Annotated in this window: 41 protein-coding genes and 4 pseudogenes (1 of these 45 running past the window's edge); 19 read left to right on the top strand and 26 right to left on the bottom strand. The window is 72.6% G+C overall.

All coding sequences use genetic code 11. The features are described 5' to 3' along the window. A partial coding sequence (locus IH61_RS0112205; protein WP_031068704.1) for a recombinase family protein occupies positions 1-658 on the bottom strand: 658 nt, incomplete at its 3' end. An 18-nt stretch (positions 659-676) separates the two neighbouring features. Here IH61_RS0112205 and IH61_RS0112200 point away from each other — a divergent pair. After that, complete coding sequence (locus IH61_RS0112200) at positions 677-964, top strand: hypothetical protein (protein ID WP_051836884.1); 288 nt, start codon at positions 677-679, stop codon at positions 962-964. A 90-nt stretch (positions 965-1,054) separates the two neighbouring features. On the opposite strand, the gene IH61_RS46925 is transcribed toward IH61_RS0112200, so the two are convergent. After that, entirely contained in the window at positions 1,055-1,552 is a 498-nt protein-coding gene (locus IH61_RS46925; RefSeq protein WP_158844928.1) for a hypothetical protein, read from the bottom strand. A 282-nt stretch (positions 1,553-1,834) separates the two neighbouring features. Here IH61_RS46925 and IH61_RS0112190 point away from each other — a divergent pair, with 282 nt between their 5' ends. Then, entirely contained in the window at positions 1,835-3,022 is a 1,188-nt protein-coding gene (locus IH61_RS0112190) for a S1 family peptidase (RefSeq protein WP_031068700.1), read from the top strand. 58 nt (positions 3,023-3,080) lie between these two features. Here the strand turns inward: IH61_RS0112190 and IH61_RS50250 are convergent, their stop codons facing one another. Further along, entirely contained in the window at positions 3,081-3,287 is a 207-nt protein-coding gene (locus IH61_RS50250) for a hypothetical protein (protein WP_420713900.1), read from the bottom strand. A 22-nt stretch (positions 3,288-3,309) separates the two neighbouring features. After that, positions 3,310-3,765: pseudogene (locus tag IH61_RS50245) on the bottom strand (MarR family transcriptional regulator); the annotation flags it as partial. A 132-nt stretch (positions 3,766-3,897) separates the two neighbouring features. Here IH61_RS50245 and IH61_RS0112175 point away from each other — a divergent pair. After that, positions 3,898-5,610: a SpoIIE family protein phosphatase gene (locus IH61_RS0112175; protein WP_051836883.1), complete on the top strand. Its 1,713-nt coding sequence runs from the start codon at positions 3,898-3,900 to the stop codon at positions 5,608-5,610. 24 nt (positions 5,611-5,634) lie between these two features. Here the strand turns inward: IH61_RS0112175 and IH61_RS0112170 are convergent, their stop codons facing one another. After that, positions 5,635-5,994 (bottom strand): hypothetical protein, encoded by a 360-nt coding sequence (locus IH61_RS0112170; RefSeq protein ID WP_031068692.1) that lies wholly within the window; start codon positions 5,992-5,994, stop codon positions 5,635-5,637. Positions 5,995-6,181: 187 nt separating this feature from the next. Between IH61_RS0112170 and IH61_RS0112165 the strand changes: the two genes are divergently transcribed. Next, on the top strand, positions 6,182-7,810 hold the full coding sequence (locus IH61_RS0112165; RefSeq protein ID WP_234327147.1) for an LCP family protein: 1,629 nt from the start codon (positions 6,182-6,184) through the stop codon (positions 7,808-7,810). A gap of 90 nt (positions 7,811-7,900) precedes the next feature. Here IH61_RS0112165 and IH61_RS0112160 read toward each other — a convergent pair whose 3' ends face one another. The 4 genes from IH61_RS0112160 to IH61_RS0112145 form a co-directional block, all read right to left on the bottom strand. Beyond that, positions 7,901-8,560 (bottom strand): double zinc ribbon domain-containing protein, encoded by a 660-nt coding sequence (locus IH61_RS0112160; protein ID WP_031068689.1) that lies wholly within the window; start codon positions 8,558-8,560, stop codon positions 7,901-7,903. A gap of 199 nt (positions 8,561-8,759) precedes the next feature. Then, entirely contained in the window at positions 8,760-9,017 is a 258-nt protein-coding gene (locus IH61_RS40795; protein WP_037972412.1) for a hypothetical protein, read from the bottom strand. Between the two features lie 93 nt (positions 9,018-9,110). Further along, on the bottom strand, positions 9,111-9,983 hold the full coding sequence (lepB, locus tag IH61_RS0112150) for a signal peptidase I (RefSeq protein WP_078911033.1): 873 nt from the start codon (positions 9,981-9,983) through the stop codon (positions 9,111-9,113). 68 nt (positions 9,984-10,051) lie between these two features. Then, complete coding sequence (locus IH61_RS0112145; RefSeq protein ID WP_031068685.1) at positions 10,052-10,648, bottom strand: helix-turn-helix domain-containing protein; 597 nt, start codon at positions 10,646-10,648, stop codon at positions 10,052-10,054. A gap of 201 nt (positions 10,649-10,849) precedes the next feature. Here IH61_RS0112145 and IH61_RS0112140 point away from each other — a divergent pair, with 201 nt between their 5' ends. From IH61_RS0112140 to IH61_RS0112125, 4 genes and pseudogenes are all read left to right on the top strand, one after another. After that, on the top strand, positions 10,850-12,265 hold the full coding sequence (locus IH61_RS0112140; RefSeq protein ID WP_031068683.1) for an NAD(P)/FAD-dependent oxidoreductase: 1,416 nt from the start codon (positions 10,850-10,852) through the stop codon (positions 12,263-12,265). A gap of 189 nt (positions 12,266-12,454) precedes the next feature. After that, entirely contained in the window at positions 12,455-14,056 is a 1,602-nt protein-coding gene (locus IH61_RS0112135; RefSeq protein ID WP_031068681.1) for an ABC-F family ATP-binding cassette domain-containing protein, read from the top strand. A gap of 157 nt (positions 14,057-14,213) precedes the next feature. Further along, positions 14,214-14,579 (top strand): annotated as a pseudogene (locus IH61_RS40790) (methyltransferase); the annotation flags it as partial. Positions 14,580-14,926: 347 nt separating this feature from the next. Beyond that, a complete protein-coding gene (locus tag IH61_RS0112125) occupies positions 14,927-15,307 on the top strand; it encodes a VOC family protein (protein ID WP_031068676.1) in 381 nt (126 codons plus the stop codon). Positions 15,308-15,842: 535 nt separating this feature from the next. Here IH61_RS0112125 and IH61_RS0112120 read toward each other — a convergent pair. The 7 genes and pseudogenes from IH61_RS0112120 to IH61_RS0112090 form a co-directional block, all read right to left on the bottom strand. Then, on the bottom strand, positions 15,843-17,942 hold the full coding sequence (locus IH61_RS0112120; protein WP_078911031.1) for an alpha-galactosidase: 2,100 nt from the start codon (positions 17,940-17,942) through the stop codon (positions 15,843-15,845). 549 nt (positions 17,943-18,491) lie between these two features. Then, positions 18,492-18,994, bottom strand: a pseudogene (locus tag IH61_RS44405) (galactokinase family protein); the annotation flags it as partial. Continuing rightward, positions 18,991-19,455, bottom strand: a pseudogene (locus tag IH61_RS0112110) (galactose-1-phosphate uridylyltransferase); the annotation flags it as partial. The pseudogenes IH61_RS0112110 and IH61_RS44405, both read right to left, overlap by 4 nt. A gap of 284 nt (positions 19,456-19,739) precedes the next feature. Next, on the bottom strand, positions 19,740-20,780 hold the full coding sequence (locus tag IH61_RS0112105; RefSeq protein ID WP_031068668.1) for an ABC transporter permease: 1,041 nt from the start codon (positions 20,778-20,780) through the stop codon (positions 19,740-19,742). Beyond that, on the bottom strand, positions 20,777-22,372 hold the full coding sequence (locus IH61_RS0112100; protein WP_051836890.1) for a sugar ABC transporter ATP-binding protein: 1,596 nt from the start codon (positions 22,370-22,372) through the stop codon (positions 20,777-20,779). Before IH61_RS0112100 ends, IH61_RS0112105 begins: the two co-directional genes overlap by 4 nt. 47 nt (positions 22,373-22,419) lie before the next feature. Next, complete coding sequence (locus IH61_RS0112095; protein ID WP_031068663.1) at positions 22,420-23,418, bottom strand: substrate-binding domain-containing protein; 999 nt, start codon at positions 23,416-23,418, stop codon at positions 22,420-22,422. A gap of 304 nt (positions 23,419-23,722) precedes the next feature. Next, positions 23,723-24,529, bottom strand: a complete 807-nt coding sequence (locus IH61_RS0112090; RefSeq protein ID WP_031068661.1) for a DeoR/GlpR family DNA-binding transcription regulator — start codon at positions 24,527-24,529, stop codon at positions 23,723-23,725. A gap of 494 nt (positions 24,530-25,023) precedes the next feature. Between IH61_RS0112090 and IH61_RS0112085 the strand changes: the two genes are divergently transcribed. Continuing rightward, positions 25,024-26,055: a substrate-binding domain-containing protein gene (locus IH61_RS0112085; RefSeq protein ID WP_031068660.1), complete on the top strand. Its 1,032-nt coding sequence runs from the start codon at positions 25,024-25,026 to the stop codon at positions 26,053-26,055. 134 nt (positions 26,056-26,189) lie between these two features. Here the strand turns inward: IH61_RS0112085 and IH61_RS0112080 are convergent, their stop codons facing one another. Continuing rightward, positions 26,190-26,927, bottom strand: coding sequence for a rhomboid-like protein (locus tag IH61_RS0112080; protein WP_234327146.1), 738 nt, complete (start codon positions 26,925-26,927; stop codon positions 26,190-26,192). A 171-nt stretch (positions 26,928-27,098) separates the two neighbouring features. Here IH61_RS0112080 and IH61_RS0112075 point away from each other — a divergent pair, with 171 nt between their 5' ends. The 3 genes from IH61_RS0112075 (at position 27,099) to argG (ending at position 30,559) form a co-directional block, all read left to right on the top strand. Next, on the top strand, positions 27,099-27,761 hold the full coding sequence (locus IH61_RS0112075) for a rhomboid-like protein (RefSeq protein WP_234327145.1): 663 nt from the start codon (positions 27,099-27,101) through the stop codon (positions 27,759-27,761). A gap of 215 nt (positions 27,762-27,976) precedes the next feature. Then, complete coding sequence (locus IH61_RS0112070) at positions 27,977-28,837, top strand: SAM-dependent methyltransferase (RefSeq protein WP_078911029.1); 861 nt, start codon at positions 27,977-27,979, stop codon at positions 28,835-28,837. 309 nt (positions 28,838-29,146) lie between these two features. Next, entirely contained in the window at positions 29,147-30,559 is a 1,413-nt protein-coding gene (gene argG, locus IH61_RS0112065; protein ID WP_031068652.1) for an argininosuccinate synthase, read from the top strand. Between the two features lie 304 nt (positions 30,560-30,863). Here the strand turns inward: argG and IH61_RS0112060 are convergent, their stop codons facing one another. Next, positions 30,864-32,057 (bottom strand): trans-sulfuration enzyme family protein, encoded by a 1,194-nt coding sequence (locus IH61_RS0112060; protein ID WP_051836880.1) that lies wholly within the window; start codon positions 32,055-32,057, stop codon positions 30,864-30,866. Between the two features lie 218 nt (positions 32,058-32,275). Here IH61_RS0112060 and IH61_RS0112055 point away from each other — a divergent pair, with 218 nt between their 5' ends. Further along, the gene (locus tag IH61_RS0112055) at positions 32,276-33,019 is read left to right on the top strand and encodes a helix-turn-helix transcriptional regulator (protein ID WP_031068648.1); all 744 of its coding nucleotides are present in this window, start codon (positions 32,276-32,278) and stop codon (positions 33,017-33,019) included. 532 nt (positions 33,020-33,551) lie between these two features. Here the strand turns inward: IH61_RS0112055 and IH61_RS46920 are convergent. From IH61_RS46920 to IH61_RS0112040, 3 genes are all read right to left on the bottom strand, one after another. Further along, on the bottom strand, positions 33,552-34,367 hold the full coding sequence (locus tag IH61_RS46920; protein WP_031068646.1) for a hypothetical protein: 816 nt from the start codon (positions 34,365-34,367) through the stop codon (positions 33,552-33,554). Then, positions 34,364-34,933: an RNA polymerase sigma factor gene (locus tag IH61_RS0112045; protein ID WP_031068644.1), complete on the bottom strand. Its 570-nt coding sequence runs from the start codon at positions 34,931-34,933 to the stop codon at positions 34,364-34,366. Before IH61_RS0112045 ends, IH61_RS46920 begins: the two co-directional genes overlap by 4 nt. Before the next feature lie 277 nt (positions 34,934-35,210). Further along, positions 35,211-35,684: a MarR family winged helix-turn-helix transcriptional regulator gene (locus tag IH61_RS0112040; protein WP_031068643.1), complete on the bottom strand. Its 474-nt coding sequence runs from the start codon at positions 35,682-35,684 to the stop codon at positions 35,211-35,213. A 135-nt stretch (positions 35,685-35,819) separates the two neighbouring features. On the opposite strand from IH61_RS0112040, the gene IH61_RS0112035 reads away from it, so the two are divergent. Next, on the top strand, positions 35,820-36,230 hold the full coding sequence (locus IH61_RS0112035) for an organic hydroperoxide resistance protein (RefSeq protein WP_031068640.1): 411 nt from the start codon (positions 35,820-35,822) through the stop codon (positions 36,228-36,230). 94 nt (positions 36,231-36,324) lie between these two features. Here IH61_RS0112035 and IH61_RS0112030 read toward each other — a convergent pair whose 3' ends face one another. Next, on the bottom strand, positions 36,325-36,726 hold the full coding sequence (locus IH61_RS0112030; RefSeq protein WP_037972432.1) for an SHOCT domain-containing protein: 402 nt from the start codon (positions 36,724-36,726) through the stop codon (positions 36,325-36,327). Positions 36,727-36,875: 149 nt separating this feature from the next. Between IH61_RS0112030 and IH61_RS0112025 the strand changes: the two genes are divergently transcribed. Next, entirely contained in the window at positions 36,876-37,247 is a 372-nt protein-coding gene (locus tag IH61_RS0112025; RefSeq protein ID WP_031068637.1) for a hypothetical protein, read from the top strand. A 51-nt stretch (positions 37,248-37,298) separates the two neighbouring features. On the opposite strand, the gene IH61_RS0112020 is transcribed toward IH61_RS0112025, so the two are convergent. Then, on the bottom strand, positions 37,299-37,949 hold the full coding sequence (locus IH61_RS0112020) for a beta-glucanase (RefSeq protein WP_031068635.1): 651 nt from the start codon (positions 37,947-37,949) through the stop codon (positions 37,299-37,301). 93 nt (positions 37,950-38,042) lie between these two features. Continuing rightward, positions 38,043-38,699 (bottom strand): CBS domain-containing protein, encoded by a 657-nt coding sequence (locus tag IH61_RS0112015; RefSeq protein WP_031068633.1) that lies wholly within the window; start codon positions 38,697-38,699, stop codon positions 38,043-38,045. 268 nt (positions 38,700-38,967) lie between these two features. On the opposite strand from IH61_RS0112015, the gene IH61_RS0112010 reads away from it, so the two are divergent. From IH61_RS0112010 to IH61_RS0112000, 3 genes are all read left to right on the top strand, one after another. Then, the gene (locus IH61_RS0112010) at positions 38,968-40,905 is read left to right on the top strand and encodes a hypothetical protein (protein ID WP_158844924.1); all 1,938 of its coding nucleotides are present in this window, start codon (positions 38,968-38,970) and stop codon (positions 40,903-40,905) included. A gap of 86 nt (positions 40,906-40,991) precedes the next feature. Further along, entirely contained in the window at positions 40,992-41,852 is an 861-nt protein-coding gene (locus IH61_RS0112005; RefSeq protein WP_031068628.1) for a HEAT repeat domain-containing protein, read from the top strand. A 126-nt stretch (positions 41,853-41,978) separates the two neighbouring features. After that, a complete protein-coding gene (locus IH61_RS0112000) occupies positions 41,979-42,248 on the top strand; it encodes a hypothetical protein (protein ID WP_031068626.1) in 270 nt (89 codons plus the stop codon). 27 nt (positions 42,249-42,275) lie between these two features. Here IH61_RS0112000 and IH61_RS0111995 read toward each other — a convergent pair whose 3' ends face one another. Further along, a complete protein-coding gene (locus IH61_RS0111995) occupies positions 42,276-44,156 on the bottom strand; it encodes an amino acid transporter (protein WP_234327150.1) in 1,881 nt (626 codons plus the stop codon). A gap of 436 nt (positions 44,157-44,592) precedes the next feature. Between IH61_RS0111995 and IH61_RS0111990 the strand changes: the two genes are divergently transcribed. Continuing rightward, positions 44,593-46,173, top strand: coding sequence for a N,N-dimethylformamidase beta subunit family domain-containing protein (locus IH61_RS0111990; RefSeq protein WP_051836878.1), 1,581 nt, complete (start codon positions 44,593-44,595; stop codon positions 46,171-46,173). Between the two features lie 7 nt (positions 46,174-46,180). On the opposite strand, the gene IH61_RS0111985 is transcribed toward IH61_RS0111990, so the two are convergent. Beyond that, positions 46,181-46,781, bottom strand: the 3' portion of a protein-coding gene (locus tag IH61_RS0111985; RefSeq protein WP_031068619.1) for a hypothetical protein. It continues 155 nt past the right edge of the window; only the last 601 of its 756 coding nucleotides appear in the window; its start codon lies beyond the right edge, outside the window; its stop codon occupies positions 46,181-46,183.

Below are 46,781 nucleotides of genomic sequence, written 5' to 3'. Positions count from 1 at the left end.
TGCTGACTCGCACGGGGCCCCCGCGTGCGCCCGTCCATCCGTCAGCGGTCAGTCCCAGCGTGATCTTCCGCTGCGATTTCCCCTGCGACGCCTCCTCGTAGATCCGTTCGATCATGGGCCAGCGCTTGCTGCCCTTCAGCTTGCCCTTCTTCGTGACCTTCAGCCCATCAGGCGGCGTGCCGAGCCACTTCCCGGCGTCCCGATCAACCGCCTTGGCGTCCCTGACCTTCTCCGACAGCAGACGGCTGTACTCACGCGCCTGCTCCGCCTCGGCGACAATGCGCATCCGGTCGGCGGGCACCTCGGTATCCAGCCGGTTGAGGTAGAAGCACAGCCTCCTCCCCTGCCTGTCGAGGACCTTCAACACGTCACCCGCGCCCTTGCGGGAGTACCGCGAGGAGTCATAGACCCACAAACAGTCCGACTCACCTTCGAGAAGCGCATGCACCGCCTCGTCGAACTCCGGACGCTCGACCCCAGCCTTGTAGGCAGACAGGTTCTCCCGGAAGACCCGCCGGATCGTATAGCCGTTCCGCTTGCCCAAGGCTCGGCCCTGGCTCTCCTGGGCCTTCAAGAACAGGATGTCGCGGGTCGCGGCTCCCCGGACCACCTGGGACTTCCGAAGCGGAAGATCCAGGTGTTTCACCTTGCCAGCCATTGCCCCACTCCCCGATCAGTGGAGCGCGTCAGCATCCAGAGGTGGACACCTGACTACGCGAACTGGGGCGGCTACTGTGCCACCGTCAGCCAGGCGCTGCGCACGCACTACGGCTTCCCGGCCGAAGCCTGCGCCTTCTTCGACTTCTTCGCCCAACCCGCAACCGAGCTGGAGCAACAGGCTTCCGACGCCCTCGGCCCCGAACCCCTGGACCCGGCCACAGTGGCCACGGCGCGGGAGTACGGGCTGCTGCTCCAGGCGTACGAACACCTGTTCTGGGACACCCTCGAGGCGACCACCCGCTGACTCTCCCGCCTGGGAAACGGAGCCCGACAGGAGGAGGAGTAAGGAGAAGGAGGAGCCCGGCCCGACCCGCCACGGGGTCGGGCCGGACCGTCACGCCTGCCAGTGCGGCTTTCCGCTGACCATCCGGCAGGTGATGACCCGCCCGGCCGCGTCGTGGGTGTTCTTGCCGAGGTCGCCGCTGCGGCAGAACTGCCCTGCCTCGTAGCAGTTTCCGGCGTTGGAGCGGATCTCGCAGGAGCCCCCGGCGGCGGCCGCCGTCTGCGGGGGCTCGGCGGCGGTGGGCGGCTTGGCCGTGGTCACCTTCGGCTGCGGCGCGGGCGGGGCCGGCGCCTTGGTGGCCGGCGGCTGCGCCGCGGACGGCCCGGCGGGCGCCGGCGCGACCGGCGCCGTGGTGGCGGGCCCGGCGGGCGTGACGGGTGCGACCGGCGCGGCGGCCGAAGTCGTGGGCGCCGCCGGGGTGGTGACGGCCGCCGGCGAGGCCGCGGTCGTCGCGCCGCCGCCCGGCGACGGGTCGCAGGCCGCCAGCGCCAGGGCGACGGCGAGCACCGCGCCGAGCCGGCCGAGCCGCCCGGATATCCGTGAAGACATGGAGGAGAACACTCCGTTCCGTGTGGGTGAGGCGTGCGATTCAAGCAGAGCGCGCACACCGGTCGGCCACGAAACCGGCATCCGTTGACGGATCGAGACCTTCCGGACACGGAGGGGATCGCGAGGGCAGGCCGAGGGCAATCCGAGAGCCACGGCGTGGGGCACGGCGAGGGGCGTTCCGAGGGGTATAGCGCCCGAGGGCGGGGCGTTTCGACAAGTTCCGGCCGTCGCGGCGCGGTGGCTACGGTTCCGGCAACCCCCACCCGAGCGAGGAGATCCCCCATGCTCCGCTTCCGTACGCTCACGGTCGCCGCCGCCCTCGCGGGCGTCGTGCTGACCGCCGCTCCGGCCGTCGGCGCCCCGGCCCCCACCGGTGCTGACGAACCGTCCATCGCCGCCGCCCTGTCCGCCCCCGCCGGTCGGACCCCCGCCGCGCCGCCCGCCTTACTGCGGGCGTACGAGCGCGACCTCGGCCTCTCCCCGCAGGCCGCCGACGCGCGCCTCGCCCACGAGGCCCGGGCCACCCAGGTGCGCGACGCCCTCGCCCGTACGCTGCACGGCAGTTGGGCCGGCGCCTGGCTGGAGGGCCAGGACGCGACCCTGGTGGTGGCCACCACCGACGCCTCCGCCGCCCGGGCCGTCACCGCCCACGGCGGCCGGGCGAGCGTCGTCCGCCACACCCTCGCGGTGCTCGACGGTGCCAAGCAGGCGCTCGACCGGGCCTCCGACGCCTCCTCGCCCGAGGCGACGCCGCTCTGGTACGTGGACGTCAAGGCCAACACCGTGGTGGTGCAGTCCGCCGACGAGGCCCGGACGGAAACGTTCCTGCGGCAGTCCGGTGTGGACCGCGCGCTGGTCCGCGTCGAGCGGGCCGCCGCCGCGCCGCGCCCGCTCGCCGACCTGCGCGGCGGCGACGCGTACTACATCGACAACGCCGCCCGCTGCTCCATCGGCTTCCCCGTCACCCAGGGCGGCCAGCCCGGCTTCGTCAGCGCCGGCCACTGCGGCCAGCCCGGCTCCAACGCCACCGACGCCTCCGGCTACTCGATCGGCACGTTCCAGGGCTCGACCTTCCCCGGCAACGACTACTCCTGGGTCGCGGCCGGCTCGGACTGGACGGCCCAGCCGCAGGTCAACGACTACGCGGGCGGCGCCGTCACCGTCGCCGGCTCGGCCGAGCAGTCGATCGGCGGCTCGGTCTGCCGCTCCGGCTCCACCACCGGCTGGCACTGCGGCACCGTCCAGGACCTCGACGCGACCGTCAACTACGCGGAGGGCAGCGTCTACGGCCTCACCCGCACCACGGTCTGCGCCGAACCGGGCGACTCCGGCGGGTCGTTCATCTCCGGCAACCAGGCCCAGGGCGTGACCTCCGGCGGCTCCGGCGACTGCTCCTCGGGCGGCGAGACGTACTTCCAGCCCGTCAACCCGATCCTCGGCGTCTACGGCCTGACCCTCGCCACCGGCTGATTTTCAGTACCGGCTGACCCTCGCCATCGGCTGACGCTCGTGACCGGCTGACGGACAGTCAGCGACGCAACCTTGACGTCCGGCGCTCGAAAGCCTCCGGCCGGGCGGTCTCCACGGCGCTGGAGACCGCCCCGAGGAGCACCGCGTCCTCCCCCAGGAGGCTCGCGGCGAGCGCCGGACGCAGCGGGGTGAGCCGTTGCAGGGCCTGCTCCAGCGGTTCCAGCAGCAGGTCCGCGCTGGCCCCGAGGCCCCCGCCGACCACCACCACGTCCGGGTCGACCGGCGGTCAGACCCGCCTCCTCGATCGCCTCCCGCCCGGCGGCGACCACCGCGTCCGCGACGGCATCGGCCGTACGTCCCCGGTTGGCGACGGAGAGCCGGGCGACCACCGTCCCCGCCAGGTCCGCCACCGCCACCCGCAGCCGGGCCCGGCCGATGTCCACGCCGAGCACGTGCCCGGCGCCCGGTTCCACCTCGTACTGCACGGCGGTGCGGCCCCGCTCGGGCGCCACCAGCCCCGCCTCGCGCACCAGCCCGGCCCGCTCCAGCTCCGCCAGCGCGGCGGAGACCGTCGGCTTCGACAGCCCGGTGTCCCGCGCGAGCTGCGCCCGGGAGGAGCCGCCGCCGGTGCGCAGCAGTTCCAGCAGCAGCCACTCGTTGTTGCTGCGCAGCCGCTGCCGGTTCCACGGCACCACCGGCACCACCGGGGCCCACGTGGCCCCCGCCTGCGGGCGGCGGGTCATCGCTTCCTCCGGGTCATCGCTCTGAAACGCGTACGCAGAGTGCGGACGCGGAGTGTTACAACACTGCCTCCGAGCAGTCAAACTTTGGCCCTCCTATGGGCGCGGCGCGCCCGGGCGCGTGATCATTGACCCATGCAGTTCCGGCACCGAAAACGACGCGGCGCAGCCTCGGGCCCGCGCTCCCTGGCGGAGACGGCCGCAGCCCTCGCCGCCACCCTCGGTTCGACCACGGAGGGTGACCGAAGCGGTGGTCCGGACCTTCGCCTCGACGTTCTCGCCGACGCCCCCGTCGGCCTGGCCCTGCTCGACGAGCGGCTCCGCTGGCAGTACCTCAACCCCGCCTTCACCGCCGCGACCGGGCTGCGCCGCGCCGATCTGCTGGGCCGCCGGGCCGAGGCCACCGCCTTCTCCGGTGCCGTCCCCGTCCTGCGCGGCGTCCTCGCGGACGGCCGGGACCGCGAGGACCGCACCGGCGGCCCCGACGGTGCGGGCCCGCCCGTCCCTCCGGGCCTGCGGCTGCGCTACCGGGCGCTGCGCCGCACCGGGCGCGCCGTCGGGCTGGTCGTCGCCGTCCTGGACGAGGCGGCGCCCATGCACCGGCCCGCCCCGGCCCACGCGCGGCTCGCGCTGCTGGAGGCCGCCGACGAGCGGATCGGCACCACCGCCGACCTGGGCACCACCTGCGCCGAACTCGCCGCCTTCGCGGTGGACGGCCTCGCCGACCTCGCCGTGGTGGACGTCCTGCCGCCCGAGGCCGAGCCGTCCCGCCCGGGCCGGGGCGTCCCCCGGCGCCTGCACCGCGCCGCCGTCGACACCGGCCCCGCACTGCCGGCGGCCACGCCGGGCCTGCCGCAGCCCGGCGAGACGGTCCGCCACCCGGAGGGCTCCGCCGCCGACCGCGTCCTCGCCACCGGCGTCGCCGCATTCACCACCCCCGGCCCGCAGGACACCCTGCCCGCCGAGGCGGCCTCCCTGCTCGTGCTGCCGCTCACCGCCCGGGGCCGCCTCGTGGGCCTCCTCACCCTCGGCCGCACCGCCGCCTCCCCCGCCTACACCCCGGAGGACGCCGACCTGTTCGGCGCCCTCACGGCCCGGGCCGCCACCGGCATCGACCACGCCCGCCACTACGCCCGCTCCCAGGGCATCGCCCTCGAACTCCAGCGGGCGCTGCTGAGCGAGCCCGGCAACCCGCACCAGAACCTCACCCTGGCCTCCCGCTACCTGCCCTCCGGCAGCAGCTCGGTGGTCGGCGGCGACTGGTACGAGACGGTGCGGCTGCCCTTCGGGCGCACCCTGCTGGCCATGGGCGACGTGATGGGGCACGGGGTGGAGGCCGCCGTCGACATGAGCCACTACCGTTCGGCGCTGCGCGACATCGCCGGGATGGACCTGCCGCCGCACCGCATCCTGCGCCAGCTCGACACCGTCATCGCCGCCGACGAGACCGCCCGCCCCGCGACCTGCCTGCTGGCCCTCGCCGACCCCGGCCGGGGCCGCTGGACCCTCTCCAGCGCGGGCCACCTGCCGCCCGCCCTCATCGCACCCGGCCGTCCCACCGAACTGCTGCGCATCCCCACCGGGCCGCCGCTGGGCACGGGCCTGTGCGGCTACGAGCAGTCCACCCACCCGCTGCTGGACGGGCAGACGCTGCTCCTCTACACGGACGGCCTGGTGGAGCGCCGGGGCGAGGACATCGACACCTCGCTGGAGCGGCTCGCCGACCTGCGCCTGCCCGCCACGGGCAGCCTCGACGAGCTCCTCGAGGCCGCCCTGAATGGGCTGGCCGGCGGCGCGGCCGAGGACGACATCGCCCTCCTCGCCGCCCGGCCCACGCCTCGGGGCTGAACCCTTCTCGGCGGGCGACAGCTCTCAACGGCGGCCGAAGATCCGCTTCGCGATGCGGACGATGCCCCAGATCAGCAGGATGACCAGCAGGATCAGGAGGATGACCACGACGAGCAGGAACTTGCCGAGCTTGGCGAAGAAGCCGGACTTCTTCTTCTCCTTGGCCGCGAGGTGCGCGGCGGCGTTTTCGCTCTGACCGACCTTGACCGTCTCGACGGCCCCGGCGGTCCCGACGGCCTGAACGCCATGGGAACCCTGAGCGCCCTGGGCACTCTGCCCGCCGTTCCCGGCAACAGCCCCCGCGACGGCCGCGGGCCGGGAGGCGGCCACCGCCGTCGCGCTCGACGCCACGGCGGTCAGGCCGGTGGCGGCCAGCAGTGCCACCAGGCCGCCGGCTATCGAACGTGTGATCCGATCAAGTGGTTTTCTCATCTGCACCTTGTATGCTCCAGTGAAGTTTTACACCGATGTAAAAGTTTAGCGATGGGCCCGCCGGGCTCGGCTGCGGCCCCCGCCACGCCGGCCCCACCGCTCGGCCGGGGGTTCCGTGGCAACTGTGGAGGATGACGACGTGTCTGGTCGCCGGGGTTCCCCCGCACCCGAGATTCCGCCGACCGATTCCGGCAGCACCCGGGCAGACCGTCGCAAGGCGGACAAGAGCGGCGGCCGTGCCAAGCCCAAGCCCAAGCGCAGCACCAAGCAGAAGGTGATCTGGGTGACCGCCGGCTGCACCGCGCTGCTCGTCCTGGCCGGCGGAGCCGTCTACTACCGCCTGAACAGCAACATCACCACCTTCGACGGGGACGCCCTCAGCAAGGACCGCCCGGATGCCGCAGCCCCGGACGCACAGGGCCGCACCCCGGTGAACGTCCTGCTCATCGGCTCCGACAGTCGCGGCAACGGCAACAGCGACCTCGGCGGCGGCGGGGACGGCGGCGCCCGCTCGGACACGGCGATCCTGCTGCACATCTACGCCGACCACAAGCACGCGGTGGGCATCTCCATCCCCCGCGACTCCCTGGTCACCGTCCCGTCGTGCAAGCTCCCCAACGGCAAGTGGACCAAGGAGCAGCCCAACGCGATGTTCAACAGCGCCTTCTCGGTCGGCGACACCGAGAAGGGCAACCCGGCCTGCACCCAGAACGCCGTGGAGAAGCTGACCAACCTGCGCGTCGACCACACCATCGTCGTGGACTTCAACGGCTTCGCCTCGATGACCAAGGCCGTGGGCGGCGTCGAGGTCTGCCTGCCCTCCGACATCCACGAGGGAGACCTCAACCCGAACCTGGGCAAAAAGGGCAAGCTGCTCTTCAGCAAGGGCAAGCAGAAGGTCGAGGGCCAGGCCGCACTCGACTACGTGCGGGTGCGCCACGGCATAGGCGACGGTTCCGACATCGGCCGCACCAAGCGCCAGCAGGCGTTCATGTCCTCCCTCATCAAGGAGGTCAAGTCCCGCGGCATGGACCCGACCACCCTGCTGCCGCTGGCCGACGCCGCCACCAGCTCGCTGACCGTCGACCCGAGCCTCGGCTCGGCGGCCAAGCTGATGTCCTTCGCCATGTCGATCAAGGACGTCGACCTGCACGACATCAAGTTCCTCACCACGCCGTGGCGCTACGAGGGCCCCCGCGTCGCCCTCGTCCACCCCGACGTCGACCAGCTGTGGGCCGCGCTCAAGGCGGACCGCACCATCGACGGCCAGGACGCCAGCGCGCAGTCCCCCACCGACGGCGGCACGGCCGCGCCCACCGCCCCCGCCGCACCGACCGTGCCGAGCCCTCCCGCTCCCGCGGACCCGAAGGCCGCCGAGGTGAAGGTCACCGTCCTCAACGGCAGCGGCGCGACGGGCCTGGGCGGCAAGGCCGCGGAGACCCTCAAGGGCGCCGGCTACACCGTCGCGAGCGTGGGCAACGCGCCCGGCAAGAGCCGGGCGACCACGGTCGTCGAGTACGGCACCGGTGGGAAGAGCGCCGCCGAGGCGCTGGCCAAGCTGTTCCCCGGCGCCACCGTCCAGCCGGGCGGCACCGCGAAGGGCGTCAGCGTGGTCCTCGGCCACGACTACGCCGCCGCCAACCCGGGCGCCGGCACCAGCGGTTCCACCCCCGGCGCCCCGGCCGCCCCCGCGCCGCTGCCCACCAGCGTCGCGAGCGCGGCCCGCTCGGCGGACGACGACCCCTGCGCCAACATCTCGTACGGCTGACGGCCGCCTCTCCGTGCGGACACGACCGCGGGGCGCCACCCGGGAGTCCGGGGTGGCGCCCCGCAGTTCGTCACGCGATACGCCCCGGCGTCAGCGCCTGGTGCCGCAGGACGGGCAGAACGCCGCGCCCTCCGGGACGTCCTTGTGGCACGAGGTGCACTGGACGGGCTGCGCCAGCCGGAAGCCGCAGCCCGGGCAGAACGGCGTGCCGTGCGTCTCGGTCTGGCACTGCGGACAGACCAGCTGGCGCGGGGCGTTGACGTCGAACTCCGCGCCCGCCGCCTGCCCGGCCTTGAACGCCCGCTCGGAGACCGCGTCGTTGAGCCCGCGCCGCTGGGCCGCCAGCGCCTCGGCGGCGGTGTCCGGGGCGCAGGTGAAGCAGAGGCCCTGGTCGGAGTTGAAGCAGCGCCCGCACACGTAGGTGGTGCAGCGGGCGCAGCGGTTGAAGTGGTCCTGGGCGGTGTCGATCGCGCGCTGGAAGGCGGCGTCGCGCGAGGTGCCCCAGGTCTGGCCGGCGAGGCCGTCCGCCGCGTTGCTGATCGTGTTGGCGTTGCCGCCTATGAGGTTCCAGGCCGCGCTGACGCCCTTGCCCAGCCATCCGGCCACCTGGCCCGTCGTGAACCGTTCGAACGGCGACCGCCAGGTGTCGGAGCAGCGGTAGCAGTAGAACTCGAACTGGAAACCCGCCCCGGTGCCGTACTGTTCGCACAGGTCGCGGTAGTTGTTGCTGAAGTTGATCTCGGAACTCACGTCGTCCCCGGAGTGGAGGGTTGCCTGATCGGCGGTCGCTCCCAGGGACGATAGGGCTCGCCGATCGGTTCCGCCAAGAACCTTCCGCACAGCGGGCGTTCACGAACCACCGCTCCGTCCGCGAGGGGCCCGTTCCAAGCCGCTTCCGTGCCGTTTCCGAACCCCTTCAAAGCCCCTTCAGAGACCGTTCAGAGCCCCTTCAGAGACCCGAGACCGGCAGGACCAGCACCGTCGACGGGTCGAACCGCCGCCAGTGGGCCGGCTGACCGCTGCGGGCGATCCGCAGACGGCACCAGCGCCCGCCCGTGCCGTCGTGCCACCAGCCGCTGATCCGTCCCGGTGCCCAGGAGCCGTCGCCGAGGTCCACCTCGACCGGCTGGTAGACCCACTCGACGCCCGGGCCGTCCGCCCCCGGGCCTGCGCCGCCGCCCGGCGGGCCGCACCAACTCTCCGTCACGGGCCGAACGCTACAGCGGCGTAGAGCTCGGCGGAGGCGGTTCCGCCGATTCCGGATGCGCCGATCGCGGGTGGGTCGATCCCGGGTGCGCGCTCAGCGGCCCCGCGAGGCGCCCTTGCGGGCGCGGCGCCGGCGCCACAGGGCAACCGGCACCACCGCCGCCAGGGCTGCCGCCTCCGGGCCCGCCGGGGCCCCCACCGGGGCGGCCGAGCCGCCGGGCGCGTCCGGAACCCTGTCGAAGGTCGAGGGCACGGGCAGGGTGGACCAGTTCGAGATCGGCCAGGCGACGACGAAGGCCCGTCCGATCACGTCGTCCACCGGCACGAAGCCGTCCCCGGTCTCGTTGTGGTGCGGGCGCGAGTCCCGCGAGTCGTTGCGGTGGTCGCCCATCACCCAGAGCTTGCCCTTGGGGACGGTCACGGTGCCCACCGGGTCGTTGTCGCAGGGCTTGGCGCCCGGGTAGACGTACGGCTCGTCCAGCGCAAGGCCGTTGACCTTCACCGGGCTGCCCGCCTTGCACTCCACGGTGTCCCCGCCGACCGCGATGACCCGCTTGATGAGGTCCTTCTCGTCCCCCGAGGGCATCAGGCCGATGGTGCTCAGCACCTTCTGCACATTCCGGCCGAACGAACTCCCGGAGCCGGCCGGCGAGCCCTCCAGCCAGCCGCCCGGGTCGTGGAAGACCACCACCTCTCCGCGCTCGGGCTCGGCACCGAACCAGGGGGTGAACTTGTCGACCAGCACCCGGTCTCCCTTGGACAGCGTCTGCTGCATGGAGCCGGAGGGGATCGAGAACGCCTGCACGAAGAAGGTCTTGATGCCGAGGGCGAGCAGCACGGCGATCACGACGAGGATCGGCAGCTCCTGCCAGAACGTCAGCTTCCGGCGGGGCCTGCGTTCTTCGGCGGAATCGGTGGCCTTCGTACCGCCGCCCTCGCCCGGTTCCGTGCTCTGCCGCACACTCATTCCCTCGGCCCCTCCCGACGGCCCGACGGGAGGCCCGGAACGGGCAACCCCCTTGTGGGGGAACGAACCTACCGAACAGAGGTTCCCGGCCGGGCGCGGACGTGGATCCGCTCGCCCTGCGGCCCGAACAGGCTGAGGAACTCCACCGGTTGGGGGCCGGCGTTGCCGAAGGCGTGCGGGGTGCGGGTGTCGAACTCGGCGGCCTCCCCGGCCGCGAGCACCAGGTCGTGCGGGCCGAGCACCAGCCGCAGCCTGCCGGAGAGCACGTACAGCCACTCGTAGCCCTCGTGCACCTTGAGCTCCAGGTCGGGCCCGGTGCCCTTGCCCGGCGGGACGATGTGCTTGTACGCGTGCAGGCCCCCGAGGTGGCGGGTGAGCGGCACGATCGTCTGGCCGTTCCTGGTCACCGGGCGCGGGTGGATGCGCGGGTCCCCGGTGGCCGGGGCGCCGACGAGTTCGTCCAGCGGCACCCGGTACTCCCTGGCCAGCGGCAGCAGCAACTCCAGGGTCGGCCTGCGCTGGCCGGACTCCAGGCGGGACAGCGTGCTGAGCGAGATCCCGGTCGCGGCGGACAGTTTGGCGAGCGTGGTGCCGCGCTCGCGGCGCAGCGCCCGCAGGCGCGGGCCCACCGTGGTCAGGACGTTGTCGAACTCTTCGTCGGCCATGCCTGCCATTCGCCGGGACGGCAAGGGCGGTTGTCAATCCGGCACACCGGTGACGCCGGGTGACGGCGGTTGACGCCGCCGGGGCGGGCAGCCGCACCGGGCCGGTCCCGTGAAGGCTGTCCATCCGTCAGATTCCGTGGCGTGGCGGATGGTTGGCCATGTCAACGATGTCGAGGCAACATCCTGGTTAAGCTGCGGAACATGACTCTTTCTGGGAGACGCACCGCTGTCGTGGTCGGCGGCGGGCTGGCCGGCCTGACGGCGGCCTGGGCCCTGCGGGGGTTCGCCGATCGGATCGTCGTGGTGGAGCGGGACCGCTACCCGGAGGGTGTGGAGTACCGCCCCGGGGTTCCGCAGGCACGGCACGCGCACCTGGTGATGGAGGCCGGGCACCGCGCGCTGGAGGAGATGATGCCCGGCATCAGGCGGCAGCTGACCGACGCCGGTGCCCAGTTCGTGTCCGCCACCCGTGACCTGCGGTGGCTCAGCTCGGCCGGGTGGATGGCCGACTACGACCCGGCCTCGGTCTCCTTCCTGTGCTGCACCCGGCCGCTGCTGGACAAGGCGGTGCTGGACCGGGTCCGCGCCGACGGGTCGATCGAGTTCCTCGAGGGCACCGAGGTCGTCGGACTGCTCGGCTCGTCCCGGGCCGTGACGGGCGTGAGGGTCCGGGCGCGCGGCGCCTCCGACGGTGGCGGAGACGGCGACGGCGACGGCGAGATTGGTGGCGAGGTTGGTGGCGGACGGGCCGGCGGCGGTCGCTCCGACGCCGTTCGCTCCGCCGTCGAGGAGATCCCCGCCCAGCTGGTGGTGGACGCGACCGGGCGCCGCGCCACGACGCCCGCGTGGCTGGCCGAACTCGGCTGCCCGCCCGTGCCCGAGGAGCAGGTCGACGCCGGGGTCGCCTACGCCACCCGCCTCTTCCACCGCCCGCCCGGCTTCGACCCCGGCTGGAAGTCGGCCTACATCCAGACCGCCGCACCCCACATCAAGACCCTCGGGGTGCTGATCCCCGTCGAGGGCGACCGCTGGATCGTCGGCCTCGGCGGCATGCGCGGCGCGGAACCGGAACCGGGCGAAGCGGGCTACAACAAGCTCCTGAACGAGCTGCGCCACCCGATCCTGAGCGAGGCCCTGCGCGACGCCGAGCCGGCGACCGAGGTCCGCGGCTTCCGCCCAGGCCCGAGCGTGCGCCGCCACTACGAACGGAGCCCGGTGCAGGGCCTGCTCGTCACCGGCGACGCGGCGAGCTCCTTCAATCCCGTGTACGCCCAGGGCATCACCGTCGCCGCGTTCGCCGCCCGCGCCCTGCGCCGCAGCCTGGTGCGGCGCGGCGACCTCGGACCGGCCACCGTCCGGGACGCCCAGCGCGGGATCATGGAGGCGTCCAAGGCCCCCTGGATGATGTCCAGTTCCGAGGACGTACGCTTCCCCGCCACCACCGGGGGCCCCAGCGGTGCGCTGATCCGGCTCCAGCACCGCGCCCTCGACCGGGTCCTGGCCGCCGCCACCCGCGACCCCGCGGTCACCTCCGCGTTCCACGAGGTGCTCGCCATGACCTCGCCCCCGAGCGCGCTGCTGCGCCCGAACGTCCTCGCCGGCGTCCTGCGCGGCTGAGCGTCCCGGCCCGCCTCCCCGGACCCCTCGGGGAGGCGGGCCGGGCGCCGAGGGCGCCCCGTAAATTCGGATGCGACCGTTCGGAGCGCCCGCTACCGTGACCCGCATGTCTACGCCCCGAATCTCCTAGCCGACGGACCCACTTCCACGCCACCCGTGTGTCCATCCGCTGTTTCGGAGCGTCATCCCATGATCACCACCCGTGGTGTCGACGTGCGCGTCGGCGCCCGCCTCCTGCTGTCCGACGTCACCCTGCACATCGCCCCCGGCGACCGGATCGGCCTGGTCGGCCGCAACGGCGCCGGCAAGACCACCCTGCTCGCCACCCTCGCCGGGCAGCTGCCGCCCGCCGCCGGGGCGGTCACCCGCACCGGCCCGGTCGGCTACCTGCCGCAGGACTCCCGGGCCGCCGACCCGGCCGTCACCGTCACCGACCGCATCCTGTCCGCCCGGGGCCTGGCCGAGGCCGTCCGCGCCCTTCGCGCCGCCGAGGAAGCGATGGCCCGCGCCGACTCGCCCGCGTCGCAGCGCCGGGCGATGGACGCCTACACCCGTGCCGAGGCCCGCTTCCAGTCCCGGGGCGGCTACGCGGCCGAGGCGGAGGCCGCCCGGGTCGCGGCCGGACTCGGTCTGCCCACCCGCGTCATGGACCTGCCGGTCGGCACGCTCTCCGGCGGCCAGCGCCGCCGCGTCGAGCTGGCCCGCATCCTCTTCGCCGAGCACGGCACCCTGCTGCTGGACGAGCCCACCAACCACCTGGACGCCGACTCCGTCGCCTGGCTGCGCGGCTTCCTCACCGCCCACCAGGGCGGCCTCGTCCTGATCAGCCACGACCTCGCACTGCTGGAGCACACCGTCAACCGGGTCTTCCACCTCGACCCGCAGCGCGCCGTGATCGACATCCACAACACCGGCTGGCGGGCCTACCTCGCCCAGCGCGCGGCCGACGAGCGCCGCCGCACCCGGGAGCGGGCCAACGCCGAGCGCAAGGCCGCGTCCCTCCACGCCCAGGCCGACCGCATGCGGGCCAACGTCGCCACCGCGACCACCGCCCGCAGCATGGCCCGGCGGGCGGACCGGATGCTCGCCGCACTCGAACCCGTCCGCCGGGCCGAACGCACCGCCCGCATCCGGCTGCCCGAGCCCGCCCCCTGCGGGCGGATGCCGCTGGGCGCGATCAGCCTGACGAAGTCCTACACCGGCCGACCGGTGCTGACGGGCCTCGACCTGGCCGTGGACCGGGGCAGCCGGCTCGTCGTCCTCGGCCACAACGGCGCCGGCAAGACGACCCTGCTGCGCATCCTCGCCGGCCACGAGACCCCGGACTCCGGCCGCGTCGTCCCCGGCCCGGGCCTGCGCCTGGGCTACTTCGCCCAGGAGCACGACACCCTCACCCCTCACCGCACCGTCCGCGAGAACCTCGCCCAGGCCGCACCCCACCTCGGCGACGGAGAGCTCCGCCACGTCCTCGGCGCGTTCCTGTTCCGCGGCGACGACGCCGACAAGCCCGCCTCGGTGCTCTCCGGCGGCGAGAGGACCAGGCTCGCCCTGGCCGGACTCGTCCACTCCGGCGCCAACGTCCTGCTCCTCGACGAGCCGACCAACAACCTCGACCCGGCCTCCCGCACCGAGGTTCTGGCCGCGGTCGGCTCCTACCCGGGCGCCATCGTGATGGTCACCCACGACCGCGACGCCATCGAGTCCCTCCGCCCCGACCGCGTGCTCCTCCTCCCCGACGGCGACGAGGACCTCTGGCACGACTCCTACCTGGACCTGGTCACCCTCTCCTGAGACCCGCCGAACTCGGCTACGCCCGCGCCTTGTTCGCGAAGATCGCGAGCAAGGCCGGGGTCGCCGGCGCCGATCTCATCGCGCGGATCACCGAGGGGTTGGAAGTGCGAACGAGTTAAAGGGCCTGCCTGAGCCCAACGAGCCGGAGTCTTGGAGCCCGGACCACCGGGTAGCGCTCGTGGTGTGCAATCCGCCCTGGCTGCCGCACCACGCCACCTCCGCCCTCGATCAGGGCGTCTACGATCCGGGCGGCCGGATGCTCCACGGCTTCCTGGACGGCCTCGCCACCCGACTCCTGCCCGGCGGCGAGGGCTGGCTGGTCCTCTCCGACCTCGCCGAACACCTCGGCCTGCGTACCCGCGACGACCTGCTCTCCGCCATCGCCGCCGCCGGCCTGCGCGTCCGGGGTCGGCTCGACACCCGCCCGAGCCATCCGCGGGCGACGCGCCCGGACCCGGCGGACCCCCTGCGCGCGGCGCGCGCCGCCGAGACCACCTCGCTCTGGCGGCTCGCCCCGGGCTGACCGCCGGTCACCGCCTGCGCACGGCCCGAAGCGACCGCTCCCACACGTGGGCATCCGGCCCACGACTCCCTAGCCTGGAGGAAAGAGGAGGCGAATCACCATGCGGGGAGAGCGAGACTTCGAGATGGGCCCGCAAGTCGACGGCCGCCCCGCCTCCAGCCCCTAGAGCCGGCTTGATCACCTGCCGTGCTGGGTTTCGGTCGACCGAGCTACACATTGGAGGGGCGCGCTTGCTGAGAGTCAGACTCGAAGAGACAGCTCGCCGCCTGCCCTCAGATGGTCCGGCAGACGGCTCCCCGGGCAACTCGACCCCGACGTACGTAGCCTGGCAGTAGGAGGCGATTGACATGCTTGGAGACGCACCCCTGGTAGCCATCATCCCAGCTACCGATTTGGCCCGCGCCAAAGCGTTCTACACCGACACCCTCGGCCTGAAGCTCACAGAGGAAAGCACGCACGAAGTCACCTTCCGATGTGGCGGCACCGAATTCGGTATATACGAGACGCCCAGCGGTGGCCAAGCCGCGCACACGCTCGCCAGCTTCAAGGTCACCGACCTCGACGCCGAGATGGCCGCCCTGCGTAGCCGCGGCATTACTTTCGAGGAATACGACTTCCCCGGCCTGAAAACCGTCAACGGTGTTGCCGAGGCCGATGACATGCGCGCCGCCTGGTTCAAGGACAGCGAAGGAAACATCCTCTGCGTGAACGAGCGCGCAGCCAAGTAGGCTCCGGCCATCCGAACGGACCTTCCACTACCTTCGCGCCAAACCGCCGCTGCTCCCCGCTTCGAAGCCAGCAGGCGGACGGCCAGCCATCCTCCGAATCGATCGAGATCGCGTCACCCTCATGATCGGCATCCCTCGCACGGGCCAGATGGCATGCAGGTCGGTTCGAACGTCGATGGCTCTGCGTGACAAGCGACACGGGCAGTCAGCACGGCGCTCCCATCCCCGCTCAACGCTCCTCACCGCATCCCATCGCCAAGGGCTCCACGTGTGCACTGGTTGTGAACGATCTTCCATGAGTCACAGAAGGTGACGAACCCCGATTCTTCCTAGGCGCGCGGGTCCTGCTCGCGGCGCAGGACCGGATGGGCGGTGACCGCCTGCGGACCGGCGGCGTGCCCAGCAGGGCCCTGCTGGGCACGCCGCATCGAGGCCGTTCCCGCCATCCGGCGGAAACGGCCTACGGCTTTGGCGCCCGGCACGGTGTCGCACCGTGCCGGGCGCCGTCAGTGGCCTGGTCCGGCCAGGCTGAGGGTCAGGACAGGACGGTCCAGCTTTGTCCGGCCGCAGCCGAGTTGGCCGGGTTGGTCATCCCCGTCGAGCCGGCGGTCGTGCCGGCGACGTCCAGGGCCAGGCCGTTGCCGACGTTGGTGATGGTCAGCGCACCGGCACTGTTCTGGGTGACCTTCCATTTCTGCCAGGGGTTGTTGGGCGACGGGTTGAGCAGGTAGGCGCTACCGACTCCGCCACCGCCCGCCAGCACGGTGTGCGTCTGGGCGGCGGTGTAGCAGTTGTCGGTGATCGTCACCGTGCCGTCCGTGTTCGGGGTGAACAGCCACTGCTGGGCGGCGCTGCCGCTCTGGTAGGCGTTGATGTCGGAGTTGCCGCCGACGCCGGCGTAGCAGCCCCCCTGGACCTCGAGCGCCTGGCCGCCGGCGCCACCGGCGCTGACCGCGTGGTACTTGCCGTCGCCGACGACGCTTGCCTGGTTGCCGCCGGTTCCGGTGCCGCCGCCCATGCCGATGCTTCCGCCGGTGATGCGGTAGAGCGCGACGCCGTGCGCGGGGATCCAGTTGCCGCCGAGAGTGCCGGTGGTGGTGCCGGTGGCGCCGCTCCAGATCTCGCGGTAACCGTAGCTGGAGCCGGTCAGGCCGAGGTCGGTGAAGCTCGCACTGGGCATGGCCCAGTTGTTCGGGTCCTGGTTGACCAGGGCGACGGCCAGGTCGCCGTTGGCCAGCCGGCGCTTGAGGATCACCGGCGCGGTCGGGGAGGAGGGCGGGCTGCCGACCAGGGTGGCGGGCTTGGCGAGGCTGTCCTGGTCGATGGCGATCATGTCGGGGTTCTTCAGGAGCGCCAGTGCGGAGGAGTTGATGCCGGTGGACCAGGTGTAGCCGTTCGCGGTGTGCTGCGAGTCGGCCGCGGTGCGCAGGTCGGCGCCGGAGACGAGCGGGGCGGCCATCATCGACAGGACGGACAGCTCGGTGCGCGACTCGTCGTCAGTGAACGGCTTGCTGCCCTTGTTGGTGTCGGTGACGCCCCAGATGCCGTTGATGTCCTGCCAGCCGGCGAACATCATGTCCAGGTCGTTCCAGCTGCCGGGGTGGACGTTGCCCGGGTACTTCAGGGCGGTCTGCAGCTGGCCGTTGTAGAGCACCCCGTCCAGCTCGCTGTCCCGGTCGCCGCCGATGCGGCACATGTTGGCGACCTGGCCGCACCAAACACCGGTGGGCGAGTAGCCGGGTGCCTGGTGCGGCTGGGTGCCGGCGGCCACGATCAGCGGGTCGGTGCGGGCCGGGTCGTTGGCGTTCAGCAGGTAGGGGATGCCGGTGTGCGCGGGCTGCGCGGACAGGCTGAGGGTCACCTTCGGCTTGCCCGTGGCGGCGGTCGCCGCGTCGAGGGCTCGCTGGAAGGTCTGCGTCCGGGCGTAGATGGACTGGGTGAGCTCCTTGCCCTCGCCCTGCGGGTAGTAGCTGTAGCCGTCGGGGCCGACGATCGTGGGGCCGTAGGGGCAGTCGTCGTACTTGACGAAGTCGACGCCCCAGGAGACGAAGTCGTTGGCGTCGGTGCTCTCGTGGCCGAGGCTTCCGGGGTGGCCCTGGCAGGTGGTGTAGGTGTCGGTGGCGTAAAGGCCGAACTTCATGTTCTTGCTGTGGGCGTACCAGGCCAGGTACTGGATGCCGTTGACGGTCTGGCCGTTGACGGTCTGCGAGGGGAAGTTGTTCGGGTCGGGCACCAGGTGTCCGCTGGTGCGGTCGTTGCCGGCGCCGTCGGTGCCGGAGACCGGATTGCCGTAGTTGTCGTACAGCTGCATCGCGTTGTCGGCGGTCTTCGCGAAGTCCGTGGTCTGGCCGTCGCGGTGGCGCGTCGACCAGCCGTCGTCGATGGTGACGGTGTTGTAGCCGGCCTGGACCAGGCCGTTGGCGGACATGAAGTCGATGGTCTGCTTGAGCTGGTTCTCGTTGACCTGGGTGCCCAGGCTGTTCCAGGAGTTCCAACCCATGGGCGGGGTAAGGGCGTTGCCGTTGCCGAGGGCCGCGGCCGGAGCAGCGGTGGCGAGGGCGGTGGCGCTGATGCCGGAGGCAGCGAGGGCCATGACGGCCAGCATGCCGGCGACGCGATGTGGCGATTTGCGCATGTGGGGGCTTCCCGAGGGGGTGGGCCGGGCGGGGCCGCCCGAAGGGCGGGCCTGGGCCAGGCGGGTGGGGGTGGGGTGCTCTGAGCTCTGGCCTTGCGATGTGCTGATCGGGACACGTCTGCGCCGGTGGCGCCACGAGGGGGCGTGACGACAGCTCAGACCGTCGTCATCGGCGGGGCGCTGACGTGTCGGAACCAGGCGGCCGCCTGGTGTTCAACGGTGTGACATATGATATTGTGCCACTTCGAAACCTACAAGAGTCAACACAACCACCCGCCTGAAGTTGGGTGCGGATGTTTGTTTTTGAGGGATAAGAACTCGGCGCGAGGAACGCTTGCGTCCGCGACTGCGTCAACGTCAGCGCCGGGGCCGGGTCGCGCGGCCGAGCCAGCAGGCGGTGGCGAGGCAGAGGGCGGAGAGCACGGTCAGGAGCACGGGGCGGCGGTGAGCCCGAGGTGGTCGATGGCCGTGCCGAGAGCGGGAGTGGCCGCGACGCCGCCGGGCGTACGCGTAGGGGGCGAGTGCCGGCACCGGGGCGAGGGCGAGGCAGGCGGTCAGCACGGCGCCCAGGGCGTCGAGCCGGCCCGCCAGCAGCAGCTTCACGGCCAGCCGGACGCGCTCGTTCTCGCTCACCACGTGCCGCACCAGCGCCCGCAGTTCGTCCGGGAGCCGGTCGACGGCGGCGGCGAGGCCGTCCTGCCGGAGGTCCCGGAGAGCGGGGAGTCCGAGCAGGCCGGCGGCCCGTTCGCAGCCTGCCCGCAGGTCGGCGTACGCGCCGTCGCCGAGGTCGTGCTTGACCCGGGTGTCGAAGACCAGCAGCCGCATCCCCCGGGCGGCCGGATCCAGGGGCACCTGATGTCGCCCAGGGTGCTGTACAGCCGGAGCCGGCCGTCCGTGCGGCGGCGGGCGGTCACCCGGGCGGTCTGCGGCAGGGCGATCGGCAGGACGAACCCGTCATTGCAGTCGGTGTGTTCGCCGATCAGGTTGACCCGGCCGGGGGCGGCCCAGACTCCGGTGGGGGTGGCGCTGAAGACGGATTCGAAGTCGGTCACGCGCCGACCTCCCTCAGGTGTCGGGCGGCCGCCTCGGGCGACACGTCGTTGACGAAGGCGTCCATGCCGGACTCCACCCCGGCCAGGTACTTGAGCTTGTCGGCCGTGCGCCGGATGGTGAACAGCTCAAGGTGCAGGGCGAGTTCGTCCCGCCGCCCGACCGGGGCCTGGTGCCAGGCGGAGATGTACGGGGTGCGGCCGCCGCCGAAGAGGCGGTCGAATCGGCGCAGCAACTCCAGGTAAATGGCAGGGAATTCGTCCCTTTGCGCAGCGTCCAGGCCGGTGAGGTCGGGTACCCGGCGGTGCGGGTACAGGTGCACCTCGTAGGGCCAGCGGGCGGCGAAGGGGACGAAGGCCGTCCAGTGCCCGCCGGCGAGGACCACCCGGTCGCCGTGGGCACGTTCGGCGGCGAGGAGGTCCTCGAAGAGGTTGCGGCCGGTGGCGGCGCGGTGTTCGGCGGCCGGTGGCGGGGTCGAGGCGGATCGCGGAGAGGCTGGTGGCGGCCTCCAGCGGCTGCCGGTCGGTGGCGTCGCGGACCACGGACTCGTCGGTGTCGTAGTACGTCAGCTCGCGGCCGTCCGCGAGCTTGGTGGTGGTCTTCTTCACTGTTCTGCCTTCCGGGACCTCCGGCACGTCACAGAGGTCGGCGTTTCCAGGATGGTCGGCGGCATCGGCAGCGCCCATGGCGGAGGCCGCCTCCGGTGAGAGCGGAGGCGGCCTCCAGGGGATTTCGGGAGAGGGCGGGTCAGGCCGGCAGGCCGACGGCCCGCTCGCGGCCGCGCCGCTGCTGGATGACCACGGCGGCGACCAGCAGGAGGCCCTGGGCGACGTTCTGCCAGAAGGTGTTGATGCCCTGGACGGTGAGGCCGTTCTGCAGGGCTCCGAGCAGGGCGACGGCCAGCAGGGTGCCGCCGATCCCGCCCTTGCCGCCCTTGAGGGCGCAGCCGCCGAGGGCGGCGGCGGTGATGGCCTGGAGTTCCAGGCCCTCGCTGCCGGAGGTGGGCTGTCCGGATCCGGTGCGCGCGGTGAGCAGGACCCCGGCCACGGCCGCGACCATGCCGGTGAGCGCGTACACCGAGAGCAGGTACTTGTTGAGGTTGATGCCGGCCAGCCGCGCGGCGGTGTCGTTGCCCCCGAGGGCGTAGATGTTGCGCCCGATGTCGGTGTACGTGAGCAGGACGTGCACGGCGGCGGCGATCAGGATGAGGATCCACACCATCGTCGGCAGGCCGGCGATCTTGCCGCGGCTGAGGAAGACGAACAGCGGGTCGCCGAGCACGTAGCCCTGGGCACGTCCGTCGGAGATCAGCTGGGCGACGCCCTTGTACGCGGCCAGTCCGGCCAGGGTGGCGATGGTCGGGTTGACCCGGCCGTAGATGATCACGGCGCCGTTGAGCAGGCCGACCGCGGCGCCGACCAGCACGGCCGCGCCCATGCCGAGCAGCGCACTGGAGCCGGTGGAGGTGAACACCATCGCGCTCACCACGGAGGCGAGGCCGGCCTGGGAGCCCACCGAGATGTCCAGGCCGCCGCAGATGATCACCACCGTCTGGACCACGGCGAGCAGCCCGGCGATGGTCGCCGCCTCGGCGATCACCTGGATGTTGTTCCAGCTCAGGTAGTTGATGTTGAGCGAGCCGAACAGGGCGAGCACGGCCGCGAGGGCCAGCAGCAGGATGAGGTTCTGGCCACCGACGACGTTCAGCAGCGCCCGCGGACCGGTCGGCCGCGCGGGCCCGGCCGGGGCCTGCGGCCGCTGGTCGGCGGTGGCGGAGGGGGTGGTCATCGGGCAACTCCGGTGGTGGCGTCGGTGTCGGTGGTACGGGGGCCGGTGGCGAGGTCATCCGCCATGGCCAGGGCGAGGACGGCCTCCTCGGATGCCTCGGCACGGCCGAGTTCGCCGGTGACCCGGCCGTTCTGCATGACGAGGATCCGGTCGGCCAGGCCGAGGACCTCGGGCAGCTCGGAGGAGATCACCAGGACGGCGACGCCGTCGCGGGCCAGGTCGGCGATGATCTGGTAGATCTCGGCCTTGGCTCCGATGTCGACGCCGCGGGTCGGTTCGTCCAGGATCAGCAGCTCGGGGCGCCGGGCGAGCCAGCGGGCGAGCACCACCTTCTGCTGGTTGCCGCCGGAGAGCGTGCGGACCTCGGTCTCGATCGAGGGGGCGCGGACCCGCAGCCGGTCCGCGTACTCCTGGGCGAGCTGCTTCTCGGCGGCGCGCTTGACGAAGCGCCGACGGCGCAGCCGGTCGAGGCTGACCAGGGAGGTATTGTCCCGGATGGCGCGATGCAGGAACAGCGCCTGGGCCTTGCGTTCCTCGGGGGCGAGGCCCAGACCGGCCCGGATCGCGTCCTTGGGCGAGCGCAGGCGCACCGCCCGGCCGCCGAGGAGGATCTCGCCGGATCGGATCGGCGCGTCCCCCGCGAGGGCGAGGGCCAGTTCGGACCGGCCGGCACCGATCAGCCCGGCGAGGGCGACCACCTCGCCGGCCCGGACCTGGAGGCTGACGTCGCGCACGTCGTCGGTGGTGAGGCCGCGGACGTCCAGCACCACCCGGTCGGTGGCGACGTCCTGCCGGACGAACAGGCCGGCCAGGTCGCGACCGACCATCAGCCGGACCAGCTCGCGCTCGTCGGTCTCGGCAGCGGGCAGGACGCCGGTGAGGGTGCCGTCGCGCAGGACGGCGATCCGGTCGGCGAGCCGGAAGATCTCCTTCATCCGGTGCGAGACGTAGACGATCGCGATGCCTTGGTCGCGCAGCCGGCCGATCAGGGCGAACAGCGCCTCCACCTCGTGCTCGGAGAGGGAGGAGGTGGGCTCGTCGAAGGCGATCGCCCGGGGTGGCACGGCGCCGGTGAGCGCTCGCATGATTTCGACCAACTGGCGCTGTGCTGCGGTGAGTTCTGATCCGAGCAGGTCAGGGTCGAGGACCTGGTCGAAGCCGAGTGCAGCGAGGTCGGCGGTGATCCTGCGGCGCAGTTCGGCGCGGTCGAGGCGGCGGCCGGCCCGGCGGGGGAGGCTGCCGGCGTAGACGTTCTCGGCGACCGACACGTGCGGGATGATCTCCGGCTCCTGCGGGATGATCCGGATGCCCGCGCGGCGCGCGGCGGTCGGCGAGGAGAGGTCGAGGGGGACGCCGTCGAGCAGGACCCGGCCCTCGGTCGGGCGGTGGTCGCCGCTCAGGATGCGCAGCAGGGTTGACTTCCCGGCGCCGTTCTCGCCCATCAGGGCGGTGACCTGCCCGGGCGGGAAGGCGACGGTGACGCCGTGCAGTGCCCGGACGCTGCCGAAGGTCTTGCCGACGTTCTCGGCGGACAGGCCGAAGGCGGGCTGCGGGGACGGTCCGGCGCCGGGTGGGGACTCGGGTGCGGTCATGTGTGCCTCGCTGGGGGTGCGGATCGGACGGTTCTGGTGCGGCACCGTCAGTTGCACGTCATGCCGGCGCCCTGCCAGGTGGCGGCGTCGACCATCGTGGTGGGGGCGAAGCCCTCGGCGGGGAAGTCCTTGCTGTTCTTGAGCTTGTCGTACATGGTCTGGACGGCCAGTGCGCCGACGTCCTTGCCGTTGATGAACAGGGCGGCCTTCATGCCGGTGGGCTTGCCGCTGGTCCAGTCCTTGCAGGCGAGGTAGGCGCCGAGGCCGACGCCGGCGATGTCGTCGGGGCTCACGCCGGCGTTCTGCAGGGCGGTGACGGAGCCCTGGACGTTCTCGTCGTTGCAGCCCCAGACGACCCAGTGCTTGACGCCGGGGTTGGCGGTGAGGGTGGCGGCGGTCTTGTCCTGGGCACCGGTGGGGGTGTTGTCGGTGGCGACGTCGATGTTCTTCACGCCGTCACCCGCGGCCTGGGCGAACGCGGCCTTCGCGGCCTTGACGCGGTCGCCACAGACGGTGACGTCCTGCTTCCAGGCGGAGATGATCCGGGTGTCGGCCGCGTTCCAGCCGGCCTTCTTGAACTCGGCGGCGGCCCGCTTACCGACCTCCCCACCCATCTGCTCGCCGCTGAACCCGACCCGGGGGACCAGATCGCTCTTCGCGCAGGCGCCCGGGGCCGGGCCGGTGACGCAGATCTGGTCGTCGGAGGTGAGGAGGGCGACCTTGGCGTCCTTGGCGGTCTGCACGACCTGCGGACCCACCGCCGGGTCGGGCACGACCACGATCAGCCCGTTGCTCTTGGCAGCGATCGCCGACTGCACCTCGCTGATCGTCTTGTTGGCGTCGTTGCCCAGGTTCACGACCTTCAGGTCCACCCCCAGCTCCGCGGCCTTCGCCTTCGCGCCCGCCGCCTCGCCGACGAAGTACTCCTGGTCCCCCTGCTTCTGCAGATACGTCAGCGACACCTTCCCCTCGACCTTCGCGGTGCCACCCGCACCCGACGACGACTCCTGGCCCGTCGAGCAGCCCACCGCGGCTACGAGGGACACGCAGCCCAGCACGGCAACGGACAGAACCCGACCACGACGACGAACGAACATGCGAAAGCTCCCGGCAAGGAAAAGGTGAGGGAAGAGGCCGCGGGAACACCCGCGAAACCGGTACTAGTTGAATCAAACACAATCGATCAGAACCGAACTTGATCAAACGTGCTCGCACAGGAAACTCCGCAGTTGGGTGTTCGTCAAGACCTTCGTCCCACTCACGTCAATTCGAGACGATCCCGTTATCCGCTGGAGCCGCACCACTCCGCCCCACCCCGGAGTCGAGTGAACAACTGCCGCCCTCAGACGGTCAGTTGACTGACTCTGCGACGATCACCTCGCCCACCTGCTCGGCCACGACGGTCCGGCGCTCGGCGGACAGCCCCTCGTCGGTGACCAGCACGTCGACCTGGTCCAGGGTGGCGAAGGTGGCCAGGCCGACGGTGTCCCACTTGGTGTTGTCGGCGACCACGACCACCCGGCGCGCGGAGCCGATGAACACCCGATTGGTCTCCGCCTCGGCGAGGTTGGGCGACGTCATCCCGGCCTCGGCGGAGATGCCGTGGCAGCCCAGGAAGAGCACGTTGACGTGCAGCGAGCGGATCGCCTGGTCGGCGAGCGGGCCCACCAGGGCGTCGGAGGGCGTGCGGATCCCGCCGGTGCGCAGCACGGTGGTCCCGGCCCCCGCCCCCGGGCCGGCCTGCTCGAACACCTCGGCGATCCGCAGGGAGTTGGTCACCACGGTCAGCCCGTCCACTGACGCCAGTTCCCGGGCGACGGCGTGCGTGGTCGTGCCCGCGCCCAAGCCCACGGCCATCCCGGGCCGGACGAGTTCGGCGGCGGCCCGGGCGATCGCCTCCTTGGCCGACAGCTGCCAGGACGACTTCGCCTCGAAGCCCGGCTCCTGGCTGCTCGGGGCGCCGGCCGGGACGGCACCGCCGTGCACCTTGTCCAGCAGCCCCTGCCGGGCCAGGGCGTCCAGGTCCCGGCGGATGGTCATGTCCGAGACGCCGAACTCACGGGTGAGCTCGTTCACCCGTACCCCGCCCCGCTGCCGGAGCCATTCGAGGATCATCGCGCGCCGCTGCCGCGCCAGCAGCTGTGCGTTGTCAGTCACGTGGCACTCCTGGGTACGCATGCAGACGCGGCCGACCCACGGGCGGAACGGCCCGACGGCCCCGACCGTTTCGGGTGCGTCTGTTGGTGGTGGAACGTGTGACTATACGTGTCCGAGTCGTTGTAGCCGGGTGTGGCGAGGGTGCCGTGGAAGCCTGGTGCTCGGCTCGTCGTCGGTGAACGGCTTGTGGCAGGAATTTGGTCTGCTTGGGTCCGGTTGGTCTGCTGCTCGGCCACGTCCGCGCCGAGCGGGATCCAGGGTGCCAGTGCGATCGCCTGTTGAGATGTGTTGAGTAATCGCGCGTCGCAAGATCTTGACGGCCAGGTAAACGTGGCGTTTCCTAGCAGCGCTGCGTTCGAATGCGTTGGCTTCTGAGCGATTTGAACGTTCAAACGGTCACTCTCACCCTGCCCTGCCCTCTGCCCACTCGCGCTTCGCACTCATTCGCTCCGCCAGCCGCACATCGGGCGGTCGCCGTTCAAAGGAACCAGGCCATGCGCACCACTCGAGCTCGCAGACCGGCGCCCGCCGCCGCAGCCGGCGCGGCCGCCCTCGCCCTGGCGCTGACCGGGTGCTCGGGCGAAGGGTCGGTCAGCTCGGGCCGCGGTCCGATCTCCATCACCTTCCTGCAGAAACAGGGCGACCAGGGATACTTCGTCAGCGAGGCCGCCGGAGCCAAGGCCAAGGCCCGCGAGCTCGGCGTCGAACTGACGATCGTGAACGTCGGCAACGACCGCGACCGCTCGCTCACAGAGGCCAAGAAGGCGATCGACAACAAGACGAGTGGCCTCATCGCCGTCGTGCCCGATCCTTCCGTGGGCCCCGAACTCGTCGCCCTCACCCGCCAGGCCGGCCTCCCCCTGCTCTCCACCGACGACCAGATCTGCGCGGACTACACCGATCCCAGTGCCTGCTTCACCAACGGACTGGTGCCCCGGGTCGGCTTCAACGGCGCCACCATGGGCGCCGCGGTGGGTGAACGCGCGGCCACCGAGTACACCAAGGCCGGCTGGAAGGCCGCCGACACCTGGACGCTGCCGATCGGGAACAACGAAATCCCGGTCTGCCGCGACCGCATGAGCGCGGCGGTGGACGCGTTCTCCGTCCACGCCGGTGCCGTGCTGAAGACCACGACGGTCTGGGCGGCCAACACCGTCGAGGACGCCCGCCGCCGAACCGCCTACGCCCTCACCTCCAAACCCGGCGTCAAGCACTGGGTGGTCTGGGGCTGCAACGACGAGGACACCGAGGGCGGTGTCCAGGCCCTGCGCGAGGCGGGCTTCGGACCTGACAACGTCATCGGCGTCGGCATCGGGGCCTACCTCGCCTGCAAGGACTGGCTGCCCGGCAAGCCCGCCGCGATGCGGGCCGCGCTCCTCCTCAGCGGCTCCGAGGTCGGCGCCCTCGCCGTCCAGCAGATGGTCGACCGGCTGAAGGACCACAAGGAGCTCCCACACGAGACCGTCGTCCCCACCATCATGGTCGACCCCTCCAACTGGCAGGCATCCGGCGCCGTCTGCACCTGACGGCCGGCAACATCCCCTGCGTGGCCGAGCGGCCCGGCAAGTAGCACCCCGCTCGTCCACCCCCGTCTCAGGCACCGGCCCGCTCCTTCGACGAGCGGTCCGGCGCCCGGGTGCCGGTGCGCCCGCAGACGCGCTCACCGTCGGCGAAGCCTCCGGTGGAGCGCCCGGGCCGAGGCGACCGGGTCGAAGGCTCCCGGGCGCCCCCGGGTGATCGGGTAGCAGGCCAGCCCGATCAACGCCGCGCTCAGGTGCCCGATGCTGGTGTAGTCACGGCTCTGGTACACCCCGAGCACGTACACGGCCAGCACCCCCGCCACGTACAGGTACCGCCAGGGCTTCACGATCAGGTACGTCAGCACCCCGACCACTCCGGCCAGGGCGTAGCTGACGCCGTAGTCGAGGGTGTAGACCGCCTTCGGCGGGGCCAGGCCCCGGTGGATCGCCCAGCCGAGCACGCCCTCGCTGAGGTAGGTCGCGCAGACGTGGGCGATCATCGCCACCGAGATCCAGCGCAGCGTGCCCAGCCAGCGCTCGACGGGCACGTGGAAGAGGTTGTAGAGCACGAAGTAGCCCAGCCAGCCGCCCCCGGCGATCCACAGCGCACTCGTCACCAGGACGCGCACGGGCGAGACCTGCAGGTGGTGCAGGTTGGTGGAGCGCTTCTCCAGGATGCGGTCGGCCGTCGCGGGGTCGACGTGCCGGATGACCTGCGTGGTGGCGAGCAGCACGGCCAGCCAGGCGTAGGTGCCCGGGGCGCTGCGCACGTAGGCCCGGACCGCCCGTCCGGCCCTCGCCCACCAGGGCCCCTGCCACTCCCCGCCCGACCCGCCGGTGCTGCCCGACCCGCCGGTGCTGCCGGTGCTGCCGGTCATCGACACCTCCTCGCCGGTCCCCTTCACCCTCGCCCGGGCGCCCCGGGGGTGCGTCGGCGCACTGCACCGTCCGGGTGAGTCGGCATCGTCGGCGCCCGCATCTCCCCCGCTCCCGGCTGGCGTACGCTGGCGCTCTGACCCCCGGGCCGCACAGCAAAGGCACCATCCACCATGAGGGACGACCTCGCCACGGACGAACGCACCGCCCCGGCTGCGGAGAGCACCCCCGGACCGGCCGTCCGCGTACTGTCCCGGCTCCGGCTGACCACGGTCTACGTCCTGCTGCTCACCGTGACGGCCACCTGGCTCGCCGGGCAGAGCCACGCCGGGCGCGCCCGCTTCGTCCGCCACAACAGCAGCAACGTGCACCACATGGAAGTGGGCAAGTGGTGGACGATGATCACCAGTGCCCTGGTGGTCGACGGCGTGCCGGCCTGGGCGGGCATCGCGGCGGTGGCGGTGGTCCTGGGCCTGGCCGAGTGGCGCTGGGGCCCCTTGCGGGCGGGCGCGGTGTTCCTGTTCGGACACCTGGGCGCCACCCTGCTCACCGAGGGTGCGATGTGGGCCATGCTCGTCACCCACATCCCGGGCGCGCTGTCCCGGGCGCGGGACGTCGGCATCAGCTACGGGCTGGTCGCCACCGCCACCTGCCTCATCGCGCTCGGCCCGGCGCGGCTGCGCCGGTACGGCCTGCCGGCTCTCGCCCTCGCGCTGGCCGGGGCGTGGGCGACGGACCAGGAACTCGCCGACGCCGGGCACCTGGTGGCCTTCGGGCTCGGCCTGCTGGCCTCCTGTTCGGCGTGGCTCCGCGCCAGGGCCCGTACGAGCCACTGACCGCTCGGCCCAAGCTTCCTCGGTTCACGAACCGAACCGACCCCGCCCGCCTGCCCCTTCACCGGTGCGTCACCTGAACCGCACCGGACCCTTTCCGCGTCGATAGCGGGGGAGGCCACTCCCGCCCGATGATCGACAGCTATCATGCGTGAACGTTCAACCGGTTGTCGGCGCAGGTGTGGTGACAGCCGTTCAGGTCACTGGAGGGGGCCCGAATGATCACGCCCGACAACGGCACGAAAACGACGGAACCGGCAGGCGCGCACCAGGCCGCCGAGGCGTTCAGGGCCGCGGACGCCGCCCAGTCGGCATCGCTGGAGACCGACCGGCCGCACCCGGCCCGGATCTACGACTACTGGCTCGGCGGCAAGGACAACTTCCCGCCCGACCGCGCCGCCGCCGAGCACGCCATATCCATCTCCCCGGACATCCCGCAGGCCGCCCGCGAGAACCGCGCCTTCCTGCGCCGGGCCGTGCGGCACTGTGTCGAGGCGGGCATCCGCCAGTTCGTCGACATCGGCTCCGGCCTGCCCGCCCAGGGCAACGTCCACGAGGTGGCGCAGGAGATCGCCCCCGAGTCCCGGGTCGTCTACATCGACAACGACCCGATCGTGCTGGCCCACGGCCGCGCCCTGCTGGCCGACAACCGGTCCACCACCGTCCTCACCGGCGACCTGCGCGACGTCGACGAGCTGCTCGACCGGCCCGAGCTGCGCGAGCTGATCGACCTCTCCCAGCCGGTGGCGATGCTCATGGTGGCCGTGCTGCACTTCGTGAACGACGAGCAGGCCGCCGCCGCGGTCCGGGCCGTCCACAAGCGGCTCGCCCCGGGCAGTTACCTGCTGGTCTCGCACAGCACCGCCGAGGGCAACCCCCAGCGCGCCGCCGAGGCCGCCAAGACCTGGGACAAGACCGCCTCCGGGATCCGGCTTCGCGGCCGGGCCGCCGTGGAGGAGTACTTCGAAGGCTGGGAACTCCTGGAGCCCGGCGTGGACTTCGTCCCGCTCTGGCGCCCGGACGGCCCCACCCACGACTCCACCCGCTGGATGTACGCCGCCGTGGGCCGCAAGGTCTGACGCCACCCACCGCTCAACCCACCACCCACGCCGTCGCCGAGCGCCTCTCGCAGCGCGGCACCCGCAGGCCGGACTCCCCCGGGAGTCCGGCCTGCAGCACCATCCGGCCCAACTCGCCCGGGCAGCAGCACAGTTGAACCACGAGGAGCAGCGCTCCGGGCCGCCATCCCGGCCGACGCGATCGTATTGTCTTGCGGAACTCTGCAAAGTTATGCCAGAGTACGGGCATCGGATACGTCGAGATCCCCACAGTCGCTAGTCAACATCGCTGAGTCAGGAGCCCGCGCTGCGCGGGTCAAGGGTGCACCCATGTCGAAGGTCTTGAGCAAGCTGCCGGTCGGAGAGAAGATCGGCATCGCATTCTCCGGTGGTCTGGACACCTCGGTGGCCGTCGCGTGGATGCGCGAGCACGGCGCCGTCCCGTTCGCCTACACGGCCGACATCGGCCAGTACGACGAGCCGAACCTCGCCGACGTGCCGGCCCGTGGCCGCGCCTACGGGGCCGAGCAGGCGCGACTGGTGGACTGCCGGGCCGCGCTGGTCGAGGAGGGCCTCGCCGCCCTCGCCTGCGGCGCCTTCCACATCCGCTCCGCCGGGCAGACGTACTTCAACACCACCCCGCTCGGCCGTGCCGTGACCGGCACCCTGCTGGTGCGCGCCATGCAGGAGGACGAGGTCTCGATCTGGGGCGACGGCTCCACCTACAAGGGCAACGACATCGAGCGGTTCTACCGCTACGGCCTGCTCGCCAACCCCAACCTGCGGATCTACAAGCCGTGGCTGGACTCGGCCTTCGTCACCGAGCTCGGCGGCCGCAAGGAGATGTCCGCCTGGCTCACCGAGCGCGACCTCCCCTACCGGGACTCCGCCGAGAAGGCTTACTCCACCGACGCCAACATCTGGGGCGCCACCCACGAGGCCAAGCGGCTGGAGTACCTGGACACCTCGATGGAGATCGTCAGCCCGATCATGGGCGTGGCCTTCTGGGACCCGTCGGTCGAGATCGCGACCGAGGACGTCACCGTCGAGTTCGAGTTCGGCCGCCCGGTGCGGATCAACGGGCAGGCGTTCGCCGACGACGTGGCGCTGGTGCACGAGGCCAACACCATCGGTGGCCGACACGGCCTGGGCATGTCGGACCAGATCGAGAACCGGATCATCGAGGCCAAGAGCCGGGGCATCTACGAGGCCCCCGGCATGGCGCTGCTGCACACCGCCTACGAGCGGCTGCTCAACGCCATCCACAACGAGGACACCCTCGCCACCTACCACACCCAGGGCCGCCGGCTCGGCCGGCTGCTGTACGAGGGCCGCTGGTTCGACCCGCAGGCGCTGATGCTGCGCGACAGCCTGCAGAAGTGGGTCGGCCACGGCGTCACCGGCAGCGTCACGCTGCGGCTGCGGCGGGGCCAGGACTACTCGGTGATCGACACCCAGGGCCCGCACTTCAGCTACCACCCGGAGAAGCTGTCGATGGAGCGCAGCGTGGACGCCGCGTTCGTCCCGGACGACCGGATCGGCCAGCTGACGATGCGCAACCTGGACATCGCCGACTCCCGCAGCAAGCTGGAGCAGTACGCCGTCCACGGCCAGCTGGCGCCGTGGACCGGGCTGATCGGCGAGCTCGCCCCGGGCGGCGCCGCGCCGATCGCGGCCGGCACCGGTGACGACGCCGAGTCCAGTGCCCTGGACCACGCGGCGATCGAGTCCGGCACCGACTGATCCCCCGAGGCCCGGCCGGGGCGGCCCGAGGAAGCCCCGGCCGAAGCCCGACCCGCTGCTACGCGCTGTGACCGCCGTACCCACACGGGGTACGGCGGTCACAGCCGTTCACGCGTACCGCAGGACGGCTGCGCCGGGGCGGTCGCACCGAGCACCGGCAGCCAGGAGATCGCGGCCGTTCATGCTCCCGCTCCGAGACGGGGTGCCGTTAACGACCGTGTCATGAGCCGCAAATGCGGGTGATCTTTGGTCGTTTGTCCGTCTACGCCACCCGCATCACGGCCGCGACCTGATCATCAGGGGCTTACCGCCAACCACGTCCTGATTGATCCAAGTCTCCATCGTTCTGTACGGCGGCAAGGGCTGAGGCCAGGTCGTCGCAGAGGTCTTGGGAGCTTTCCAACCCGATGTGGAAACGGACCAGTCGGGGCGCGTCCGCCGGGGCGGCGAGGGCCCGCAGGTGGTGGGGCACGGCGGGCATGACCAGGCTCTCGAACCCGCCCCAGCTCGTGCCGAGGCCGAACAGGGAGAGACCGTCCATGAACCGGGTGAACGCCTCTTCGCTGCATGGGGCCAGCTCGACAGTGAACGGACCTGCCGCACCGGAGAACTGCGAGTGCCACAGCTTGTAGCCGGGATCGGTGGCGAGGGCGGGAAAGAGGACGCGCTGGACAGAGGGCTGTGTCTGCAGCCACCGGGCGACGGCGAGAGCTGAGCGTTGGTGGCGTTCCATGCGCACGGCGAGTGTGCGCAGCCCGCGCAGTGTCAGCCAGCAGGTGTCCGGGGCGGCATGGGTGCCGCTGCGGTCGCAGTACGCGCGAACGCCGGCCAGGGCGTCCAGCGTTCCGGTGATGACTCCAAGCAGCAGGTCGGAGTGGCCGTTGATGAACTTGGTCGCGGCATGGACGGAGATATCGATCCCGAGCGCGTGCGCGTCGAAGAAGATCGGTGTTCCCCAGGTGGCGTCGCAGGCGACAGGGATTCCTCGATCGTGCGCCGCCGCGCAGATGGCGGGCACGTCCCACATCTCCATCGTCAGCGACGCGGGGGTCTCGACGAACACGAGGCTCGTGGTGTCGCGCAGCAGGGCCGATACGTCGGCGTCGTGGGCGAAGTACTCCACGTCGGTTCCGGACGGGATCAGCTCGTTGTCGCAGAAGACCCGGGTGGGCCCGTACACGCCTGTGCTCACCAGGATGTGGCGCCCGAGACCGGCGTGTGCGGCGAGCACGGCGGTGATCGCCGCCAGCCCGCTGCTGGTCGCGATGCACGTCTCGGTGTTCGCGACCTGGGCCATGGCGCGTTGCAGTTCGAACGTCGTCGACGTGCCTGATCTGCCGTAACGCGGACCGTCGAAGACCAGCGCGCCCTGCGCCTGCTTGTAGGCGTCGAACGAGTCGAACACGGTCGTGGACGTGCGCACCAGTGGAGGGCTCACCGAATGTGCGGCGGCCGCGGTCTGCCGTGCGGCGTGAATCAGAAGGGTCTCCGTATCCATCAGATCGTCCTTTGGTGATCAATGACGTGGCAGTTGTAACTGACGTGGCGTTGGCGCAGGTTCGGCGGTGCGATCAACGGCACCAGGGCCGCCGCAGCGCCCTGGTAGATGTCGACGCAGGCATGCCCGACGGACAGCGGAGCGATTGATGTATTCCTTCGCACCCCACCATGGTCCGGACCCACCCGCGTGTCGCACTTCCGATAAACTGCCTAATGATGACGAAAATCCGCCATGAGCCGGTCGCTCCGACGCGCACCCAGCGGCTGGCGCCCGGCGGCGCGATCGACGCCCATCGGCACGACGAGCACCAGATCGTCTATGCCGGCCGGGGAGTGCTGGCCGTCACGACCAGCGCGGGTTCCTGGGTCGCCCCGGACACCCGCGCCATCTGGGTACCCGCCGGCATCGTCCATGCCCACCAGGCCCACGGGGAACTCAAACTGCATCTGGTGGGGCTGCCCGCGACCGACAACCCGCTCAGCCTGGATGCCCCGACGGTGCTCGCCGTGGGCCCGCTGCTGCGTGAACTGATCATCGCCTACACCCACACCCCCGACGACGACAGCCCGGAACGAACTCGGTTGCGCGCGGTCCTGCTCGACCAGCTGCGGGCCTCCCCCCAGGAACCGCTGCACCTGCCCACACCGGTCACGCCCTTGCTGCGTGCGCTGTGCGAGATCCTGCTGGCCGATCCGGCCGACCCCCGCACGCTGGCCGAGCTGGGCCGCCAGGTCGGCGCGAGCGATCGCACTCTGTCCCGGCTGTTCCGCAGCGACCTCGGCATGACCTTCCCCCAGTGGCGCACCCAGTTGCGGCTTCAGCGCGCGCTGGTCCTGCTGGCCGAGAGGGAGCCGGTGACCGCGGTAGCACACCGGTGCGGCTGGTCGTCGGCCAGCGCGTTCATCGACGTCTTCCGGCGCACCTTCGGCCACACCCCGGGCTCCCATCCGACAGGCTGACCGACGAGTCGGCCGGCTCGTGGATGAGCGGGCCGCCCTTCGGCATTGACGCTACGGCTGCTCGTCGCCCTAGCCATACGGCCAGGGCCACTCCGCCAGGTCGATCTCGTGCACCGCGCAGCCCCGGAGCACACTCTGTCAACTATTTTGACAGCAACCTGGACTCTTCGTTCCGTTGCCTACCGGGCCCCCGACAACATGAACACCGCGACGAACCGCGACACGCGCTGGCTGTTCCCCAGGCGTCGCGCCGGACAGCCGATGCATCCCCACCATCGCCGGCCGGGCTTCAGCGATCCACCCAGCACGTGCTTGAGATGCCCGCACCCGTCGCCGCCGACACGGCCAGCCCGGCTGAGCGAAAGGCGCACCGGGTCTACGCCACCCGCATCACGGCCGCCGAGCCCGCTTGCGGCTCCTGACACGATCGTTAACGGCACCCCGAGACTGACCGAGCCCGCCCGGACCGCCGAGCCCGGACCACCCGGCTCGCCCGGACCACCCAGCCCGCCCGGGCAGCCCGGGCCGCCCGTCACCGTATCCGCACGACGCCCCGGCCCCGTACCGTGCGCACGCCCAGCCGCGCGTCGGCGAGGGCCGCGCCCGCACCGGCCCGCTGCCGCGCGGCCACCGCGTCCCGCAGCGTCAGCAGGATCTCGCCGTCGTAGTCCTCCGCCAGGCACCGGGCCAGCCGGGCCACGCCGCCGGGGCGGGCGTCCGGGGCCAGTTCGGGCAGCCGACCCGGGGCGCTGAGGTCCTGCGCCTGGACGGCCCAGCGCGCGGCGTCGCCCGCCTCGCCCTCGGCGGTGTAGTGCACGGCGAGGCAGTGCACGGCCAGTTGGTCGCCGTACTGGGCGGCGATCCTCCACCAGAACACGCCGTCGCCCGTGCGCCCCAGGCCGTACAGCAGGCAGCCGAGGGTGCGGAAGGCCGTCTTCTCGGCGAGCTCGAGGTCGAGGGCCAGCTCCCCCGGTTCGGCGGCGCCCGCCACGGCCGCGCACAGGTACCGCAGGTCCCGCCGCAGTTCGGTGCGCCAACCGCCCCTGGGCGGGTCCCCGGAACCCGAACCGGAACCCGAACCGGAAGCCGGTCCGGAGGGCGCTCCCGGGCCCGAGCCCGGCCCCGAGCCAGGACCTGCACAAGGGCCCGAGCCCGGCCCCGAGCCCGCGCCGTGCGACGGCCGAGCGGTGGCGGGCGGACGGGCCGAGCGTTCGCGCACCGGCGACACCGGCCGCCTGGCGGCGGCCAGTCTCTCGGCGAGCCGGCGGGTGAAGTCCACCGGATCGTGGTCGCGGAACTCCCGTTCCAGCTCGGCGGCGTGAACGTCCAGCAGTTCGGCGGCCTTCACCGCGCCTCCCCCTCGTCCGGGTGTTCCAGCAGGTAGTCGAGGTGGCGCCGCCCGAGGCTGTAGTACGTGCGGGCGGTGGTGTGGGCGATGCCGAGCGCCCGGCCGATGTCGGGGTAGGACAGGCCGGCCTGGCGCAACCGGACGACATCGGCCTGGACGGGGGCGGCGCGGGCGAGCTCGTCCATCGCCCAGTCGAGGGCGTCGAGTTCGGCGAACTCCTCCAGCTCGTCCTGGCTGGTGTCGGGGCGGCGCTGGGCGATGACGCGCAGCCGCTTGCGTTCGGTGCGGCGGCGGTCGCGCAGGACGTCGACGACCGCGTCCTTGAGGATCTTGAAGCCGAACGCCTGCGGGTCGTCGCTGGCAAGGGCACGGCGCCAGTTCTTGTACAGCGTGGCGCCGGCGTTCTGGACGGCGTCCTGCGCGTCCTCGCGGTGGTGCAGGCGCTGCTGGGCGTAACGGAGGTATCCGGGGTTCTCGCGGGTGAAGAATGCCTCGAAGTCGGCGGGCAGGTCGGCGAGCGGATCCGCCCGCAGGGCCCGCTCCTCGCCCGGCTCGGGGGTGTTCACACCCGTCCCCCTTTCGTGGGTCGACTGGCCGGCCCACCGGGTGGCACGCCGACGGCCCGTTGGAAGGGCTCGTGGTGTAACCGTCCGGAAGGTACGGATTGTCGACCGGATCGGGCGGACAATTGCCGAACGTTTCCGTTCGTTTTCGACCACCCCCGCTGACCTGCCGGTTCGACCCGATCGGCCCCCACCGGGCCACGGCCACGTGACCCAGATCACAGCACGCGGGCACCCGGCTTGACAAGCGCGGCGGAGCGCGACCCGGGCCACCCCGGCGCTACGGCGCGGGCTCCACCACCGCCGTGTCCAGCTCGGCGGTCACCCGGTCCAGCAGCACGCGCAGTGCGGCCAGGTCCTCCACCGGCAGCCCGGTCGCTGCGAGCAGCCGGCGCGGCACCTGCCCGGCGCGCTCCTTCAGGGCGACACCCTCGGGGGTGAGGCGGACGGTCACCGAGCGCTCGTCCTCGGCACTGCGCTCGCGGAGGACCAGCCCGGCGGCCTCCAGCCGCTTGAGCAGCGGGGAGAGCGTGCCGGAGTCGAGCCGCAGCCGCTCGCCGATCCGTTTGACGGGCAGGTCGCCGTCCTCCCAGAGCACGAGCATCACCAGGTACTGGGGGTAGGTGAGCCCGAGGTCGCGGAGCAGGACGCGGTAGACGCCGCCGAAGGCGCGCGAGGCGGCGTTCAGCGAGAAGCAGATCTGCTGGTCGAGGCGGAGCAGATCCTCGTCCGCCATGCCGGGGAGCGTGGTCATGTCTCCATGGTAGCGATCGCTGCCGCACCACCGAGTGCCACACAACCAAGAGACGCATCACTTGGTTGCGCACAATTCAATTGCGTGCTCTACTTGTCCTCACCAACGCACCGCAGCCTTCCGAAGGGACGCACCATGGACGCGATCTACACCGCCGCCGCCACCGCCAACGGCCGAGAGGGCCGCGCCGTCAGCTCGGACGGCCGGCTGGACCTCGCCCTGGCGATGCCCCAGGCGCTCGGCGGCGACGGCAACGGCACCAACCCCGAGCAGCTGTTCGCGGCCGGCTACGCGGCCTGCTTCGCCAGCGCCCTCGGCCTGGTCGGCCGCCAGGCCCGGGTGGACACCAGCGAGGTCTCCGTCACCGCCGAGGTGTCCATCGGCAAGGACGGCGCCGGCTTCGGCCTCGCCGTCGTGCTGCGCGTCGAACTGCCGGAGGCCCTCGCGGGCGAGGCCGGCGAGCTGCTGGTCAAGCAGGCGCACGAGGTCTGCCCGTACTCCCGCGCCACCCGGGGCAACATCCCGGTCGAGCTCGTCGTCGAGTAACCGCTCCGCCGAGCCGTCGGGTGGTCGGCCCCGCGCCGACCACCCGCCCACCGGTCACCCGACCCGGTCACCGGTCAGCTGTCACCGGGCCCGCTCAGCTGTCCCCGGGCCCGTTCGGCCCGTTCCCGGGCCAGTTCCCCGGCCCGCCGGCCGAGCGCAGGACGTCGAGCCTGCGCCGGTACTCCTCCTCGTCGATCTCGCCCCGGGCGAACCGCTCCGCGAGCACCTGCTCCGGCGCCGGCCCGTGCAGCGCCCCGCCGGGCCCACCGGGCCCGCCCGTCCAGCCGTGCCGCCAGCCCGGCCCCGCTGCCGCACCCGCCGCACCCGCCGCGCCGTGCGCGAGCGGCTGCCGCGAACGCGACACGTAGCGGAACAGGGCGACGGCGAGCAGGACCAGCAGCGCGAGGATCAGCAGCGAGCCGATCGTCATCACCGCGATGCCCCAGCCGCTCAACCCGTGGCCGTACCCGTGCCCATATCCGTGCCAGTGCCTCATCAGGACCTCCTCCTCCGGCCCCATCGGGCCCACCGAGGCGATCAGCGCCTACCACCATCGTGCGCCCGACAATGGTCGGAGCGGTGTGAGGAGAGTCTGAGAATCCGTTCCCGCAGCGGCTGACCGCCCGGCCGGGTAGCGTGCCCGGCATGGCCCACCACCCGCCGACCGACGACCGCTCCCCCGAGCAGCTCGTCGCCGCCGGGCTGCTGCGCCCCCACGGGGACCCGACCACCCACCCGAACCTGGGCGGTTCCCCGGTCTCCTACGTCTCGACCGCGCTGTGGGCCGCACTCGCCGCCCTGGCCATAGCGCCGAACGCGGCCGAGGCCACCGCCGCCGCCCTCCTGCGCGAACTCGCCGCCCAGGCCCGCGACGCGTCGTTCGCACCGGGCAACGAGGGCGCCCCGCGCGACGACCTGTACGAGACGGACCCGGCCCACATCGGCCCGCACCGCAGGACGGTCTGGTTCCGGCGCTCCTGGCCGCGCGGGCCGATCACCGCGATGTTCCCTTCCTGACCGGCCCTCCCTGATCAGCCATCCCCCACCGGCCCTCCCCGACAAGGGAGTTCAGCGCTCCACCCGCAGGCTGTGGCAAACCCAGCTGAGCCGGTCCGGGCCGTCCATCGGCGGCCTGTCGTGGTAGGTCCCGTCCGCCACCGAGAGGTTGACGATCAGGTAGGCGTGCCAGCCGGGCCCCACCCCGTGCAGGTCCGCGTAGACGAGTTCGCCCTCCACGTACCAGTCCACCGAGTGCGATCCGAGCACCACCTGCAGGCCGAGGGTGGCGCCGGGGGCGACCCCGGCGCCGCCGCCGTGCCAGTAACGGAAGCCGCCGCGAACGTGGTTGGAGATCTCCAGCAGGTCCGGGTTGTCGGGGTGGTACTCGAAGACGTCCACCTCGTTGCCGCCGTCGCGCCAGGTCCAGATCGCGGGCCAGGCGCCCAGCTCGGCAGGCAGCGTCACCACGGCCGACAGCACGTCCCCGGTGCGCACCTGGAAGCCGTCGGGGCTGCCCTCGGTGGTGAGCAGGTTGCAGGTCCACAGCCCGCCGGTGCGCCGCCGGGTGGCGGCGAACACGCCGCCGGGGCAGTGGGCGCGGCTGAGGAAGTCGAGTTTGTGGTCGCTCCGGTTGGTCGGCCCCATCCTCGGGTAGGCGCTGCTGCGCCCGGCGATCCACTGCCTGGTAGAAGTGAAATCCGCGTCGAACACGACTGTCACGGCCGCCTCCCCGGAGCTCCGGTACCCCGGCAGTCTGCGGAGCCGGGCACACAGAGTGAGTTACCCGATACGCTCCGCAGTATGCGAACGGGATCAGCCGACAGGTGACGACGCTTCGCCCGCCTCCAGCCGGTCGGTCACCGAGATCACTCCGTCCACCGACCGGCACAGGTTGAGCACGATGGGCACCAGGTGCAGCTCGGGCACGGTGCCGCTGAGAACGACCCGCCCCTGGGTGACCTCCACGCCCACCTGCGCCGGGCTGACGCCCTCGATCCGGCCGAGCACCTCCTCGACGATCTCCCGCCGGATCACCACGTCCTCGCGCAGGAAGACCCGCAGCAGGTCCCCCCGGCTGACCATTCCGACGACCCGCCCGTCGGCGTCCAGCACGGGCAGCCGCTTGAGGCCGTGCCGGCTCATCAGCCTCGCCGCCGCGACGACGCTGGTCCCGGGCGTGGTGCAGACCGGCTGGGCCGTCATCAGGTCGGCCGCGGTGACGGGACCGCCCACTCCTGCCTGCGCCGGCTCGGGGGCGGGCAGCAGGCTGTGCGGGTCCTCCTGCGCCGCCAGGGTCCGCAGCAGGTCGGCCTCGGAGACCACCCCGAGCGGCCGCCCGTCCGGGTCGACCACCGGTACGCCGGTGATGTCGTACTCGGTCAGCAACGCCACGATCTCCCGGAATCCGGTCTCGGGCGCGACCCGGACCACCGGGCTGGTCATCACCGATTCGACGCTGGCATGCCGCACGCCGGTTCACCTCGTCCACCACGCTGGGCCCGCCGGGTGCGGATCGTCCCGGCCGGTACCCGCAGCATCGCGCCCGTCGCGCGGAAAGGCCAGGGCCCATTGGGCCGAACGGGTGGGACCTTGGACCCGCGCACCCTCACAGGGCCCACAGGGCACCGGCGAACAGCGCCGCATGGACCCCGCCGCCCCGGACGGCGCAACCATCACATGATCGACTCGTTGGACCGTCCACCACGAGGGACAGTACGGACGGCACCGGGAGGGCCCGTTGGCAGCACGGACGGTGGGCGCGGCCTGGCGGCGCCGGGGCGCCTCGCAGCGCCCGGTGGCCCTGGCGGAGGCCGCGCTGGTGCGCCACTACCGCAGGCTGGTGCGCCTCGCCTACCTGGCGCTGCCCGCCGACCGGGACCGGCACACCCGGGTGCTCGCCGCCCACGCCGCCGTCCAGCGCGCCCTGCCCCCGCCCTGGCCCCGCCGCGCCGAGCAGGCCCCGGCCGCCGAGCAGCCCCCGGCGGAGGACGAGGAGTACGCCCGGCTGCGGCTGCGCGTCCTGCGCACCGCCCTGCGCCCGCACCCGGCGCACCGGCTGCTGGCGCCCCGGGTGTGGGGCCTGCGGCTGTTCACCCCGCACGGCGGCGAGGAGGACGCGGCGCTCGACCACGCGCTCACCGCCCTGGACGCGCCGACGCGGGCGGCGTACGCCCTCCGTGCGGTGGAGGGCCTCGCACCGGAGGCCGCCACCGAGGTGCTACGCGCCGCGGGCGTCGAACGGCCGGAGGAGGCCGTCGCCGCGGCCGCCGAGGCGCCCGGCGGGCCCTCGCCCGAGCCGCCCGCCTTCGACCCGTGCGCCGTCCGGGTCCAGCCCACCGACCTGCTGCGACGCCGACGCACCCTCACCGCCGCGCTCGCGGTGGCCGTCCTCGGGCTGACCACCACGGCCGCCGTCCTGGGCGACTCGGCACCCGCCGCCGCGCCGCAGGGCGCCCCGCCGCCCGGTGCCGCCGTCGACCGCGCCCGCCTCGTCCAGGTCGCCCCGGACGCCTGGCAGCACACCACCCGGGTGGACTTCGACGTCTGGCCCGCCCGGGGAGACCGGCGCGAGGACACCGCCCTGCTCGACCGCGCCCTCGGCGCCTGGGCACGGCCCGGGCCGCAGACCCACGCCGAACCGGGGACCGACCCCGCACCGCCCGCAGCGCCGCCCCACCTGCTGTACGCCGGAACGGTGGACGGCACGGGCGTGGTGGTGCTCTACGACGGTCGGCGCCTCGCCCGGTACGCCGACGGGCCGGGCAACGGGCCCGGCGGCGGGCTGGACCTCGCCCGCGCCGACGGCGCCGACCCCGCGACGGCGGGTGCGCTGGTGCTGCGCCGTCAGGGCGCCGCCGTCCGCTACCTGCTGGCGCCCTGGGTCGAGGACGCGGACACCCGCCGGATCGACCAGCCCGACGCCCCCGCCCGCCCCTTGGAACACCCGGACGGGATCACCGCCCCGGCCCCCGGCGGCGGGCTCGCCGACTGCCACGGCGCCACCGTGCTCCAGTTGCACGCCTCCCCCGCGATCGCCGACCGGGGCGCCTTCCTGCTGGCCGACCTGGGCGGACTCGTGCCCGCACACCTCACCTGGTCCCCGCCGGACCGCAACCAGCCGCAGTCCCAATCCCAGTCGCAGTCCCAGGCCCAGGCCCAGTCGCCACCACAGCCCGAGGCCGGGCCGCGCGAGGCCGTCGCGCAGGACGCCCTCCAGGCGTGGTCCCGCGCCGGCTGCGCCGTCCCGGACGGCAGCCCGGGGGTCCGGCAGCTGAGCCTGTGGGCCTTCGCCACCCAACAGCTCCCCCAGAACGCGGGCTCCGCCGCCTGGTACTGCCTGCGCGCCGACCGCTGGAACGGGGACGGCAGCGCCGCCACCGCCGTCCTGCTGCCGAACGCCCGCGCCCCGCAGCGCACCGGCGGCGGCCAGGGCCGGGCGTGCAGCCGCTACGAACCGGAGGTGGCGGCCTGGGCCTGGTGGCGCTCCCCGCAGGGCACCGAGTACCTGCTCGCGGCCGGCAGCCGCCGGACCACCCGGCTCGCCGTCAAGGGCCCCGACTGGTCCACCGACCGCGCAGCCCCGGACCACACCCTCGCCCTCGAACGCCCCGCCCGCGCCCCCGTCCAGGTCGAGGCCCTGCTCGACGGCGGCGCCCGGATCACCGCGCAGCACTGAACCACCCTCCGTGGCCCGGGCGTTGGCCGGGCGGCGCCGGAAAACCGCTGCGCCCCCGCCCGCCCCGGGCACTACCATCGGCCGCCATGGCGATGTTCGTCCACCTGACCTCCGCGGCCAACGCGCCGCGCATCCGGCGTGCCGGGATCCGGGCCGAGAGCCCGGGCCAGGGCGGGCTGCACGGTGTCTACTGCTTCCCGGTCCTGCCCTCGTACACCCTCACCCACCAGTGGTTGCGCGAGCTGGCCCGCTTCGGGCCCAAGGGCTCCCTGGTCGCGGTGCACGTACGGCTGGACGACGACGAGCAGGTGCTGACCGGCCACTACGGCGACAAGTGGACGGACGGCCAGCGGTGGTGCTCCGCCGCCGAGGCGGTCGCCAGGATCGGTGCGCTGGCAGACCCGCGCGGGTGGGAGGTGGTCCTGCCACGGGCCGTCACCGCCCGGGAGGTGCACCGTATCCGCGCGGTACCGCAGGTCGCGGGCTGGCGCTACGTGCCGGGAGCGCACGGCAGCCGGCCCTGCAACTGCCAGGGCTGCAGGTCGCGCGGCGGCTACGGCGACCGCCGGCTTCGCGAGCGCCACCCCCACCCGCTGGACGGCCCGCCGCCGCCCGTGCCCGTCCTGCTCGCCCGGCTCGAGGCCGCCTGGGCCGGGTTCCGCACACCCGCCGTCCCCGCGGACGGCGAAGACCCGCAGACGGACCCCGGCGACGGCGACGTGGACGCGCTGCGCGAGGCCCTGCACTGGTTCGGCCTGCGCCCGCGGCGCGGCCCGGTGGACGTCCTGGCGCGGCTGGCGGACCACCCCGACTTCGGGGTGCGCCGGGAACTCGTCTGGGCCGTCCAAGGCTGGTCCACCCCCGGCGTGACCGAACTGCTCGACCGACTCGCGCAGGACCCGCACCCGACGGTGCGCCGCGCGGTCGAGGACGTCCGCACGCCGTGACGCACCACGGCCGGAGCGCGGGACGCACCGCACACCCGGCGTGACGGCCGCCTCCCTCGACGTGCCCGTTCGGCGGACCCGGGCGATCATGGGACGAACCGCGTCTTCGGCGATAGGTGGACCGCGATGTTCCAGCTCCTGTGGATCCTGCTCATCGGCTTCGTGCTCGGCGTGCTCGCCAAACTGATCCTGCGCGGGCCGCAGTCGATCCCCTGGTGGCTCACCATGCTCCTCGGCGCCGGCGGAGCCCTCCTCGGCAACGCCGTCTCCGGCTGGATCGGCGTCCGGCACACCTCCGGTATCGACTGGATCCGCCACTTCCTCCAGATCGGCTTCGCCGTCGCCCTGGTGGCCTTCGTCGCCCCGATGTGGAGCAGGTCCCACCCCAGGCGCTGAGCCGCGGCAGCAGCCGCCCGGCCCGCGTCAGCCGACGTGGACGGCCGGGCGGCGGGTGCGGTCGGGTTCGGCTTCGCGGAGGACCTCGCGGGTGACGGGGGCGATTTCGCCCTGGCCGAAGAGGAAGAAGCGGAGGAACTGGGCGAAGGGGTTGCCCTCGGTCCACTCGAAGTAGATGTGGGGCTGCTGGCCGGTGAGGTCGCGGACTTGGAGGAGGAGGGCGGCCAGGGCGTTGGGCACGCTGGAGCTCTGGAGTGACAGGACCCGGTAGCGGTCGTGGAGGACCTCGCCGCGGACGGTCAGTTCGGCCTCGAAGTCGGAGGGGTCGAGCACGGTGACCTCGACGAAGACGAGGTCGTCGTCGGCGGGGATGTCGTTGTCGTCGCGCATCTGGCGGAGCTTGTCGCGGTACTCGGCGAGGTCGCGGTTGTTGGGCTCGTTGGCGACCAGCCGCATCGGGCGGTGCTGGTAGTCGCGGACGAAGCGTTCGGCCACATCGTCGAGCACCACGTCGGTGACGCGCAGTTCGAAGGCGCGCTTGAGGCGGGAGAGGAACGAGACCAGCACGATGCCCGCGATGAAGCAGGCGCCGATCTTGACGCCGTCCGGGCGCTCGGCGATGTTCACGGCCGTGGTGTAGAGGAAGACGGCGGCGATCACCGCGAAGCCGATCGTCCAGTTGCGCTGCCCGGCCTTGCGTGCGGCGATGGTGACGGCGATGGCGGCGGAGCTGATCAGCACCAGGACGCCGGTGGCGTAGGCGCCGCCCTGGGCGTCGACGTCGGCGTCGAAGATCCAGGTGACCAGGAAGCCGATCAGGGTGAGCACGATGACGGTGGGCCGCACGGCGCGCGCCCAGTGCGGGGCCATGCCGTAGCGCGGCAGGTAGCGGGGCATCAGGTTGAGCAGTCCGGCCATGGCGGAGGCTCCGGCGAACCAGAGGATGGCGATGGTGGAGAGGTCGTAGACGCTGCCGAAGGTGCTGCCGAGGTACTCGTGGGCGAGGAAGGCGAGGGCCCGGCCGTTGGCCTGGCCGCCCGGCTTGAACTGGTCGGCGGGGATGAGCAGGGTGGTGATGAAGCTGGTGGTGATCAGGAAGCAGCTCATGATCACGGCGGCGGTGGTGAGCAGTTTGCGGGCGCCGCGGATGCGGCCGGTGGGCTTGGCCTCGGTGTCGTCCGGGTCGCCCTCGATGTGGGGCATCACGGCGACGCCGGTCTCGAAGCCGGACAGGCCGAGAGCCAGCTTGGGGAAGACGATCAGGGCGACGCCGATCATCGCGATCGCGTTGCCGTGCTCCGCCGTGAGGGCGTTGGTCCAGTCGTGGAAGACGTGCGGGGCCTTCAGCACGTGCCAGAGCCCGTTGGCCACGACCACCACGTTGAGCACCAGGTAGACGGCGACCAGGACGACGGCCAGGCCGATCGCCTCGCTGAAGCCCTTGAGGAAGACCGCGCCCAGCAGCGCGACCATGATCAGCGTCAGCAGGACCTGCTTGCCGGTCAGGGCGCTGTGCAGGTGCGGGTTCTCCACCAGGTGGGCGGTGGCGTCGGCGGCGGACAGGGTGATGGTGATCATGAAGTCGGTGGCCGCGAAGCCGAGCAGGGTGAGCACGAAGAGCTTGCCCTGCCAGAAGGAGAGCAGCCGTTCCAGCATGGCGATCGAACCCTCGCCGTGCGGGCTCTCCTGGGCGACTCTGCGGTAGACGGGCAGCGCACCGAAGAGGGTGACGACCACCAGCACGATCGTGGCGATCGGCGAGAGGACGCCCGCGGCGAGGGCGGCGATGCCGGGCTGGTAGCCGAGGGTGGAGAAGTAGTCCAGGCCCGTCAGGCACATGACCCGCCACCAGCGCTGGCCCTTCTCCTGCGGGGCCTGGGCGTGGGGGCCGGGGTGCTGTTTGGCCATGTCGGCCAGGCCCTCGAGCAGCCATGCCCGGAACCTCTCCCGCTGCGTCGCGGACGCCACCCCCGGTTCGACCGAACCCGACGACACCACGTGCACCCCTGTCCACGACTCCGGCCGGCCGCACCACGGCTCCCGGTCCCCTGACCGCCGGACGGCGGGCCTGGTCAGGCTAGGTGACGCCGGTCACAGCAGCGTACGGGCGGCGCGCGGACACGCCCGGGCGCCGCCCGTACGGCCCCCTCCGGCGAGGGTGGGGCGCGCCGGTCAGCGCGCACGCCCGGCGCGGCGGCGGGGCGAGCGACCCCCGAAAGGGTGAGGATGTGTCAGCCTATTGACGCACCGGGACCCGCCGACACGTGCCGGCACGCGCCGGAACGCATCGGGACGCATCGGGACGCGCCGGGTGGACGCGACAACGAACGACAGGGAGGCCCACGTGGCGGAGCCGAGCCGACGGGGAGTCCTGGGCCTGGCCCTGGTGGCCGCCGCCACCACCTCCTGCGGCCCCCGCCACCCCGGGGCCGCCGCCGCGGCCCTCGCGCCGCACCCCAGCGCCGCACCCTCCGGTACCGCCCCCGCCGGAGCGGCCACCCCAGCCGCCGCGCACCCCGGCACGGCGCAAGAGAACGCCCTGCCCGGCACGCCCGGCTGGGAGATCACCGACCCCGGCAGGCCCGGCTCCGTCGAGGGCTTCGCCGACCGGGTCAGCGTGCTGCCCGGCGAGACCTTCGGCCTGCACGTCTCCACCTCCGCCCCCGCCTTCACCGTCTCCGCCTACCGCACGGGCTGGTACGGCGGCGCCCGGGCCCGCCTGGTCTGGCGCCGCGAGCACGTCCCCGGCACCCGGCAGGCCGCCCCGCACGTGGACCCGGCCACCCGCACGGTGCTCACCGGCTGGCAGCGCACCCTCGCCGTGGAGACCGGCGGCTGGCCCGAGGGCGCCTACCTGCTGCGCCTGGACGCCGAGGACGGCTCCGGCCGCTCCTACGTGCCGCTCACCGTCCGCTCCGCCACCACGGCCGGCAAGGTGGTGGTCATGAGCGCCCCGGCGACCTGGCAGGCGTACAACGAGTGGGGCGGTTACAGCCTCTACAACGGCCCCTCCGGCACCCTCGCCACCCGCTCCCTGCGGGTCGTCTTCGACCGGCCGTACGACTACGACCACGGCGCCGGGCTGTTCCTGGTCTACGAGGCGCCGCTGGTCGCGCTGGCCGAGCGACTGGGTCTGCCGCTGGCCTACACCACCGGGATCGACGTGGCCCGCGAGCCGGGCCTGCTGCGCGGGGCCGCCGCCGTCCTGTCGCTCGGGCACGACGAGTACTGGTCCCCCGAGCAGCGCGCCGCCGTGACCGCGGCCCGCGACGCGGGGACCAACCTCGCGGTCCTGGGCGCCAACTGCTGCTTCCGCCGGGTCCGCTTCGAGCCCACCGAGCTGGGGCCGGACCGCACGGTCGTCTACTGGAAGGACGCCTGGGCGCAGGACCCGGGCCACCGGGCGGGCGCGCCCGCCACCACCGACTTCCGCACGGGCCCGGGCGCCGACCCGGAGAGCGCGATGCTCGGGGTCATCTACGACGGCTACCCGGTGGACGCCCCGTACGTGGTCACCTCCCCCGACCACTGGATCTTCGCGGGGACGGGCGTGGCCGCCGGGGCGTCCTTCCCGCACCTGGTCGGCGTGGAGTACGACCGGGTGAACACCGCCTTCCCCACCCCGCGCCCGATCGAGGTGGTCGCGCACTCCCCCGTCGTCTGCGAGGGCCGCCGCTCCCACGCCGACACCGCCTACTACACCGTGCCCTCCGGCGCCGGGGTCTTCGCCACCGGGACGATGCGCTGGGTCGAGGCCCTCGACGCCCACGGGCCGGGCGGCGGCAGGGCCGACCACGGCATCGACTCCCACGCCGGGGACCTCGTGCGCACCGTCACCGAGACGGTGCTGCGCGCCTTCGCCGCCGGACCGGCCGGCCGCACCCACCCGGCCGTCGACAACCTCGCCGCCGTCTACGGCTCCTGAGCGGGCGTCAGGCCACCGGCGGCGCGGTGAAGGTCTCCGCCGGGCCGAAGCCCATGTAGCGGTACTTGGTCACCTCGGTCCGGTTGCCCAGCACCACCGTCTGCTCCCCCTGGACCACCCGGCCGAGCCGGTCGAGCCACAGGTGACAGTCGGCCTCCGTGGCGCCCTCGATCGCCATCCGGGCGCCGTTCCCCCCGTCCACGCGGCGCACCTGCTCCGCCGTGAGCCTGGCGGCCACGTGGTACACCTCGACGCCCCCGACCTTCTCCATGCCGCGGCGGGCGGCGGGGCCGGTGCCGAGGATCGCCTTGGCGTACGCGGAAGCCTGCCCGGCGGCCCCCGAGACGCCGTCCCCTTCGACCCGGCGCCAGGCACCCTCGCCGCCGGGCCTCTCGTAGGAGACCCCGTCGACGGTCTTCTCCTCCTGCCACGACATCCCTGGGACGACGCCCTCCGTCTTGCGCACGGTCTCGCTGCCGGCCGTCCTGGTGTTGAAGTTCAGCCGGCCGTCGACGGTGTCCGTGATCCGGTCGGCCCCGTTGCTCTCCTCGACGGTCAGGTGGACGGTGGCGGAGTACGGCTCCCGGGTGCGCTGGGCCAGGGCGACC

This window comes from Streptomyces sp. NRRL WC-3742, assembly GCF_000720635.1.
Classification (GTDB): Bacteria; Actinomycetota; Actinomycetes; order Streptomycetales; family Streptomycetaceae; genus Kitasatospora.
This window is presented reverse-complemented; position numbering and strand designations above follow the sequence as displayed.

Coding starts and splice junctions, on each gene's coding strand:
- IH61_RS0112025 (WP_031068637.1), top strand. CDS start 36,876: ATGGCCCACCACCCGCCGACCGACGACCGCTCCCCCGAGCAGCTCGTC.
- IH61_RS0112070 (WP_078911029.1), top strand. CDS start 27,977: ATGATCACGCCCGACAACGGCACGAAAACGACGGAACCGGCAGGCGCG.
- IH61_RS0112175 (WP_051836883.1), top strand. CDS start 3,898: ATGCAGTTCCGGCACCGAAAACGACGCGGCGCAGCCTCGGGCCCGCGC.
- IH61_RS0112085 (WP_031068660.1), top strand. CDS start 25,024: ATGCGCACCACTCGAGCTCGCAGACCGGCGCCCGCCGCCGCAGCCGGC.
- IH61_RS0112075 (WP_234327145.1), top strand. CDS start 27,099: ATGAGGGACGACCTCGCCACGGACGAACGCACCGCCCCGGCTGCGGAG.
- IH61_RS46925 (WP_158844928.1), bottom strand. CDS start 1,552: ATGTCTTCACGGATATCCGGGCGGCTCGGCCGGCTCGGCGCGGTGCTC.
- IH61_RS0112055 (WP_031068648.1), top strand. CDS start 32,276: ATGACGAAAATCCGCCATGAGCCGGTCGCTCCGACGCGCACCCAGCGG.
- lepB (WP_078911033.1), bottom strand. CDS start 9,983: ATGAGTGTGCGGCAGAGCACGGAACCGGGCGAGGGCGGCGGTACGAAG.
- IH61_RS0112105 (WP_031068668.1), bottom strand. CDS start 20,780: ATGACCACCCCCTCCGCCACCGCCGACCAGCGGCCGCAGGCCCCGGCC.
- IH61_RS0112005 (WP_031068628.1), top strand. CDS start 40,992: ATGGCGATGTTCGTCCACCTGACCTCCGCGGCCAACGCGCCGCGCATC.
- IH61_RS0112100 (WP_051836890.1), bottom strand. CDS start 22,372: ATGACCGCACCCGAGTCCCCACCCGGCGCCGGACCGTCCCCGCAGCCC.
- IH61_RS0112040 (WP_031068643.1), bottom strand. CDS start 35,684: ATGACCACGCTCCCCGGCATGGCGGACGAGGATCTGCTCCGCCTCGAC.
- IH61_RS0112120 (WP_078911031.1), bottom strand. CDS start 17,942: ATGCGCAAATCGCCACATCGCGTCGCCGGCATGCTGGCCGTCATGGCC.
- IH61_RS0112060 (WP_051836880.1), bottom strand. CDS start 32,057: ATGGATACGGAGACCCTTCTGATTCACGCCGCACGGCAGACCGCGGCC.
- IH61_RS0112030 (WP_037972432.1), bottom strand. CDS start 36,726: ATGAGGCACTGGCACGGATATGGGCACGGGTACGGCCACGGGTTGAGC.
- IH61_RS0112190 (WP_031068700.1), top strand. CDS start 1,835: ATGCTCCGCTTCCGTACGCTCACGGTCGCCGCCGCCCTCGCGGGCGTC.
- IH61_RS0112140 (WP_031068683.1), top strand. CDS start 10,850: ATGACTCTTTCTGGGAGACGCACCGCTGTCGTGGTCGGCGGCGGGCTG.
- argG (WP_031068652.1), top strand. CDS start 29,147: ATGTCGAAGGTCTTGAGCAAGCTGCCGGTCGGAGAGAAGATCGGCATC.
- IH61_RS0112125 (WP_031068676.1), top strand. CDS start 14,927: ATGCTTGGAGACGCACCCCTGGTAGCCATCATCCCAGCTACCGATTTG.
- IH61_RS0112080 (WP_234327146.1), bottom strand. CDS start 26,927: ATGACCGGCAGCACCGGCAGCACCGGCGGGTCGGGCAGCACCGGCGGG.
- IH61_RS0112145 (WP_031068685.1), bottom strand. CDS start 10,648: ATGGCCGACGAAGAGTTCGACAACGTCCTGACCACGGTGGGCCCGCGC.
- IH61_RS0112035 (WP_031068640.1), top strand. CDS start 35,820: ATGGACGCGATCTACACCGCCGCCGCCACCGCCAACGGCCGAGAGGGC.
- IH61_RS0112000 (WP_031068626.1), top strand. CDS start 41,979: ATGTTCCAGCTCCTGTGGATCCTGCTCATCGGCTTCGTGCTCGGCGTG.
- IH61_RS0112135 (WP_031068681.1), top strand. CDS start 12,455: ATGATCACCACCCGTGGTGTCGACGTGCGCGTCGGCGCCCGCCTCCTG.
- IH61_RS0111995 (WP_234327150.1), bottom strand. CDS start 44,156: ATGGCCAAACAGCACCCCGGCCCCCACGCCCAGGCCCCGCAGGAGAAG.